Raw genomic sequence first — 57671 nt, 5'->3', positions numbered from 1 at the left:
GCCAAGATGCCAGTCCCCCGTATGCAATATGCGCATGTTCACCCTCTTTTCCCCGCCGGTCATGCGGCACTAATAGATTGATAGATTGATAAATGATAGATTCCTGCATAAATCGAACTTAGAGTTTCATATTAGAGTCTGTTCGTAATTACGGGGAATGTTTGGACTTCCGGCCGCTGTTATAACTGGATTTCCTGATTGAAGCCGCTGAACGCGGTAGTAATCCAAATATAGCCTATGCCTACAATGCCAGCTTTCCTACGGAAAGCTCTTAGGCGGACGCTGCCGCTCCGTAAATATCCAAACTTCTGCACTCTTAACTTTTTAAAGCTCAACGTGTATAGATTCCTAGTACAGCATCCGTTCTACATCTATGGTTTAGAATGGAGCCTTTGGACTTAGGGGAGAGAGGGATTCGCCGTATCCTGCCTCCTGCTCCTTAACGGACCGTAAAGCCTCTATTTGCCCGAAAGGGATCTCCTTCACCGAGCTAACGGACCGGGACGCGCTTATCGCCTCTCCGGCAGGTGGATTTTGGGGAAATATCCCCCCGTAACGGCTCTGGAGTCCGTGTACTTGCAGAACAATGGTTTCCAGCGGAATTAAGAGCTGCTCAGTCCGTCCAACGGGCAGACTCTTTCGATCAGGAGATGATTCTGTCCGTGGAACCTGCTGCGCCTGCAAAGTGATCTCCACACCACCCTGCCCCCCCGTTCAGCAGAGCATCGTATGAACTCCGGCATGTAGAGTCTAACGATCTGCTGGTACCCAAACAAACCCAATTTCATTCACAGACTCACAGCCTGTCCGCCGTCAAAAAAGTACAGCCAGATTTCGCTGACCGGCTCACCCAAAATATCAAGCAGCGCCTTGCTGTACAGCTCCAGTTGAAAACGGTATTTCTCCTTCAAAGCCTCCAGGCCGCCCGGATGCCTCTGTACCGAATCTGTCTTGTAATCCAGCAGAATCAAACGTCCCTCTTCGCGGAACAGACAGTCGATCACACCTTGAATCAGGACGGATTCTCCAAAAGCCGCGCTGCCTTCATGAATTTCAAGTCCGGCAGCCGCTTCACGCAGGTAGGCAAGATCACTGTAGGCCTCACTCGCCGGAACCATGTAGCTGAAAGGCTGCTCTCTTCTTGCCCACGAGGCCCCTAGCAGTCTCCGGCCAATCTCCGCATTGTAAAAAGCTTCTACTTCAGCAAGCTCAACCGCGTCGGCTTGTTCACTGCTGAGAATGGCAAGCCGTGTAAGCTGGGCCAATGTAGCTTCCAGCACAGTCCGGTCTACCGGTCCTTCCAGTGGAACATGCTGCATAACCGTATGATAGGCCGTTCCCCGTTCCGAAGGCGACAAGCCCCGCTTCTCCATAAATTTCGGGCGCTGCAGATGCAGACTGTCTCCGCCTGCCCTACTCCGCACAGGCTCCCCTGCTCTTGCCGCAAGCTGAGCCTCTTCCAGCAAATCGTACGAAGGCTGCTCCTGCATGGACAGCATGGCCTTAAGCTCCGTTACGGAGGTTTTGGCCGGGATACCGGAAGCGGCCGCGTAAGGATACTCCCACTGCAATCTTGCGTTGATTACCGCCTCTGCCGGAGTACTCTTGGAAGGTACACGGCGGCCGTGCCGCATGGCTTCAAGATTTGCATAACGTTCCTCATCCTTCTCTGCATCGCCATCCTTAGACAGAACAGACCCGGAGCTGAGCTCAGAGGCGTTCAAGGTTGAAATACTCCAGTTGGAATCATCCCGGTGCAGCACTGTAGATACCGGGCCTTCGGCTCCGGCAAGCTTGCGCAGAATAGCCGCACCCGGATGGCGGATCAGCGCCGGTCCCACCCAATCCAGATAGCTGCGGCCACGGGCCAGCAAATGGTCCGCCAGCAGCAACTCCTCTCGGCCCTGCACGCTGCTCCAGCCCGCGAGGGTGCGCGGCAAATCTCTCACCGTGCCCACGAGAATCATTTTGTCCCGCGGCCGGGTTAACCCGACATAGAGCACACGCATTTCCTCCGCAAGCAGCTCCAGGCGCGAACGGCGGTTAATTGCCAGGTAGGGCAGTGTCGGATAGCTGACCCGGGTCTCCCGTTCCACAAAACGCGGGCCAAACCCAAGCTCCTTATGCACAAGGAACGGCGAATGTAGATCCTGGCGGTTGAACGGCTTAGCCATGCCGGCCAGAAATACCACTGGAAACTCCAGTCCCTTGGACTTGTGAATGGTCATAATTCTGACACCGCCGGCTTCTTCGCCTGTTCCTCCGGCCACACCAAGGTCTCCTCCGTTTTCCCTCAGCCTATTAATAAATACCAGGAAACGGAACAGGCCGCGCGAGGAGGTGTCTTTCTCAAACTGTACCGCCCGGTCATACAGAGCGGTAAGATTATTCTGGCGCTGAAATCCGCCCGGCAGGCCGCCGGCCCACTCCAGATAACCGCTCTCTCCATAAATACGCCATATCAAAGTACTGAGACTGCCTTGGCGGGCCGCAGTTCTCCAGCCCTCAAGCTGCCCCAGAAATTTCTTCAGCTTCGCCCGGAGCTTCCCGGAAATCTCCGGTATGGCAGCATCGCCCGCTGCATTCTCCGCACCGCTGCTTCCCGCGATACTTGCTTCATAAGCCGCAGCCGATTCACCGGAATGGGCAATGGCTGATTCCAGCACATTGCCTTCAGAGGTAGCGGCAGAATCAGCCGCAGCAAAATAATCTGATACAGCACCCGTCCCAGCTTCGGCATTTTCCGTCTCATTTCCTCCCGCTGGCTGCACTCCCGCAGCCGCCAGCACAGCATCGAAGAACGTGCCGTTGCTGCATAGCCGCACCGCTGCCAGCTCTTCTTCACGCAGGTTCACTACAGGAGAACGGAGCACCCCCGCCAGAGGGATGTCCTGGCGCGGATTGTCAACAATCTGCAGCAGCGAAAGGGCAACTTCGACCTCGGTGGCCTGAAAATAGCCTTTGGTCTGATCTCCATACGCCGGGATACCTTCAAGCCGCAGCTCCTCGAGCATCAGTGGTGTCCAGATCCGCGCGGACCGCAGCAGAATCACGATATCGCCGTACACAACCGGCCGCATGAGGCGCAGCGCTTTATCATAGATAAGCAGCGGCTCGCTGCCGGTCATGCCGGTCATCTGTGAGATGCGCCGGACAATCGCGCGCGCCTCAAGCTGCGCGGTTTCACTCTCAATGGCTTCACTCTCCTGCGGAGGAAGCTCTCCGTCCTCAGAGGGTTCATCCGTGCGTCCGGCGGACGAAGTTCCCCGGTCGATAATGAGCAGCTCAGGGGCAAAATAAGTATCCGGCCCCTTGTCCTCTGCACCCGGAAAGCTCGCACCATAAACCAATTCCGCACGCTCATCGTAGCTTATCTCGGCAACCGTGCGGTCCATGATCTGCCGGAAGATCATATTTACAGCATTCACAACCTCCCGGCGGCTGCGGAAATTACGGGCCAGATCAATGACCGAGCCCCCAGATGACTTAACCGGCCCAGCACCTTCACCAGTCCCGTCACCTGCTTTGCTTATGGATGAGACATCACCACTGCGGTCTCCGCCTGATCCAAAGCTCTGATATTTATCCAGAAACAATCCCGGCTCAGCCAGCCGGAAACGGTAAATGCTCTGCTTCATATCGCCGACCATAAACCGGTTGCCGGGCGATTCCCGGGAGATCAGCCTTACGATCTCCTCCTGCACGCTGTTCGTATCCTGATACTCGTCCAGCAGCACCTCGTCGAACTGGGCGCGGTATTCCATCGCCGCATCCGAAGGTACGGAATGGCCGGGTACTGAATCCTCATGGCGCAGAATCTTCAGACAGTAATGCTCCAGATCGCTGAAATCGACCAGTCCCCGGCCTGCCTTCTCTGCACGATAGCGCTCACCGAATTCGATCACCGTCTCGGCCAGCTCCTGCATCAGCGGAGCTGCCTCATGCAGCTCGCGGAGGAACGTTTCGGCAGGACGGCCAAAGAGCGACTTTTGCAGCTCCAGCAAGCTTTTCTTCACGCTGTCACGCAGCTCCTTAACCGTCTCCTGCAGCCCGGGGTCCGTCGAATCCTTCTTGCAGGCCTTCAGCTTCCCAAACGATATTTCTATGAAAATATCATACAGTTCCGCCCACGGACGGAACTCCAGCGCCTCTTGCAGCGATTGCACCATTTCCAGATCCGCCGTCAGATTCTCGGCATAAGGAGCCGGTCCGCCCGGCTGCATAGCAATATCCATGCCCTGCCGGAGCTGGCTGGAAGCCCCATCCAGCGTCAGCTTCGCTTCCGCCAGAATGCTCTGTACCCAAGACGTGCGGCTTAACGCCTCCGCATCCGGCAGCGAAAAATCGGCAGCCGTATCCCGCAGCCACTCCGACGGCCAGGGATGGCTGCGCGCGAAATCATGCAGACGCTGCACCAGCGCATGCACGGCATCATCGCTGCGCTCACCGCTGAACCAGTCTGCAAGCTGTACAAAGACCGTATCCTCCCCGTCCTCGCTGACTTCCCCGTACTTCTCTTCGAGCAGCTCCTCCAGCAGCTCCTGGCGCATCATCTCCGCCTCATGCTCATTCAGAATCCGGAAGCCCGGATCAATCGGAATAAGCTGGTAATACCGCCGGATCACCTCCAGGCAAAAGGAATGCAGCGTCGTAATCGAGGCTTTGCCGAGCAGAGCAAGCTGGCGGCGCAGATGCTCATTGCCCCGGCTTCCTTCCCCATCCCCGGACTCCGCTTCCTCCAGCTTCCGTTCCAGCGCCTCACGGATACGCTGGCGCATCTCTGAGGCGGCCGCCTTTGTAAATGTGGCTACCAGCAGCCGCTCCACGCTGAACCCGCTCTCCACGCTGCTGATTTTACGGATAATCCGCTCCACCAGCACCGCCGTTTTGCCGGAGCCTGCCGCCGCCGCGACCAGGATATCGTCACCGCTCTCGGCAATCGCGCGCCACTGGTCGTCGCTCCATAGGCTTCCTTCCGGTTTGGGCTCTATTTCAGCTCTCAGGTTCATGGCTTCTCTCCTCCTTCGCGGGACAGCAGATCCCAGATAACTTCCTTACCGGGCTTGCCCAGATTGTTGTATGCATTGCCCTCCACGGCCTCGTCGAACTGGCAGACCGGCCGGAAAGCGCAGAAGGTACAGGCTGTTTCCTGCTGAATGCGGTAAGGCGCAATCGTAACATCGCCTTCGGTAATGCGTGTCCCGATATCGGAAATCGTGCTGCGCACCGAGGACAGCAGATGCCCCCACTGCTCGGGGGTAGCCACCGAAGCACTGCTGTAAAATCCGCCATCGCTCTTCAGCGCCACCGGCACAATCGAGGAATACCCTTTATCCAGCGTAGTATCCATAAGCGAGACCACCTCACGGTCAGCCGTGAGCAGGCCCTTCATTTTGAAACGCTTGAGCAGCTCCTGCTCCGCCTGCTCGCGGTTCAACCCGTTCGCCGAAGTCAGCAGCGGGTCATGCACGTGGAAATATAGCGTTCCGGCCGGCAAAGCGGTCTTGCCCAGCCACTGCTCCGAATAGGTCAGCAGCACATCCAGATAGGTCAGCATTTGCAGCGACAGCCCGTAATACACTTCGTGCAGCTTAAGATCCTTCTGGCTTGATTTATAGTCAATAACGCGCAGCAGGATGCCCTGCTCGCCTTCAGCCTTATCCACCCGGTCAATCCGGCCTACCACTTCCATGACACAGCCGTTTGGCAGGTTAATTCTCAGCGGCGGCAGGTCCTTGCCGGGGCCAAAATCCAGCTCCAGCCCTACCGGCTCAAAGCTGCCCCTCCGGGCATGTTCGCCCAGGATGACGGAGGCGCGGCTGACGATACTCTTGAGCTTGCGTGAGATATACCCGTAGCGCTTGCTGCTCATCAGGATTTCACCCTGCAGGAGCGGCGAGAGCTTGTCCACCGTCTCGCCCGCCTCACGGCGGCATTCCTCCGCCGTCAGACTGCCCCAGCCGCGACCCTGCTTCTGCAGCCGCTGCGCCATATCGCTGAGGGCGGCATGGAAGAGCTGCCCAATGTCCGGTGCTTGCAGCTTGTATAGCTGGCGCTCCCTCAATCTCAGGCCATAGGAAGCGAAATGCGAGAAGGAGCACGCAGCGAACTTCTCCATGCGGGACACGCTGCCGCGCAGCGTGGTTCCCCCGTATAGGCGCAGGCTGGTCTCCCGTTTCAGCCGGATTCCGTCATTGCGGTAGAACAGAGAGCCGAGCAAATGTCTCAGCTTCGGTCCATACTCCCCGTTCGCAATAAACCAGTTGTAGACATCCCACCACAATTCAGGAATCTCTACCCCCTGGCGCCACTGCCGAAGCTGCATAATCAGCATCCGCAGACTCTGCTCCGGCGCTCCGACAAAGCTCATATGCAGTGCTTCGGTCATACCCGCTTCGTCTGCCGCTCCAGCCGGGGGGAACCCGGAAACAAACTGCTCCTTGAGCGCACCCGGAAACATCCCCTGCAAATGACGGATAATCTCAGATGGGAGCAGAGCCTTGCCCTCTTCATCCGCAGCGGCATAGCTTACCCAGAGCTTGCCGCTTGCTGAAGTGAGCGCATTGTAAATCAGAAAACGCTCATCCAGCAGCTTGCGGGACGAACCGGAAGCTAGCTCCATTCCCGTATTCTCCAGTTGCAGACGCTCTCCCTCCGAGAGAATGCCGTCATCCTTGAACTGGGCGGGAACGACGCCTTCATTGAACCCCAGCAAAAAGGCATACTTCACACCCGAAACCCGGGTCCGGTCCATATTCCCAACCAGCACCTGATCCAGCGCAGGCGGCACCAGCCCCATCTTCAGCTCAGCCAGTCCGGTCTCCAGCACCCCGGCGAAAACGTCAAGGTCCATCCGTTCATTGCCCATCATCTCTGCAATCTGATCGAGCAGCCCCAGCACAGATCCCCATAGCTTGCTATGTTCGCCGGCCGCCTCAGGCCGTCCGGCTTCTATTGCCTCCACACTCATCCGCTCCAGCTTGCGCGCCGCATCCGTATCCGACAGCAGAGCATACACGGCTGTACAGAGGTCCAAGCCGCTGCGGCTTTTCTTAACCAATTTCTCAAAGGCTTGCAGCGGACCGGTTATGACCGCCCGGCATGCCTCCATTCTCGCCAGTTGGGCTTCATCCACGACTCTCTCGCCTTCCAGCGAAAGGCTGGGGATTCCTTTCCAGGAACGTCCATCCGTCCAGCGGTACCCCTGAATACCGCAGGCCAGCACATAGTTCTCCAGCTCGTCCATATCCTCACGGGTAATGCTATAGTCAAGCGGAAGCAGCAGCTCCGTCTTCACACAGCGGAACACGTCCTCATAACGCCAGCGGCGGCGGACCACATCCATGGCAGAGCGGATAAATTCCACCAGCGGGTGGTGCAGCTCATTCATCTTCTGGTCAAGGAAGAAGGGAACGCCATAATCCTGGAACATTGGGACCACAAGCTGCTCGTAATCGGCAATACTCCGCATAAATACAGCCATCTCGCCATATTTCGCCCCTTCGTCACGGACCAGCCGGAGCATCTCCCGCAGGCTTCCTTCCACCTCGGCCCGGCGCGAAGCGGCCGCAGTGAGGGTAATGGCATCCGTTGCCTCTGCGGCATCGCCGCTCCAGCGGGTCCGGCGGCCGAAGCCCCGCTCCAAATGGGCAAGAACCGGACTTCCGGCAAACCGCGGCAGCACCGGTGGAGCAAGCTGCTCGTCCCATACCGTCAGGCCCATCTCCTCCGCCATTCCACGCAGCTTGATGTAGGTTACAGCCGCAGGATGAAACAGATCCAGCTCATGCGGCTGCATCCCCGAAGGATAGATGTGGTCCAGGGTCAGCGCTATGGTCACACTGGAGGCATACTGCATCAGCTCGCGGAGCACGATGAACTCTTGAGGAGTAAAACCATGAAAACCATCCACCCAAATGTCCGATCCGCGTATGTAGGAGGATTCCTTAATATGTTCGGCCAGCTCATTCAGCCGGTCTTCCTCATCAATGTACAGCCGGGACATCTCCTGCTCCAGCTCGCTGAACACCAGATAGAGATCATCCAGCTTGCTGGCTAGAATCGGGCTTCTTAGAATGGAGTCCCGCATCCTTGACAACTGCTCCTCCAGATCGGCTGCACCCAGACAGCAGCGCTTCAGTTCGGTGTGCAGCTCACTCAGCCGTTCCACAAAGCCCGGTCTATCCGAAGACGCGCCAAAGAGCTTCAGCTCCTCCTTGCGGCGGCTGATAATCCGGTAGATAAGCATCTTCTTGCCTTCTTCGGAAATGGGCAGACTGGCGCTGCCTCCGGTTTCCTGCCGTACCCGGTAAGCAAGCCGCGAGAAGCTGAGCGTCTGCGCCCGGACGCTTCCCCGCACCTTCCCCGCTGTCAGCAGTCCGCGCTCCGCTCCAAAGGAGCCTTGCTCCGGTACAAGCACAATAATCGGTGCGCCCAGCGGCTCCTGCTCCAGAGCGGAGGTGACTTCCCTCCATATTTTCGTAGTCTTTCCGCTGCCCGAGCGGCCTGTTAACAAGGTTACCGGCATAACGACAAGCTCCTTCCGCAGCTCTGCATTTCTTCGTTTCAATAGTATAGCATACTCACGACAACCGGAACATGCGTTTGTAATTAAATTGAAGAAACTTACAATCCTTCTCCGTACAAATACACAAAAAAAGCCGGCAGATCATTCCCAGTAGGAACACTCTGCCAGCGTAGCGCCTTTATTTGTTATTTTACGGGAAACATTGCCCCGCTCACTTCAAGCCCATATTGGACATTACATCCACCTTGCTGGCATTTTCATACCATGCGTTGACCTCTTCCGTAATTTGGGTGCCGCCTTTTTCATTCCATTGTTTTACAAAATCATCATAAGCGCTGAGCGGCTCTTTGCTGTAGATGATCTTGGTGAAGGTTTCCTTTTCCATCGTCGTAAGTTGTTCCCATGAGCTTTGCATCGTCTTGGTTGGCGGACCGTTGAACGCGCTTGGCAGCAGGGATTCGCTATTCTTGTAAGAAATTACATAACCTTCCTTCATCGTCTGATCCAGCGCATCCGATCTCATCAGTACCCCGGTATCCGCTTTGGCGCCGCCCGCAAGATCAGCAAAAGATTTTCCCGGACCATCAACACTAGGCGTATTCTTGGTAAATGCCATCTTCCCTACCCCTTGGACGGCGTCGAGAGGCGTCTTGAATTTCTTGGGGTCAAAGGTAACCTGACCGTCAACAATGTCATAGTCGTAGCCTTGGGCATAACCGTATTTGAAATCCCCGGTACCAAATGCCGCATCATACAGCTTATCATAATACAGGAAGAACGCTTCCATATTATTGAAGTCTTTGTTGAACATGAACACACCGTCATTCAATTGGCCCGATTGGTATGTCTTATCTCCGCTGACCCCATTGATCGTTGGGTAGGCACTGATTTTCGCATCCTTAACATTAGCTTCAACGTCTTTCACGCTGCCGTACAGCCAAGGACGGCCAATAATAATCCCCGCCTTGCCTTCAGTAAAATCAGCGAGCGCATCCCAAGCGCCCTGAGTTGCCAATTCTTTATTCAAATAACCTTTCGAATACCAGTCGCGGAGCTTGGACAGCGCCTCCTTGTTGCCTTCCGCCACCGACCCGTAGGTAAGCTTGCCGTTCTCCTCATGCCAGGAGCCTGGAAGATTCTTGCCTGTAAATGCGCTGAAAATCATCACCGAGTCGCTGACCCATCCTGTGTTATAGGAATCTTTACCGGAGAAGTCAAATCCGTAGGTATCCTGCTTGCCGTTCCCGTCCGGGTCATCATTGGTAAAGGCGGCAATCACCTTTTCAAATTCATCAATGGTCGTGGGCGCTTTCAGCTTCAGCTTATCCAGCCAATCCTGGCGAATCAGCATCACTTCACCTTCGGTCAGATTGGGCGAAATCGCCATCCCGTACACCTTGCCGTCCTGGATCACCGGATTGAACGTGGATGGATACTGCTTATAAATTTCTTTTAACCGGTCCGGCATATATTTCTTGATATCTTCAGTGATGTCCTTGACCAGTCCTGATTGAATCAAATCATTCTCCAGCGTCGTGTCGTATACAGGCAGAACATCCGGGAGCTTCTCGGAGCCGGTTAGCGCAAGCCGCAGCTTGGTGTTATATTGGGCCGCATCCCCGCCCAGCAGCGTCGTTTCGATGGTAATGCCAAGATTCTTGGTACCCCAGCGGGTCAGCACATTGTCGTTCAGGCTTTCGCCGTTGATATATTTGCCGGCATTTTCATCCTGTTGCTTCGCGATGGTGATCTTGACCGGAGGATCGTATTTGCCGTCTTTCAGCGTGGCTTCCGCCACCGAACCCGAACCCTTATTGCCCGAAGAACAGCCTGCGAGCAGTCCTGCGGTCAGGAGTACAGAAGAGAGTATTATACCTGTCTTTTTCATAAATTAGGCCCCTATTCTATTAAGTAATTTGGTTATTCCTTCACGGCCCCCAGCACAATCCCTTTGACAAAATATCTCTGCAGGAACGGGTAGACCAGAATAATCGGCAATGTGCTGATGAAGATTTGTGCGGCCTTTATGCTTTGCTCCGACATCGCTGCCGCCTCTGACTGGCTCATGGCCATGCTCTGGGCATTGCTCTGCACAACGACTGTCTGCAAAAAAGAAGCGAGTGGATACTTGGTTGTATTGGACATGTACAAGATCCCGTCAAACCAGGAATTCCAGTGCCCCACCATGATGAACAAGCCAACGGTAGCCAGGCCCGGGAGGGACAGCGGCAGGTAGATTTTGCGAAAAATCCCGAAGAAGGATGCCCCGTCAATAAACGCCGCCTCTTCGAGCGCTTTGGGAATCGTTTTGAAAAAGTTCATAATCAGGATCAGGTTATACGCGCCAAAAGCACCCGGAAGCACCAGCGACCAAATCGTGTCCTTGAGTCCAAGCTTGGTGACCAGGATGTAAGAAGGAATCAGGCCGCCGGAGAACAGCATCGTGAATACGAAAATCCACATCAGCACATTGCGCCCGCGGAACTCCTTGGATAAAGCATAACCCGCCATCGTAATGATCAGCATCCCGATTGAGGTGCCCAGAACCGTTCTAACCACTGAAATTTGCATGGAGCCGATGAAATTTGAGTTTCGAAAGGTTTTGGCATAAGCATCCGTATTAAAATCAACCGGCCAGAAGGATACGAGGCTGCCGTTGACCGCCGCCTTGCTGCTGAAAGATTGCGCCAGCAAATGGAGCAGCGGCAGAAAACACGATAAGGCGATGAGAATCAGAAAGATATAATTGAAGACTGAAAATACCTTATACCCCTTGGACTTATGATACACACTCCTCCCTCCTTTCTAAAAAATTTTGTAGTTGGCGGCCTTATAGGCGATCCGGTAGGAGATAACGATCAAGACAAAGCTGATACCTGACTTGAACAAGCCGACGGCGGTACCGAAGCCATATTGTCCGTTCAGCAGGGATGAGCGGTACACATAGGTATCTATAATGTCCCCTGTGCTGTATACAAGCGGATTGTACAGGTTGAAAATCTGGTCAAAACCCGCATCGAGAACGCTGCCAAGACTTAACGTGGCAATTACGATGATCATCGGCAGCATGCCGGGCAGCGTAACATGCCGGATCTGCTGTCTCCGCGAAGCACCATCTATTTCAGCCGCCTCATAGTAGGAAGGATCAATGCCTGTGATGGTGGCTAAATAGACGATCATGCCGAAGCCAAAGTTTTTCCAGAGGTCGCTGATAATAATGGTAGGCCTGAACAGCGCCGGGTCCCCAAGAAAAAAAATAGGCTTCGTTCCAAAGATGCTGGCCAGCAAATGGTTAATCCCGCCGTCGAGCCCCAGAATATCAATCATGATCCCTGCTATCGTTACCCAGGACAGAAAGTGCGGCAGATACACCAGGGTCTGGATGCTTTTCTTGGTTCCGACATGGCGGATTTCATTAAGCAGAATGGCCATGATGATTGGAACGATAATCCCCACGATGATCTTAATGACTGCAATAATAAGGGTGTTGACAATAGCCTGCGTCGATTCCTCGTACTGGAATATTCTCGCGAAGTTATCCATGCCGATCCAGGCTGATCGGGTGATGCCAAGCCACGGCTTATAGTTCTGGAACGCTATGACGAGACCCACCATCGGGCCGTAGGCAAAGATCAGCACAAAAATCAAGGCCGGGAGACACAACACATATAAAGGCCAATGCTTCTTGATCTCCTTTTTCCACGGATTTTTTTTTGCTTGGGTATTCATGACCTGAGTAATTTTCCTTACCCCCTTTTCCCGAATCTCAGAAGTCTGTTTCTGTTCAAGGTTCATGATAGCAAAGGCGCTTTCATTCTAAAATGTCTCAATCTAAACATCATAGCCAATGTTTCAATCACTTTATAAGCGCTTTCATTTTATAGGCCGCCTTAGACTTTTCTTTTGGAATTTAGGGTTTATGATATTCATATACCTTACGGGGGAAGTGTTGATGATCAGAAAAGTAAATATGAAGCGCTTTATATATTTCTTTGTTTTTTTCCTTCTGCTTACCTTAGGCTTGTTCTTTATTCTGAACACCTTGGGTTCGAAAACCATTCAAGAGAGCTTGATCAATGCCTCCAAAAACCAGCTTGCTTATACAGAGAGCATTGTTGATGGTGTAGTCTCAGAAGCCAGTCTGTACGGCATTCAGTTCACGGCTGACAACTCCGTACGTTTCTATCAGAGCAGGATACAGGATTTAAGCAACTATGATGCCCAGATGAAGAAAAACGATATTGTTGACCGGATTTCCGATCCCCTTCTCTCCAGTCAAGCCATTGAATCCATCGGGATTTATTGGCGGGCCGAGGGCACCTTTATCTCCACAGGACATTATCCGCTGGATAAGCTGCCTTTTGAGAAGGTACAGCAACGGGGGTGGCAAACCGTCAATAACAGCCTGTATTATTTCTCGGTCTATCCGTATATTCATCAGCCCAAGAATCCGGCCAATATTCAATATGTTGTAGGTGTTAAGCTAAATACAGGCTACTTAAGCAATCTATTGGATAAGGCGGTTAACGGCGGCAGCTCCAATGCTTTTTTTCTCGTCAACAAAAGCATTCTAATCAGCGACAAAACGGTGGACAGCACAATTCAGCAGAAGGCAAAGGCCACAATTACACCTGATCCGCAGAACATTTTAAAATTTGATTATCATATCAACCATGAAGATTATTATGTCTTGTCCAAGTACATCGAACCGATCGACACCTATCTCGTTACCTACACACGGGTGAGTGAATTAATGAATCCGCTCTACCTGCAGCAGCAGGTTTTCTTCGTGAGCATTCTGGTCATTCTGATCATCGGCCTTATTGTCATTCTCATGTTTTACCGGAATTTTTTCAGGAATGTGTATTTGCTGGATAAGAAGTTCAACCAAGTAGAAGCGGGAAATTACAGCACCCGGATCAGCGCAAACCCGGTCAATGAGTTCCATAATCTTTTTAAAAGCTTCAACCACATGGTCAGCAAAATCCAGACCCTCTTCGCATCCCTGAAAATTGAGACAGAGCTAAGAAAAAACGCGGAAATCAAGCAGCTTCAGGCGCAAATCAATCCGCATTTTCTCTATAACAGCCTGTTCTTTATTATGTCGATGGCTAAGTCCTCACCGGAAGCTGTCATGCAAATGAGCAAGCATCTGGCCGAGTACTACCGCTATTTGACCAAACTGGATGCGCATGATGCCACACTGGGGTCCGAATTGCAGCTTGCCGAGCATTACCTGTCCATCATGTCGCTCAGCAAAAGAATCCAATATGAAATTAATCTGCCGCCCGGGCTAGGGGAGCACCGCATTATGCCGCTTATTATTCAGCCTATTGTTGAAAATGCGATTCAGCATGGGATTGAAGAACGGCAGGGCGCCTGCCGCATATCCATAGATATCAAAGCTCTCGATGACGGGGCGCTCATCCTTATTGCCGATGACGGCAAAGGGCTGGCACCTGGTGAAATGCAGCAGCTCGCAGCCACAATTACGCAGGAAACACCGCCTGAAGGGACCCGGGGAATTGGCCTCTGGAACATCAATCAGCGGTTGATCAATGCGTATGGTCCGCTAAGCGGGCTGAGATTTTTCAATAATGACCGGGGAGGCTTGTCGGTACTGATTTACATTGACTTTTCACTTGATAGGGGCGGGGCAGCATGAGACTGTTAATTGTTGATGACGGATTCTATATCGTGGAATATTTAAAGCATCTGCTGGATTGGACCAAATACGGGGTTGACCACATTGAGACCACCACCAACTCTATTGAAGCCAAGGCAATTCTGGATCAGGGCCAGACAGATATTCTGATTACCGATATTCGCATGCCCGAGGTGTCCGGCCTTGATCTTCTGGAACATGTGAACAAGCATATGCTCCGAACGAAGGTGATTATTCTGTCCGGTTATTCCCAATTTGATTATGCTCAAAGCGCTATCCGTTTGGGGGCGCTCGATTATCTGCTGAAGCCGGTGGATAAAGAGGATATGGAGAAGGCTATGCAGAGTGTTGTTAAGCACATCGGTGAGACTCCCCCGGATAAGGAGGAGCTTGATGGGCCGGGTTATTTGCTGTCGGTTATCAGTGAGCAGCAGTCCCCAGTCCATTCTGTCAGCCACGCTGATCCTTCCTTGAACACGTTATCCTTTTGTTTCTTTCAAGTTCCTGATGGCGGGGGGCAAGCTGAAATCACGCTTAGAGACAACAGTGAGGGTCTGGAGGATTTTATTTGGCAGACGCCGTCTGGATTGGCAGGGCTTGTCTTAACCAGCAGAATGGGCAGCCTGCAAGACAAGATGGAGCATATTCACTTTTCCCAAAGCTTTGAGCTGGGCAAAAAAAATACGGTGCGCCATCATTTTTATAGCTTTTTCCATCATGAGGATATGGATGCCAGTGACTTTGCCCGATGGAAGGATTGGAATTTGCCCAGCAAATTTGATGCAACGCAGTGGGAGCTTGTACGGAGGAATATGCTGAAGAAATTCGCCCAATTGACCGTCAGAAAACACAAGCTGCTGTATCTTCTGGAATTCGTCCATTTCTTATACCGTGAGTCCAATTTTTTGCAGTCTGCCGAGGTTGCTGATTTGCTGTTCTATCAATTGTCGGAGCCGGATGCGGCTCTTAAGTCCATCTTGCTGAGCATCAGTGAATGGAACAAGAATGCCGATTGCGCCAATCATCAGATTGTACATACGATCCAGACCTATATTGCCGATCACATCAGTGAAGGCCTGAGCCTGGAGGATTTGGGCAAAATCGCCCACCTCCATCCTGTATACCTGTCCAAGTTGTACAAACAAGAAACCGGGGAAAACCTGTCTGCCTACATTTCGATGAAAAGACTGGAGAAAGCCTCACAGCTATTAATAGATTCCAGCTTGCACGTAGTCGATATCTCCCGGCTGGTCGGCTACAAGAAAAACCAGTATTTCATCAAGCTGTTCAAGGATCAATATGGCGTAACCCCTTATCAGTACCGCAGGCAGCATATTAAGTAGGCCTTTGGGCAATGGACTATAGATTTTCATATTGGGGCCTGGTCGTAACTGCGGGGAATGTTTGGACTTCCGGCCGCTGTTATGTTTGGATTTCCTGATTTTGGTCCGCTGGCCGCGGTAGAAATCCAAACATAAAGGCGGTCGCTACCGCTCCGTAAGTATCCAAACTTCCCCTCCGCTACTTCTGCCCTTTTTATGTTTTCTTTAGTTCATATAGAAAAGAGCCTCTGTTATAGAGACTCTTTTCGTATTATTAGGTCAGCCAGAAACCTCTGGTTGGCCTATTTTGTGTGTTAAGCAGCTCTCGCTGCCATTATCTCTTACTGCGCACCTCAAAGATGGCAAACTTCAAGTAGTGTCCTTCGTTCACGCCGAGAATCTGCGGGTGGTCCTTGCCGGCGGCCCGCCATTCAATAAGGCGCAGCACCTTGCCTGCGTCCTTGGCCGCATCGGCAATCGTCTCCAGGAACAAGTCCGGCTGCATATGGTAGGAGCAGCTCGCAGTAACCAGATAACCGCCTTCGTTCACCAGCTTCATCCCGTGCAGATTAATGTCCTTGTACCCGCGTACGGCTCCGGCCACCGCACCTTTGGTTTTGGCAAAAGCAGGCGGGTCCAGGATAACGACATCCCAGGTCCGACCTCCCCCTGCAGTCATCGGCTTCGCCGTGTCGGTCTTCTTGGCTCCCTCGGAGCTGCCGGCGGAGGCCCGCTCAGCCCGTTCCTCCAAGCCCTTCACCTGATTGCGCAAATATTGAAACGCATCGTCCACCACAAATTCGACCCGGTCAGTGAAGCCGTTCAGCTCCACATTGGTCTTGGCGCTCTCAATCGCATGAGCGGATACGTCGAGACAGGTTACCTTCTTGGCGCCATATTTGCAGGCATGCAGCGTAAAGCTCCCCGTATGGGCAAAACATTCCAGCACCGTCGCCCCATCCCAATACGGGAAGGTGACCACTTTGCCGCTCTTATTAACCGGCAAGTTCATCTTCTGGCCGTCTTCGCCTTCCATCTCCTGCAGCTCAATGCCGCTGCGGCCGCCCCAGCCCAGCATCAGCGGAGCGATGGAGGCTCTATTCTCGCGCTGGTCGAAGAAGTATCCCGTCTTCTGGCCCTCTTCAATATCGACAGTCAGCTTCAGTCCGTTCTCGCTTACCGTCACATGGCGCGGGCATTCTCCATACAATACCCCCGTTGTCTGTTCCAGGCCTTCCAGCTCCCGGACACTAACATCGCTGCGCTCATAGATGCCGTGCGGAGCCATCACCTGAACCAGAGCCTCTACAATCTCGGCACGCTGCTTGTCCATGCCAAGCGTAAGGAGCTGAACAACCAGCACCTCGCCGAAGCGGTCCACAATCAGCCCGGGCAGAAAATCCGCTTCCCCGTAAACAAGACGGTATGCATCCGCTCCCGGCAGGAAGCGTTCTCTATGCCGAAGGCACTCTGTAAATCGCTCCACGAAAAATCCCGTATCCATAGCTGCAAGCGGTCCCTGCGATACAATGCGGACCCGGATTTGCGAAGCCGGATTGTAATAGCCTGTCGCCAGAAAGCGCCCTTGATGATTCAGAACCTCCACAAGCCCTCCGGGCTGCGGCTCCCCCTCCACGGATGCTACCTCCCCCGCATACACCCAGGGATGACCCTGCTCCAGTCTTTTCTTGCGGTTCTTCTCCAAAGTAACCGATGCCAATGACTTCAACTCCCTTATGATCTGTGAATTTCTCTAATTGCTGTGAAAGATTGCGTACATGTCCCCATGATTCTATTCATATATTGGTGTACAACCCCGCGCCAAAGGAGCCTGCCCCTTATGATCCGTGATGTGCTGTTCCCTGTCATATATGGTCTTGTGATCTTTCTTGCCGGCATGAAGCTGATGGAAGCCGCACTAGCCCGGCTGGCTGGTCCGCTGCTGGTCAAGGGGCTGCATTCGGCAACCTCTACCCCGCTGAAGGGGCTGGTCGCCAGCAGCCTGCTGTCCGCGCTGCTGCAGAGCAGCACCGCCGTCACGGTGCTGACGATTGGCATGGTCAATGCCGGGCTGCTGACTTATGCCCGCACACTGGGCATTATTCTCGGCAGCAACATCGGCACCTGCCTGACTACGGAGCTGATCGGACTCCAGATCAGCTCTATGGCCACGCCGCTGCTGGCGGGCGCGCTATGCCTCTGGGCTGCGGCCGTCATGCTCGGCGAGCTGCGGCCAACTGCCTGGCGTGCGGCGGAGGCCTGCCGCAGAATCGCCATCCCGCTACAGTTCATCAGCCTGGCGGTGGCCGGGTTCGCGATGGTCCTCTGGGGCATCGCGGTCATGCAGTCGATTGGCCCCGCTCTGCAAGCCAGCGGGCTGTTCCGCTGGTTCCTGGACCATGCCGCCACCAGCGCGCTATGGGGCCTGGCGGCAGGTGCCTGCCTGACCGCAATGCTGCACAGCAGCGCGGCGGTCATCGGCATGGCGATGAGCCTGACCGCCTCGGGGGTGATGCCGCCGGCGCTTGGCATCGCCATCATGCTCGGCGCGAACGTTGGCACCTGCGTCACCGCCGTCATTGCCTCCATCGGCGGCTCGCCTTCAGGCGTGTTCGTCGCCTGGTCGCATGTGACGCTTAATGTCGGCGGGGCACTGCTGTTCCTACCCTTGATCCAGCCGCTGCAAGCCGCCTCAGCCTGGATCGGCGGCGGACCCGCCGCACAGCTCGCCCATGCCCAGACGATTTTCAATGTCGTCTGCTCCCTCGGCGTTCTGCCGCTGTGTTATTTGCCCGTCTGGACCCGGCTGGAAAACCGGCTCCAGACATAGACATTTTTCAAGGAAGACCCGGAGCTTCACAGCGTTCTGTCGCCCGGGCACATTATCGCTGTACCATTATACTTCAAATACCCGGCTACTTAAAAATATTATAAAACCGCGATCCATCATAAAAGGTAATCACCGTGACCGCCACCGCCATTCCCAGAATCAGCGCCACTACCACATAATCATTTCTGGCGAACGGACGGGCACTGTACCAGGTACGTTTGCGGTTGCTCCCAAAGCCGCGCAGCTCCATCGCAGTGCTGATCTTCTCAATCCGCTCAATGCTGCTCAGGATCAGGGGCATCAGGATTGAAACGATGTTCTTCAGCCGCCTCGGCAATTTTTCTTTGCGGGAGATGTCGATTCCCCGTGCCTGGGCCGAGAAGGAGATATTCTCATAGTCACGCTGAATATCGGGGATATACCGCAGTGCCAGTGAGACGGAGTACGCAATTTTGTAATTCACCCCAACCCGGTTCAGCGATGCGGCAAATTCACTGGGGTCTGTCGTCAGCAGGAACAGAAGCGCCATTGGAATTACCACGGCATACTTCAGAGCGATATTGAACTGATAGAAAAGCTGCTCCGCCGTTAAAGTATACCGTCCGCCCAGATGAAGAAGATCATGCCTCGCGCCATAGATCCGCGTACCCTCCAAAGGAGAAAATATGAAGATGGCGAGATGGTTCAGCAGAAAAAACAATAATATAAAATAGAGTACAAAAGCGTAATCTTGAAACCGGACCCGGGAGATTCTGAAGATAGCCAGACTGATCAGCAGCATGACAAGCAGACATCTGGTATCATAGGTGACCATCGCCGAAACCGACCAGACTGTAAATACAATCAGCTTGGTCGCCCCGGTAAGCCGGTGAACGGGGGAATCCTGGTTCGTAAACGTCAGCATCTTTGCTTTCATCCCCGCCGCACCTTCCTGTCATGAGCAATATAGCGGCGGACGAATTCCTCCGGCTGCTCCATTCCGGCCTTCTCTGCCAGAGCAAACAGCGAGGTCATCTTCAGGTTGGCGCTGCTTACAATACTCTTGTCCGATAAAATCCGTTCCGGGCGGTCGTCCGCCAGCTTCACACCCTCCGCCAGCACAATCGTCCGCTGCGCATACTCCAGCATCAGGTGCATATCGTGCGTGATCATAATTACCGTAATTCCCCGGCCGCTTAGCGCAAGCAGAAACTCCATCATTTCGTTGTAATGTCTGAAATCCTGCCCAGCCGTCGGCTCATCCAGGATGATCACCTCCGGCTCCAGCACAAGAATCGAAGCAATCGTAACCCGCTTCTTCTGTCCATAGCTGAGCGCCGAGACCGGCCATTCCCGGAAGGCATGCAGGCCGCATATTTTCAGCGTCTCATGAACCCGCTCCCGGATCACCTCTTCCTCCACGCCACGCAGTTGAAGCCCCAGGGCCACCTCGTCATAGATTAGTGTTCTGGAAATCATATGATTCGGATTTTGCATCACAAAGCCGATATGCTCTGCCCGCTCTTTAATGGTGTCGCGTCCGATATCGCGTCCGTTCAGCAGGATGGAGCCGGAAGAAGGCCGGTAAAAGCCGCAAATCAGCTTCGAAACGGTAGACTTGCCTGCACCGTTCCTTCCGGCGATGCAGAGCATCTCGCCACGGCGGACGCTGAATGAAAGCCGCTGCAGCACTGGAGTGTTCTTGTCATAGCCGAATGAAACCTCCTTCAGTTCAAGCAGCGGAGGATTCTTCCGTACTTCCGGTGGATTATTGCTGCTGTCATACCACTGTCTGAGCTTGTGTACACTTTCTTCCAGATTCATAGCTTCCAGATGCTCAGGATGAATCTGCGGTGTAATCCCGCAGCCGGCATATTTCATGGCAGTTATGTAGAGCGGCTCGCGAATGCCCGTTTCCGGGAGCAAGCCGGAGCAGAGCAGTTCGGCAGCCGGCATATCCGCAGCTATCGCTCCGTCGTTCATAACGATGATGCGGTCAACCGAACGGTGCAGCACTTCTTCGAGGCGATGCTCAATGATAATGACCGTCTTGCCGGTCTCCCGCTGAACCCGGTCAATCAGTTCAATGGCTTTGGTGCCGGTGTACGGGTCAAGGCTGGCGAGCGGCTCATCGAACAGCAGGATATCCACATTGCCGACAAGCACTCCGGCCAGCATTGTTTTCTGCTTTTGCCCGCCGGATAGCTCCTGCGGGGATGCTGACAGCAGCTCCTGAATATCTGCAGCTCTGGCCGCAGCCGCCACCCTGATCCTCATCTCAGCTTGCGGAGTTGCCGCATTCTCCAGACTGAAGGCAATGTCCTCCCCAACCGTGAGGCCGACAAACTGCCCATCTGGGTCCTGCAGCACCGTTCCGACCGCTTTCGAAAGCTGGGTGATCCCCAGTTCCTTGGTGTCCTGCCCCATGAGCTTCAAGGCTCCGCTCATTTCCCCTGCATAAGCAAAAGGGATCAGGCCATTAATGCAGTGAGCCAGCGTGCTTTTGCCCGAGCCGGAAGGACCGACAATCAGCACCTTCTCCCCCTCGTGAATCTGAAGGTTAATTCCGCGTAAGGTCGGCTCCTGCTGGGCTCGATATTTAAACGTGAAATCTGTGAATTCGAGTACCGTTTTACTCATAAATGACCTTCCTCTTTGCCCGCGTGCAGTATGGTTAAAAACAGAAAAGCCGGTGACGGGCACCGGCCTTCGATAAGTATTATAATTCATCCAAGCTTTCTGAGGCTACCCTGCTTTGTCCGCGTCTTGGCATATGCCGCCGCAAGCAGCGTACCGATGACCGCCACCGTGACGATGTTGGACGCTCCGGCGATCAGTCCCTGCGTAAATACTTTGTTCGCCGGCTCTGCATATATGAGAATGTCGAGCAGCGGAGCTACCGCGAACCAGGCGATAGCGTTAGCCGCAATCTGGGCCAGATTGAAGTTAATAATTTGTTTTCTGCCGAACTCCCCGTCATGAATTGCTATTCTCGTCACAAGCAGCCCGATGATCAGCCCGACCAGCCCGGAGGAAATCACCCAGCTAAACCAAGGTGATCCGTAGAAAATCGCATCCTTCAGTGTATGCCCGATCAGGCCGATTAGCAGCCCTGCAACCGGTCCGTACAAAAGGGCGAACAGCGCAAGCAATGCATATGTTGTCTCAATGTTGGTATTGGGAATACCGGAAGGAATGGAGCCGAACCGCCCCAAGATTACGAATAACGCCGAACCGATGCCAATTGCCACAATCGTTTTGATGGATAATACCCTTTGCTTGGCCACCTGCTTCATCTCCCCCACTGTACTTTGTTATGTACTTTTCTGATATTATACATTTGTTTAGTGGGGATTACTATAGGGAAGAGCATTTTTTCTGATCAAAAAAAGACCTGCAACTGCCATTAAGAGGCTTTGCAGGTCCTGATGTTTTATTGCGGATTTACGCTATCATTCAGGTTATTTAACCGTAACGGAAACCGACACTGTTTTGTTGTCAAACTTGCCTTTGAATGAGGTAGTGCCTTTGCTGACTGCCGTAATCGTCCCGGAGGTGTTGATTCTGGCCACTGTAGGCTTAGTGCTTGTCCATGCTACAGCTCCTGTTACAATCTCCGTTTTACCGGTATCATACAGCGCAGTTACCACAACTCCCTGTGAGGCTCCCGGAGCCAGTTGCAGCCTGTTTTCACTGATGGTCAGCTTGGTCAGCTTCGGAACTACAGTGATTTTGACGGTTGCAGAGATTCCTTGATAAGATCCGGTCAGCGTTGTTGTGCCTTCGGCAACAGCTTTCACGGAAGCGCCATTCACAGTAGCAACCGCCGGATTGGATGATTCCCAGTTCATTGCCCCGGAGAACAACGCCGTTTTGCCATTAGTGAAAACCCCGGTAACCTTAATGGTCTTAGAGCCTCTAAGATTCATCTCAAGTGTACTTGGTTCCACCAGCAGCTTCGTAATCTTCTGCTCAATAGTCACCGGAATGCTGATCGTTTTGTTGGAGTAGGTTCCCTTTAGTGTAGCGGAGCCCTTCACCAAACCTTTGATTGTCTTGCCGCTGGCTGTCTGCTTAATCACCGCATTGCTGCCGGTAACCTCCCATTTAATCAACGCGGATACATCCAGCTCATCGCCGTTCTCCAGCACCGCCTGCACAGCAGGCAATGCCTTCTCTTCACCGATAACGAGACCAAATGGAGTTTCCGGCCCGATCAGAACAAGCACTTTATTCAGAACAGTTACTTTCAGCTCAACGGTTTTGCTGCGGATGGCTGAAGCGGGTGATGCAACAGGGCTTTCTTTAATTTTGCCGGTAAGGGTTACTGTGCCTGCTTTGCCGCCGACAAGCTTGCCATCCTTAATCGAAGCGATTTCTTCGTTTGCGGATGTCCATGCGACTTCATCACTCATGTCGAGCTTGGTTCCGTCATATTTTGTTCCGCTTACCTTCGGCAGGCTTGCAGTGTCCGCTGTGTACAGCTCCTGTTCATTCTTTTCAATCGTCAGGTCTGTAAGGTTAGGATACACTGTCAGCTTAAACGTCTTATTGACGCCCAGGTAATCGCCTTTGATCACCGCAGTACCTACCGCTTTGGCAGTTACAGTAGCCGCAGCGTCCTCTGAAACTACCGTGTCAGCCGCAACCGTTGCTGTAAGCTGGTTGTCGGAGCTCCATACCGTACTTGTAGATTGATTTTTGGTCGAATTCACTGCATCCCGCACAGACGATTTTACCCTTAGGCTCTCCCCGAGGAAGAGGGTTTGATCGCCGCTCGGGTTCAGCAGCAGCGCCTCATAAGGGGCACGCACATAGACATCAATTGATTTGGAGACTCCCAGATAGCTCGCTGTAATGGTCACCTTGCCGGCACCCAGCACCGTAATCTCCCCGGTTTTCACCTTGGCAATGCTCTCATTTGAGCTTGTCCAGGTTGCCTTATCAGCAATATCATTCTCGGAACTGTTCTCCGTTGCTTTAGTCATCGCTGTCAATTGTAACGGACTGTCTCCGACCAGCATTTCTAGCTCTTTAACGGTTGTGCCAGTCTTCTTATCTTTCAGCACAATAGCTGAATAAGGCAGTTGAACCACAGCTTTGAAGGTGGCTGTCAAGCCTTTGTATTTGGCTGTAACCGTCGCCGTACCTTCACCCACAAGGGTAATTTTGCCGCTGGCAATGGTGAGCACATTAGCGTTAGAACTGCTCCATTCGGCATCAGCAGAAACATCCTTCACGGAAGCAGCCGACTCGCCGCCGGTAACCTTCGCATTCACAACCAGCGACGCTTCGCTGTCACCTAATTTATAATTGCCCTCGGAGCTTTTTTCCAGAGTTAAATCCTTATATGGATATGTAACAGACACTTCGATAGATGCAACTGCATTATTATAAGTTGCTGTAATCATTGACGTACCGGTGTTTACTGGGGTCAGCAACCCGTTAACAACCTTAACCACATCAGTCTTGGAAGAAATCCACAGGGCGGCAGCCGTTACATCTCTTTTGGAAGAAGTGCCTTCCAGGTTGGCATACACCTTCATCTGCTTGGGTGTCTGCCCAACGGTAAGGTCTACTTTTGCCGAACTGTCGAATTCAATAGAAATAGTGTCGCCAGTAGCTGCAAAGACGTTTACCGGAAAAGCTACCGCCGTCAGCAACATCATTATGAGGAGCATTTTGGTCATTTTCCTGTACACGGTCATCGTTTCTCTCCTTAGGCAGTAAAATTATGGATACTCATTTTCCACACTCTTCCACTATATCGGCTATTTCGGTCTGAGTGTTTACCCTTTTTCAGTTTATTTTCAGTTTCAACTCAATTCAGGACTTTGTAACTAGATAACCCCAAACAGCAAAACAGCCCCACAAAAGTGGGGCTGTGGGGCCATTCAGATTTAACCAACGCTTTCCCGAAGCCCGCTCCGGCTCACACTGACCAGCTCGCCCCGGCATTCATTCACGCCCGCTTCTGTGATCTTCACCTGGCAGAGCTCTCCCTGCAGCGAATCATCGCCGTCAAAAAACACCTGCAGGTAGTTGTCGCTGAAGCCGTGCTGTGTGCTGCGCTGCGGCGCATCCTTGGCCGACCGCTCGGCAATGACGGGCAGCGTCTTGCCGACGAACTTCCGCGCATAGGCAAGCTGCATATCCTCGGAGAGGTCGATCAGCTCCTGGACACGGGCGTTCTTGATCTCTTCATCGACCTGGTTCAGCATCCGCGCCGCCGGAGTGCCTGTCCGTTTGGAATACGGGAACACATGCATCTCGGAGTAGTTGACGGTCTTCATGAAATCGTAGCCGGCACGGAACATTTCCTCAGTTTCGCCCGGGAAGCCGACAATAACGTCAGTGGTAATGCCCACATCCGGCATCGCCTCGCGGATGAGCTGCATTTTTGCGTAATACTCTTCTGTTGTATACTTACGGCGCATCGCTTTAAGAACTTCGTTGTGTCCGGCCTGCAGCGGAATGTGCAGATGACGGCACATTTTGGAGCTGCGGTTCAGCACCTCAAGCAGCTTCCCGTCAATCTGGCTGGCTTCAATTGAGCTGATGCGGACCCGTTCCAGTCCATCCACCTTGTCCAGCTCCCACAGCAGATCTGCGAGCCGGTAATTCTCCAGATCATCCCCGTAGCCTCCGGTATGAATGCCGGTCAGGACAAATTCCTTATATCCGGCTTCCACCAACTGATGCGCCTGGGCTACAATCGACTTCGGATCACGGCTGCGCGACAGTCCGCGCGACCACGGAATAATACAGAAGGTGCAAAAGTTGTTGCAGCCATCCTGGATTTTCATAAAAGCCCGCGTCCGGTCGGCAAAGCCCGGCACATCCAGCTCCTCGAATTCGCGTGTCTTCATAATGTTGCGCACGGCATTTACCGGCTCGCGCGATTCCTGAATATTCTTCACATGGGTCATAATGTGCTCACGGTCCTGGTTGCCGATAACAAGATCGACACCGGGAATATCGAGAATCTCGCCGGGCGAGGTCTGCGCATAACATCCGGTTACAGCAACAATAGCCTCGGGATTGCGGCGCACGGCGCGGCGGATCATTTGGCGGCTTTTTTTGTCGCCGGTATTGGTTACAGTACATGTGTTGATCAAATAGACATCAGCGGTTCCCTCGAAATCCACCTGCTCGTAACCTTCATTTTTGAAAAGCTGCCAGATGGCTTCAGTGTCATAGAAATTAACCTTACAACCTAAAGTATAAAATGCTACGGATGGCATTCTTCAAGCTCCCCCCATTTCTCCGGATTCGTACAACATGCAGGCTGCGGCTACCATGCCCGCCGTCTCGCAGCGCAGGATACGGCGTCCAAGCCCGACGGAGACTGCCCCGGCCTCTTCGGCTGCGCGGCATTCTTCAGGACTGAAGCCGCCTTCAGGACCGACCACAATCATCACCTTGCCTGATGACTCTGACGGCAAGGTGGATAACCACGGTGCGGCTGCGCTGCGGAGCTGCAGCCCTTCTTCCTTCTCATAGCAAAAATATACAGCGTCATATTCGCTGAAGCTCTGCAGCAGCAGCTTCCAGCTAAGCGGCGAATGTACAGCGGGAACGATGTTCCGGTGCGCCTGCTCGGCGGCTTCTTTGCAGATTTTGCGCCAGCGTTCTACCCGCTTGCTCTCCTTGCGCTCGTCGTACTGCACAATCGTGCGCTCCGAGAGGAAAGGGGCAAAAGCCACCGCGCCGATTTCGGTGCATTTTTGAATCACCGTCTCCAGCTTATCTCCCTTGGGCAGACTCTGGGCCACCGTGATCTTGATCCGCGGCTCATGGGTCATTTCCAGCATTTCCAGTATGCTGACTGTTACTTCTCCAATCTCAATTGAAGCGATCTCCACCAGCGCCTCGCGGGATACACCGTCGCTGACAATCAGCTTGTCCCCGGCCTTGCCGCGCATGACCTTGGCAATATGACGGGCGTCCTCGCCGTCAATCCTTACTGTATCCGGCCCGAACTGCTCCGGTGTTACGAAATAACGCTGCATTTTCTCATCATCCTGTCTTTATTCAGCATGAAAGCGGCAGCGTTCCTGCTCTCCAGGTTCCCTGCCGCTGCTCTACTTGCATCTATCCTTCTAAAAATACCACATTCCATCATACAACGTTTGCCTGTGTGTGAACAGTCCCGGTTAAAGGAGTTTGCCTCCAAACAGCTTGTAGAACATCAGATAAAAGTCTTTCCCAATTTGCATGGCCCAATCGTTCAGAGGTTGAACGGTGTAATGCTGCAGTCCCGGAATAAAAATAATTAGTAAAAAGAGGAAGACTGCCCATTGCTCATATTGCTGCATTCTTCCGCGAATCGAACGAGGTGCCATATCCTCCAGAATACGGTAGCCATCCAGCGGCGGCAGTGGAATCAGATTGAACAGGAAAAGGAAGAAATTAAATGGAATGAACATATTAAAGAACCAGTATACTGCCTGAAACAGATGTACATTATTGATGGACCCAATGACCCCGCTTGCATTCAGAGCAGCGAAGATAATTGCTCCGAGAATGCCCAACAGCAGGTTGCTGACTGGGCCGGCTGCCGAGACAATGACGCCCATCAGGCGAGGGCGGCTGAAGTTATCGCGGTTCACAGGAACCGGACGCGCCCAGCCGAAGCCGGCAATAAGCAGCAGTATAATGCCGAACAGGTCAAAGTGAACAGCAGGGTTAAGCGTCATACGCCCCAGCAGCCGCGCTGTCGGATCACCAAATTTGTTAGCAAAATAAGCATGGCTGAATTCATGCACTGTAAATGCAATAACAATTGTAATCAGAAAAAATGGAAGCTGCTGCAATGGATATACTAAAACTTGATCCAGAAAATTCATCTTTACCTCTTTCCGGCTGTAAACGCCACCCAATCTTCTTCGCGGGATATTTCCATAATCTCAAAACCGGAAGCCGCCAGCGCTTTCGCCACCAGTTCTTCCTTATCCTTATAGATGCCGGAAGTGATATAGATTCCGCCCGGCTGTAGCGAGCGGTAGACATCATCCGTGAACAGTACAATAATCTCCGCCAAAATATTTGCTACTACAACTTTTACCGGAAGTGTAACCCCAAGCCCCTCTTTGCTTGCAGAGTCAGCAGCAGCCCCGGATTCGTCTGTATGGCCCGGTCTGGCCGAAGGCCACATTTCTCCCGCAGCCGTATCTGCGGCGCCTTCGCCGCCGAGCAGCGACAGCAGATCGCTCTCTTTGACTGTGATGGCTTCCTGCAGCCGGTTCAGCGCCACATTCTCACGGGCACTCTCCACCGCCACCGGGTCCAGATCAAGCGCGAGCACAGACTTTGCCCCGAGCAGGACCGCGCCTACAGCGAGAATGCCGGAGCCTGTTCCAACGTCGATAACCTCTTCCCCGCCGCTGATATGCTTTTCCAGTGCCCGCAGACACAGCGCAGTTGTGGGATGAGTGCCTGTACCGAAGGCCATGCCGGGATCAAGCTCAATAATCTTTTCATCCGGGCTGGCGGGCGTATACTCCTCCCAGGTCGGCCTAATGGTCAGCCGTTCCGATACACGCAGCGGCTTGAAGTATTGCTTCCAGGCATGTGCCCACTCATCCTCATCGACCGTTTTCCAGGAAAGCTGCCCTTTGCCCGGATCAATGCCGTACTGGTGCAGCTCCTCTATGCGGGGGGCCAGCTCCTTCATCACATCCTCCATCAGCACAGCTTCGGCATAGTAGCCTTTGATCACCGCCTCGCCTTCCGGAATGTCGTTCAGCGGCTCATCATACAATTCCCCGTAACGCGTGTCCCGCTGTTTGGCCAGCGTGCCCGATTCCTCAATCGAGACCCCGCCTGCGCCCGCTTCATATAAAAAGTTGGAGATCATCTCCTGGGCCTCTTCCGTTGTATGTACAGTCAATTCATGCCATAACATTGTTTATAAATCCTCCCGTTTCAAGTGCGATTAATCGCTCACAAAAATGTAACTTTGTATAGTATAGCATTTCTTCCCTGCACAGCGCCAAACTGCGGATAACAGACCGTTATTCCGGTGCCTCCAGAGCCTTCCCGGCTCCCTATATGATTGTTAGGCAAAGATAGAGTACTATAATATGGAACTTGGGCTTTATCTGCGATAAGCGGCAAAACAAAGGTAAAACGGGGAGAGACTAATGGCAAATATATTGGTAGTTGAAGACGAACAATCCATCAGCGATCTGATCACGATGAATTTGAAGCTGGTCGGGCACCATTTTTTCAAAGCTTTTACCGGCCCAGATGCACTGCGGATATTGGAAAATGAAAAAGTCGATCTGCTGCTGCTGGACATTATGCTGCCCGAAATAGACGGGTTTGAAGTGATGCGGCGCATCCGGAATCTGCATACGCCGGTCATTGTCATTACCGCCAAGGACTCACTGGCCGACCGCATTACCGGCTTCGAGCTAGGTGCCGATGATTATATCATCAAGCCGTTTGAGATTCTGGAGCTGCTTGCCCGTGTCAATGTGGCGCTCCGCCGCAACGACAAGGGTCAGGCAGGCTTTGTGCTCGATGAGGTGGAGGTGCGGCTGCAGGAGCGGACGGTGTATAAAGACGGCCGGCTGGTCGAGATGACCGCCCGGGAGTTTGAACTGCTGGAGGTGCTGATCCAGAACCGGAACATCGCCTTGTCCAGGGAAAAGCTGCTGGAATTGGCCTGGGGATATGACTACGAGGGCGAAACCCGCACCGTAGATGTCCATATCAGGCAGCTCCGCAAAAAACTGGGCTGGGAAGAACGCATCAAAACCATTTTCAAACTGGGCTACCGTCTGGACACAGAGGGTCAGGCATGAAATTTTGGCATAAAACATTGCTGATGGTCCTGGCCCTTTTTATCGCAGCACTGGATGTCAGTGTAATTATGGTGATGAACAAAAGCTGGCAGTTGAATATGGAACGTGAAACGCAAAGAGCCTCCAGCGAACAAGCATTAATTGCCAACAATGTGTATGAAAATCTAAATTCGCTTCTGGCCCGCGGCTCCCGTGTGGATCGCCCGGTATTGTACGAGGTTATGCGCTCCTATGCCCAGAATTACCGCCAGCAGGGAATTGCGCTCCAGCTATGGGACCGGGACGAGCTGGTCTATCCCGCGGGTGAAGGTCAGCGGCAAAAGCCGGCAGTACAGGCCGGTCAGGTGGAGGAGCAGGGCGTACATATTATCCGCATCGCCGGCGGACTGTCGGCGCCTTACGAGCAACTGCTTTTTGTATATGAACGCGAAATCGGGGAATTGTATGCCAGGCAAAGCGAGCTGAACCATTTTTTTGTCCTCATTAATTTCACCGTCGGTCCCATACTGGCCATCCTGCTCTATATCCTGATCCGCAAGCTGACAAGTCCGCTCAGACTGCTGTCGGAAACGACCAAACGGATTGCCGAAGGCAATTATACGGAACGCATTCAGCTTAGCAACAGGGACGAATTCGGCGAATTGGCCCAGAATTTCAACCGGATGTCCGAAGCCGTGCAGGGGCATGTGACGGAGCTGTCTGAAATGGCCGAAGAGAAGCAGCGGCTGGTTGACAATCTGGCCCATGAATTGCGGACACCGCTGACCAGTATGCAGGGTTTTGCCGAATATTTGAATACCGCCAATATCGGCGAAGAGGACCGGGTGACGGCCAGCCGATACATCTGGAGCGAGACGTTGCGGCTGAAAAAGCTGGCGTTCAAGCTGCTGGATCTCTCGGCCATGCGTCATAAACGGCTAGAACTGGAACGGGTAGACATCAGGGAATTGTTCCAATCCGTCCAGCAGACGGAGATGAAACCTCTGCAGGATGCCGGGCTGCGGCTAGTGCTTGATCCGGCCATCGACAGCGTGTGGGGGGATGCCGATCTGCTTGCTGCTTTCCTGGTCAACTGCATAGACAATTCGATCCACGCCTCCGCCGCAGGTGGCGAAATCCGGTTGCTGGCCTACAAAGAAAATGCGGAAGCGGTGCTGGAGGTACGCGATTTCGGCTCCGGGATGACGGATGAGCAGGCTAAACGGGCATTTGAGCCGTTTTACCGGGCCGACAGCGCCCGTTCCAGAGCCCACGGCGGAGCTGGTCTTGGCTTGTCCCTGTGCCGGCAGATCGCCGAGGCGCACGGAGCAAGGCTGACTCTGGAATCGGCAAAACATGAGGGTACGCGCTGCCGCATCTTTTTACAACTCCATAACAACTCCGTCGCGGGTTCATAACAACTTTTTAATAAAGTAGGCACAGGCCAAGCCTAATACAATATGGAGGTAATTACGGATGAAACTCAAGCACAGCCTGGTAACGGCAGCGGTTGTTGCCGTATCCGGCGGTTTGCTGGCGCTCAGTGCAGTGATTGTGCCCGGAATGGTAAATTCAACGGCCCTTGCAAATCACGTTCAGATGGAGAAATTACAGGGAACTGTGTCTTTGACGAACGGCAAGGTGCCTGTACTGAAGGTGGAGGCCGCCGCTCCGGTCTCGACGGTTGAAGAATACTTGAAGCAAAAGATGACGCAACAGGAAATGCAGCAAATTTATACGTACATCGACAACCTCAATGAGGAAGCCAGCATGTTCAACCGGGAGATGAGCGAAGCGGAGGTCAACCGGCGGCTGGCATTGAACGATCAATATGTGTATGAAGGTGTCCGCCCCAAAGCCCTTCTGCCCCTGAGAGCGGGCGTTGCCGATTTCTATCTGGATCTTGAAAAGGGGGCTTTTACCTTGCCGGGCCGGGATATGACGGATGAAGAGCTGCTGCAGCTCATTGATTGGTCTTACCGTGAGATGTATGCGCTAAATCAGCGCAACACCGAGCAGCCTCCGGGACCAGGAGCCAAAGACATTCAGCAGGCTGAGGCCATCAAGCTGGCCGCCGCAAGCGTCAAAAAATTGTTCAATGTCGACATCTCCAAGCTGGACAGCCATGCCAACTATTCGCTAGGCTGGACAACCAAACAGGGCCAATGGTTTGTTGATTTCCGGCCGTATAAATCGGACACCCTGCGGTCCAAAGGGGAACAATTCCTGTCTTATAATGTACTCCTGGATGCCAAGACCGGGGTGGTGCTGGACACAACGGTCGTAGACCTGTCTTACAAACGGACGGCGATCAGTGCGGCGGCAATGGAAAAGGTTAAGAAGGACGCAAGCTGGATTGCAGCAGCTAAACAGATTGTTACCCAAAAGCAGGGTGAAACGCGCAAAATCGCCAGCGCAAAAATCAACGGCGATTCTTCATATCTGAAACGCGGGCTTGTCAGCGTTCTGATCAAGCTGGCCGACGGGAGCACTTACAACGCCGAACTGCGTTATCCCGAGAAAACGCTGCGCTGCCTGATGTATGAGGCCGCCGGAACGGCAAAATAACATCCCGAATCGTGCCAGAAACAAAGAGCAGCGACTTCCAAAACGGAAGCCGCTGCTCTTTTGTTCTTTTACAGATCAATGTTCGGACAGTTATTTACCGCTTGGCTGTGGCATCAATTGAACGCTCACTGTGGCATCGCGGTCATGGATCCAATAGTGGAACATGTATATGGAAGCTTCCGTTCCTTTAAAATCCTTGTAGACGTCTATCGACTTGTTGGTGTCGGAGCCGACAAAGTTAACGCCAACAGGCGAGCCGAGCAGGCGTTCTTTTCCATCCATAATGTAGGTTTGATTCACTCCACCAAAACGGGCATCTTCGCTCTCCGTTTCCACGTACAGGTCAGCTCCCTGCTTGTAGTATGTCCACTTCACCGGATAACCGCCGGTTTCCCGCATTACGCTTTGTTTTTTCTCGGAAATACCGGTCAGCAGCAGCGGTGCTTTATCCTCTTCATGTGGGGTAATCTTGAATTTGCCTGTAAATATGAGCGGCGTGTCTTGAGTAATTGTGAGACCCGCAGGCCGTTCGAACCGGATCGGTATCAATCCGTAGTCTCCCTTAGGAGATAGCCGTCGCCCGCCTTCCAGCGTTTTCCCGTTGACGGAAAGGTAGAATTTCTTATATGGCACATTATAATCAGTCTTCTTGCTGCGGAGGTTCACCACGATTTGTGCCGGGGTTACGATCATATCTTCAATGACAAAATCTTTATCCGCTTGCTCAAGCGGCATATCCAGCGCAATTCTGGTTGTTCCGCTCTCCATTTGTTTTTTGCTTAATTCCAGATCAAACGAAATCGGTTCATTGACGGTTTTTTCTGTTTTGGCATAGTCCAGCTTGTAAACAACCTGTTCATCCGCCAGATCCGCCCGGTTAAAATACTGGTTTGCCGTATATTCACCGTTCTCGCCCGGCTTGCCGTATGAACTGCCAGGGAGGATTTCTACAGGCTTCCCGTTCTTGTAAGGTACAATTTGCGGATCAGCCCACTGCTTGGCCTCCGCTGAATCGAAAGAGATCGCGGAGGTTAACATCAGCTTTTCTCCCTGATCAAATACCTGTACCTTCACGTCACGCAGGCCATCCTGTCCCAGCGGAATGCTCTGCTGTGCATTTGTATTCAGGTTGATTTTTTTTGACATTTCCAACTGCTTGGGCTGATACAACCGGAGGGCATCTATTGATAGCTTTGCTTTGGAGCTCTCCTGCCGCGGTGTCCAATCACTTTCGAAATATCCGCTGTACTGCCCACTGTCCTCATCCCAGCGAATATAGGTGTAGTCGTTATTATCTTGATTGCCGTTACCCGCCGCATCAGTCAAGGTCATTCCTTTGACGCCCCAATATTCATTGTCCTTACGTTTATCCACATCCAGTGTGTACAGGATAATCGTCCGCTCAGCATCGACAACCGCCGTATGCAGCGTCAGCTTCACGCCGTCCCTGGTTACGCTCTGGCCCAGCGTCTGCCCAAGATTTTGCTCCAGTGCGTCCTGGACACCTTCCTGCCCGCTTAGCATCTTGTCCCAGTTGTAATTGATCGCAGCATAAACAGGAACAGCGATAAGCAGTGCGCTGAGCGACGCGGCGATCGTTATTTTGCGCCAGTTTCTGTGCCGGCGAGGGGCATCCGGTTCACGATCGGCGATCATGGCAGGTGCGGTATGGCCCGCTTTCTCCATCCGGCTCCACATGTCCTCGAAATCGGGATATGGAGCTTCACGGTTGTCACTTAGTTGACGCTTCAATGTGTCCTCTACTCTCTTCATATTTGTCTCCTTTCATGTCAGGGGGATAAACGCCCGCTTCCAGTAAAATCTGTTTCATTAATCGCAGCCCTTTATGGGCCCGTGATTTGACCGTTCCCAGTGGAATGTCCAACAGGTCGGATACTTCGGCCAGTGAGAAATCATGCATGTAACGAAGTGTCAGCACTGCCCGGATTTTGGCCGGAAGATGGTTCAGGTAACCCGCCCATTCCGCAGCCGATTCCCGTTCCTCCGCAAGTCTGTCTACCGGCTTGCCCTCCGTCCCGGTGAACAGGTGAGGATTGGCCGATACTTTCATCTGCAGGCTGCGCCGGCGTCTGAGGTGGTTCAAGCAATGATTGAACGTAATTTTCATAATCCAGGCCTTCATCTGCATGATCTGCTCCCGATTGGTGCGAAACAGGGTAATAAACACCTCCTGGGTCAAATCCTCGGCATCTGCCGCATCATGGACCATATAGTAACAGGTCCGGTATACATCCCGTTGGTAGGTTTCGAACAGCTCCCGATTGTTCTGCAATGGTCGCCCTCCTTTCTTGTTGAGTTCATCTATATAACAATTGAAGCTTGTAAAAGGTTCATTCGCACGTTCTGTAGACACAGCAAAACAGCAAACCTCCTTATTCTATAAAGAGACTTGCTGTTTGGGGGTAATCATTATTTAAGTATTATGGCAAAAACAGTCCGTGGTATGGTCGTCCACCATACCGGAAGCCTGCATAAAAGCATAACAAATTGTAGAGCCGACAAACTTCATGCCTTTTTTCTTCAGCGCTTTGCTCATCTGATCGGACTGAGGGGTGACCGCCGGAACCTCGGAGATGCTTGTCCACTCATTAATAACCGGAGCACCTCCCGCGAAGCTCCACAAATAATCTGCAAAGCTCCCCTCCTCCCGGCAAATCTGCTGGAATACAGCCGCATTGTTAATAATGGCATTGATCTTCAAGCGGTTGCGGATAATCCCCGTGTCCTGCATCAGCGCTTCAATCTTCGCTTCATCATAATGGACAATTTGCTGCGGATCGAATCCGTCGAACACTTGCCGGTAATGCTCCCTTTTCTTCAAAATTGTGTACCAGCTTAGCCCCGCCTGCATGCCCTCCAGCATCAGCAGCTCGAACAGCTTCCCATCGTCGTACAGCGGCTTGCCCCATTCTTCATCGTGATAAGCTATATACAGCGGGTCCTGGTTGACCCAGGCACAGCGTGTAGCTTCCATGTTCTGTTCTCTCCTTTGATTTGCGGGCAGTTATCTTTCATATACAGCCCCATATTTAAAAACAAGCGGAATCATCACCACAAGCGTCGGCACCAGGATTCCCAGCCACATCCGCTCGAATCTTGCCGGCGTGCCCCTCCAATATTAGCGGCCCCTTGTTCATGCAAGCACATATTCTTTCAATACACGCGCAGCAGGGTTTTGCAGCACAAATTAAAGAGGCATCCACCCTTCCGGGATTTTGGACACCTCTATGACTTGTACACACGGATCTCTTCGTATTTATCTTATGCTGTGGCACAAATCAGATGATTTCCAGCACCTCGCGGGCCTGATTGTCCAGCTCCTGGGCGGAAGAGGCAACCCCCGTAAAATCCTGCAGGGCGACTTCAATCTGCCGCTGGCTTTCTTCCACACTGCCCTGAACCTGCTCGATTCCTGCAGACATTCTGCCAATCTCCTCCGTAATCGCCTTGACGCTCTCCCGCACTTCGCCAATGGAATGCTGTACCATAGCAGACAGCTTTCGGACTTCCTTGGCTACGACATCAAAACCCCGGCCGAACTCTCCGGCATGAGCCGCTTCAATTGCCGCATTAAGCGCCAGCAGATGGGTCTGCGAAGCAATGTCACGGATCGTCTGCACCACGCCTTGAATATCTCCGGCCTTCTGCTGCAGATTGGTAAGCGTCATCGTGTTTTCATTCGACACTTCGGCGATACTGTCGATGCTCACCAGCAGCTCACGGCTCCGCTCGATGCCTTTTTCCGCACGCTGGTTCAGACTGCTGGCCATTCCCTGCATGTGTTCCACAACATTGCTCATATTGGTCTGTCTGAGGGTAATATTCGTTGCGACCTTCGTCACACCGATAACCTGCTCGCCTAATTCATCATAAATAGGCATATAAGTGGCTTCCAGCCACACCGGATTCCTTTCCGAGTCCATCCGGACGATTTTATCCTGGAAGCTCTTGCCGGACAGCAGGTCCTCCCAGAATATTTCATAATCAGGACTATTCGCGAACTCGGGAAAACAAAACTCCTTGTGGTACATTCCGTACATTTTCCCAGCGCTGTATTTCATGGAGCTGGCAAACACCTCATTGACATAAGCCACCCGGCGGTCAAGATCAAACCGGATGAGGGCAAGATTTTTTTCCAAAGCTTTGACAACCAGTGCATCGGTGACTTCTTGTGTTAGCAGGTTCTTCATAGCAATTTCTCCCCGTATAAATCAATTTTAGAATATTTGAGGTTGTCCTAATTTCATTGTTTAACTTTACTCTATAATAACGGTAAAATTTCGGTTTTAGATTACAGAAAAGGACAATTTTTAGAAATCTCCAAAATAACTAAAAACCGCAGGTATCCAGCCTTGCGGTTTCATCACTTTTAAATAAACTTTAATAGGCGCTGCCATTCTTCCGGTCCCATTCCGTTTCTAAAATTTATTCAAATTTAGGATATATCCTTTCAATGAGATTGCATAATGTTGTATTATATAGTATGCATAATTATATTGTATACTTACCAAAAGGAGAGTGTAACTTGTGCGCGAAACCTATATTCCAACTGGCTTGAAACTTAAAGAAACTGGCTTTGGATACACGTTGTCCTTAATAGGCGGTAAATATAAAATGATCATTATGTATTGGCTGTCTGAAAATAAGGTAATGCGGTTTAATGAGCTGAAGCGGTGTATCGGGACCATTTCCTTTAAAACGCAAAGCATCATGTTAAAAGAGCTGGAGGCAGATGGGCTTATCATACGCAAGGAATTTCCCCAAATACCTCCAAAAGTTGAATATTCATTATCTGAAAGTGGTCTTTCTCTCATTCCTTTGTTAAATATGATGTGCGAGTGGGGAGAAAAAAACATTTCGCCAGCTCTGGAGGCTGTACAGCAGTAGGCATAGTTGTTTTGTTTATATTACAAAGAAGTATCTCCTGAACAGGGAAATACTTCTTTTTTATAGCAGTCTTATTAAATCTGGATATGCCCTCGGCGAACCTTCCAAACAAGGTTTCAATCACGAGCGGACGGTCGTATTGCTGGTTATTCGACTGGATACTTGAGCGATTTTGTGCACGTTGCCTTTTGCAGTTGGTTAAGCACCAATCCCTTAGATATTTGTTTCTTCTATAACTCTACTAAGTTCTGATGGAGCCTTTGAGTGGGTTACTCGTAAATATACCATAACGGTTATTGCAGCGATGGCAACAACCGCAGCTCCAATCCAGCTAATCGAAGCTAAGGAAGCTTGTTCCACGACAACGCCTCCAATTCCTGCTCCCGCACCCATAGCAAGCTGTAAAACTGAAGTATTCATACTTACCATAATGCCTGAAGCCGCCGGAGCAAGCGTCATTAAGTGATATTGCTGAGTAGGACTTGTTGACCAAGCGGAGAGAGCCCAAAATATGAGCACAAGGAAAGCGATAGCAGGCCATTGGGCTGATAATGACAGTAGAACTAAGGCTACTGCATGCAGTACCATACTGACAAATAAAGTACGGGGGAATCCCCATTTATCTGTACTATAGCCGCCAAACTTTGAGCCGAATAAGCTGGCAATCCCGAAAGCGAATAAAGCAATGATGACTGTTTTACTGTTCATCCCTGTAATCGACAATAGGAAGGGAGAAATGTAGGTGTAGACAATAGAATAACCAGAAATCCATAAGAAAGTGATCATTAGGGCTACCATTATTTTCGGTTGCTTAATTAAAGCAAGCTGTTTGCGCAAGGGAACCGATTCATCGCCATTTGAGCGTGGGATGACTAAGCGTATAACGATCATCGCAAGAATACTAAGTGCACCGATTCCTCCGAAGATTAATCTCCAATCATAAACGGAAGCAATAACTCTGCCTAGCGGAACACCGATAATCAACGAAATGCTAAAGCCCATAAGGAGCGTTGCAATTGCACTTCCTTGTTTATCAGGTGGAGTCATCTTGGTAGCGACAGTAAAGGAGGTTACAACGAATACTCCCATACTTAGTGCAAGAATAATGCGTGAAACTACAAGAAATCCAAAGCCGGGTAAAACCACGGCGATAATATTTCCAACCGCAAATACGCCAAGTGAATAAACTAAAAGCTTGCGCTGCTCCATTCGTGCTGTAAATGCGATAAGGAAAGGTGTTCCAAAAGCATAGGCGAGTGAAAAAACAGTAATAAGCTGACCAGCAGCAGCGACGGAGACATTAACGTCTTTTGCAACTGTGTCGAGAATCCCTGCTATGATATACTCCGATGTTCCAACCAAAAAGCTAACAGCGGCTAATAAGTAAATCTTCCAGACATTTGACATAAAATTATCCCTCTTTCTTAAGTTTCCATATTTCCGAGTGTATGGAAATTTATTTATTTCCTTTTTTGAGTATAAAGATTGCACTATAAATATGTAAGTACGCACTTTTAGTACAGGTACTGTAATAAAGGTGAGTGTCAACCTGAGCATATGCTTGAGTAAAAAAAGAGCGGGCTATCTTTTCGATAACCTGCTCTTGTTCTTGATTTTTGGCCCTTTGCCTTAACTTAATGACATTGCACAGATGTGGGGCATTTACTGCAACATTCTTTGCATATTTATTATTCTCTGTCTGCCCAACTTCAATGCTATTGCTTCACAGCTATTCCTTCTTCAAAATTTCGTGAAGCTGCCGCTTGTCCGCCTCCAGTGAACGCTCCTGCGCCTCCAGATCATCCTGGTCAGCTTCCGCCGCAGAAAACTCTACATCCTCCGCTTTCGCTTCGTACAGCATTTTCATCTTATCGGTCTTCGAAAAAATCTTCGAGTTCTCTCTATCCATCTGTTCCAGCCTCCCGTCGTTATACATGAATTTAGCCTTCAGAGCATTCCGCCGGCCTCTTCAATAATGGTTACGGCCTGGTCATAAATGCCCAGGTCCACGATAGCGGTAAGCAGAATATTTCTGCCCGTCGGTCCGCCATCGCCGCCATGGCTCATGCCGCTTCCACTGGTATGCGCTGCGGCTAGAATTCCGGTATGCGCACTGCCGGAGGTCATGGAGTCCATGCTTGCCAGGTTGCCCGTCACCGGATTCACGCCTGCTTGCAGCCCACTCCCCCCAAATCTGCTAAACCGGTCTATGGACAGCTCGGTAACGCGCAATGCCTGAAGCTTCAGGGAGACGCTTTCGGCATCTTCAGGTGCTTTAAAATAGGCGAGTATGCTTTTTTCGGACAAGGGGAATCCCCGCTTTCTGCCTGGAATGCCATACACAATTGTACCTTCATATTCTGTATTCCGGGGGCAGAATTTATTCGTTTTTTACACCTATTCCCCCGAATATGGTACAAAAGTAGGATATAACATTTGGTAATTAGCCTGTAAAATTAATCTAATTTTCACCAATAATTAGTTCAGTTCTACAATACTACAAGCAAGGAGGGATATATTAGGTTTAAGTGGATTCCTACTATATAAACTAATAGACACTGGGGAGGATATCTAAATGTTCAAACGCTCCATCCGTAAATTTGGCATTGGCGCAGCAAGTGTAAGTCTAGCCGTTTCAGTTCTCTTTCCTTCCGCTTCTTATGCCAGTACAGGCAGCTTTCTGCCCGGACCTCCGAATCTTCAAGATCAGGCTCCACAACTGAATCCGAAGCTGGATTTCTCCTCGGACTCCTTGAGTCAATTCATCCAGAGCTACAAAGCTTCAGCCATTAAGCCGCAAAATTATGCCGGAACAAGCACATCTTCAGCACCAGTAACCTTCATTGTCCAATTGCAGAAAGACCCGATCAAAGTTGCAGAAAGCCAAAGGCCGTCTCTCAAAGGCTCTGCACCATCACTGCAGCACAACGTTCTCCGTATGGAGCACAGCGCATTTAAAGCGGCTGCCGATCTAATCGGCGCTGTAACGGGGCATGAATATACCGAGGTTTTTAACGGCTATGAAATCACACTGCCAGGCAATCAGGTGGACAAGCTGCTTGCACTGCCAGGCGTAAAGGCCGTATTCCCTAACACAACTGTTCATGCGCTGGAAACAGGCACAGATCTTGAAGGGCCGCCTTCTTCAGGCGGATCAGCTCAAGTGCCTGTAGGCAACGGCGATATCTTTCATACAAAAGCCCTGTATGACAAGGGTGCTACTGGAGAAGGTATTGAAGTAGCTGTTATTGATACCGGTATTGACTATGATCATCCTTACCTCAAAGATGCCTACAAAGGTGGATATGACGTCGTAGATAACGACGAATATCCATTTGAAACGAAGCCAGATCCACGTTATTTGCCAAGAGACGGCAAGCCATATGAGACTGCTCACGGCTCCCATGTCTCCGGCATCGTCCACAGTGTAGCTCCGAAAGCGGATATTTATGTATACCGTGTACTTGGACCTTACGGCTCGGGCTCTACTGCCGATGTCATCGAAGGCATCGAGCTGGCGGTAGCCAAGGGTGTTGATGTCATTAACCTCTCGCTTGGCTCCGATGTGAACCAGCAGTACTCACCGGATGCCATCGCTGTGGACAATGCGGCCAAAGCGGGTGTTACGGTTGTGCTCGCAGCGGGCAATGCAGGTCCCGGACAGGAAACTGTAGGCACTCCGGGCGGTGCGCATCGAACCATCTCGGTGGGCGCCAGCACTACACCAACTTACGTTAATTTATTTAAAGTGGGTGTAGTCAATAATGTCTATGGCATTCAGGCTGCTGAATCCGCCGCGCTTCCCGGAACAGCAAGTGGAAAAGAGATCGTCTATGCCGGACTGGGAGGCACGGTAGAGGATTATACCAAGGCAGGTGTAGCAGGAAAAATAGCGCTCGTTGACCGCGGAACCTATACCTTTGTCTCCAAATCCGCCAACGCCAAGAAAGCCGGTGCTATCGGGCTGCTAATCGCCAATAACGCTGACGGAGAGCTAAGCATGGCCATTGACTCCACCGGCGTTCCTACCTATGGCATTACCAAAGCCGAAGGCGCCTTGATTAAGCAGGAAATTAAAGCAGGGCGTAATACAGTAAATTTCGAGGTTAAATGGGATACCAGCAATTTGCTTGCCGGCTTCAGTTCACGCGGACCGGCGCTTCCGGAGCTGAATATCAAACCTGATGTCCTGGCTCCTGGCGTAGGAATAAATTCCTCAGTGCCTGAGTGGGAAAGCTCCAATGGTTACACCAAGCTCAACGGCACCAGTATGGCCAGTCCGCATGTAGCCGGTGCAGCAGCGCTGCTGCTGGATTGGAAAGAGAATTTAACACCGGATCAGGTCAAAGTCCTCTTATCCAACAGTGCAACTCCGATTAAAGACCGTGCTGGCAAGTATTACAGTGTCTTTGAGCAAGGCGCAGGACTCATTGATCTTTCCAAAGTAGTAGCGGTCAGCTCCTTAGCCAGAGTTGCCGAAGTTCTCGATACGGGCAACCCGGCAGTGCCAACTGTAGACTACGATACGGGTTCACTTTCCTTTGGTCTCCAGTCTGTTGGAACCGTTACGAAGACAGTCTATGTAGATGCCATTTCAACACCTAAAACCTACAGTGTCAGTGTTGACTGGCGCACAGCGGAACACACAGGAATTTCTCTGCCTGCCTTTAGTGATATCACTGCCGGAGGTTACTTCAATGTTCCTCTAACTATTGATGCTACAGCGGCTGCAGGGTTCTATGAAGCTACATTGACACTTACAGAAATCGGCGCTCAAGACACACCGGAGACATTAACACTGCCTTTAGGTGTAGTAGTAGGTGACAAGTACAAGCCAGACGCGCTTACGAATCTTTATGTGGGCCAAGAGATTATCTCGCCAAATGATGACGGCTATCTGGACAGCACCGACTTATCCTTCTCTGTTAATGAGCCAATCAACAGTCTGCATATTGAAGTGGCTGATGTGTCCACTGGAACAGTAGTTGGTGATGTATACGCAACTGGTGAGAAATATTATCGCGGCTTCTATGAAACCACGGATTGGGATGGTACGGTTGTTGATCAAAAAACTAAAAAACCAGTGCAGCTCCCGGATGGAATTTATTCCATCACCCCTGTTCTGAATGGTACTGCTGTACCTGCTAAGCAGACGCTCTCCATTATTGTTGACCGGAAAGCTCCGGTAGTTACCGGTCTGACAATCACTGAGCATGACCGTACAACTGCAGAAGAGCCAAGAAGTGCAACCATTAGCGGCTTTATTGCGGATGACCTTCTTTTGGAACTCGTAGCCGCAGGCGAAGATCCTAACAAATTATTCGGAGCTGCTGCAGTCTTTACAGGAGCTAATGGTGAAGTGGTGCAGGCAAATGGAGTTATTGATCCATCCGGATCTTTTGAAATCAATGTCCCTCTCGCTGAAGGGCTGAACCAGTTCTATATCTACGTATATGACACAGCCGGCAACGGTGCGGCAGACGGAGATTATGCACAACTGCTTCGCTACAGCACAGATGCGAACAGCGCCAAGGTAACTCCTGCCGCTTCTCCAGTTCAAGCTGTAGTTGGACAGCCGGTTACAATTGATGTAGGCTTCTCGGTTACTGACAATGTCTACGGCATTTATGGTGCCACATTCAACCTGTATTACAGTAAAACTCTTAATGAACCAACCATTGTGCCAAGCGTACAACTGGCTACCTATCAGGAAACCAATTTCCCTGGTAAGCCGCTGCCGCAATTCACCAACCTTATTGCTCTGGAAGATGGACAGAATGTACTGCAATACGGTGTGCATGTAACGGATGGGGCTTATACCGGCACGGGCAATGGCTCACTTGGCAAGTTTACCTTTACACCAGCCTCCGCCGGAACGTATACCTTTAAGCTATCGGATGTTCTGCTCTGGAGCGACAGCTACTCAGCTACAGTTCCGGCAGGGCTGTCGACTGTAAATGTAGTCGTTACAAACCCTGTCCCATCTGGGCCTGCGATCTCCACAGGAGGATCGGCTCCAGCCGTGGGCACAACCTTGACTGCCGGACAATTGGTTGAGACCGCAAATCCTGCAGGCGGTAAACCAACTGCAGTATTGACCGTTTCTGATGCAGCGTTGACCGCTGCACTGCAAAAGGTAGAGAATAACACAGCCGTCATTAATGTCAGCGACTTAGATTTCAATAAGTATGGAGAAGTGAAAATTTCGCTTACCTCTGCCCAAGCAGAGAAGCTGAAGACCGCTGCCAATGCACTGAGTATCAACGGGGCAGGCTTTACACTGCTTATTCCAGCAGGTACTCTTCCTGACTTCATCACCAGCAGCGGATTGGCAGTGACTGTCAGCCTAGTGGATAGCAAAGACAAAGCTTCCTTGTCGGGAAGCACTGCAACAGTCGATCCCGGGTCTTCCCTGCTGACTATTAAGAACGGCTGGTCCACAGGCAAACCTGTTACCGTACAAATTCATCTGAATGACGCCGGTAAAAAGGATGTCCGCAAGGCAGGGGTTTATAAAGAAACCGCGGATAGCAAGTGGACTTATTCCCAGGCAGGTACACTTCCTAAAGAAGGCCTCCTGCAGTTTACAATTACCGGCGACGGCACTTATAGCGCTGCTGTACGCAACGTTACCTTTAGTGATCTCAGCGTTCATTGGGCCAAGGAAGATATCGAGATTCTTGCAGCGCATGGTATTGTAGCGGGAAAAGGAACGGACGGCAGCTTCAAGCCTTCCGACAGCTTGAACCAGGCTGAGCTGCTGACCCTGTTCGACCGTTTGCTCGGCAAAGGCGACACCTGGTCAACCCGCATTAAGGAAGCAGGCTCCCGCGATGTGCTGACACGTGAAGAGGCCGCTGTCATTCTCGCTATTGCTCTGGGTGCGGATAGTTCTTCTTCCGCAACACTGACATTCAAGGATGCCGGAAAAATCTCTGCCAATGCAAAAAATGCAATTTCATTTGCAGTAAGCAAAGGTTACCTCAAAGGAGAAGGAGCTAATACCTTCAATCCACAGGGTACTCTGACCCGTGCACAGGCAGCCGCCATCCTGCACCGGGTGCTTGAGGATCTTCGCTCCAAATAATGTGAAGTTCAGCTAAGCAATATCCAACTTGTTATAAGAAACGGCTGCGCATCCTATCCGGGATGCGCAGCCGTTTTTGCAAATTAGTGTCGAATGACTCTTGCGATGAACTCTTCTACGCTTACTTCTTGCGTTTTCGCTATTTCATCCCTCTTATCCTCATAACCGAATGCCATCGTTTTCCATTGTTTTTGCAGCATTTTAAATAGCTGTTAGATTACCTTAATCTGGTACAAAAGTAGTATATAACGTTTCTCCACTAGATTGTAAAATAAATGTAATTTCCACTTAGAGAAGAGCACATTAGGGCAGCTGCCTGAATAAAAACAAAAATTTATTCAGCGCATGAATATATGTGAGGAAATCTCCCTTCAAGCGCATTTTTTCACATAAAAACGTGTTTTTTCGAGGTTTTCTGATAGATGAGACCTTAGAAGGAGAGTGATCATGTCATATATTGCATCATACAAAAGAAAATAAATCTTCTAACTTCAGAAATTTAATGTAGATTTTACATTTTACCAGTGGTAAAATCTTCTTAATATTTTTCCTACTATTTCGGACGGAAATAACCTGGATGAGTAGAAAAGGAGAATCCGCGCTACTGTCTGAAGCAGGAGAGATGTGAGCCAGATCTAACAACATAACATGGAGGGGATTACATTTGGAGTGGAATAAACTACCTCGTAAGTTGTCTGTACTAGCCTTGTCACTGGGTGTAACAGCCGGTATGATTCCAGGTGCGGCATTCGCCGCCAGCAGCTTGCAGACGCCATTATCGAACAATAATTCAGCAGCAACGGCATTACAGCTAAATCAGCCTTTTATTTCTCCAGAGATTAACACTCAATCCTCAAACAATGTTCGTGTCATCGTTCAATTAAGCGGCCAGCCTGCAGCAGTCGGAAAATATGCCGCCAAGCAAGGGATTTCTTCCCTCGCCAAAGCAGCTACTGAAGCTGCGGTGAAGAGCCAGCAGACTGATGTTCTGGACAAGGCAAAAGCCAATGGCATCAACTTAACGGTCAACTACCAATACAACACGATCTTGAACGGCTTTGAGGTTACCGTTCCGGCAAATAAGATACCAGAGCTGGCAAAAATCTCTGGGGTCACCTCCATCTATCCAAACAGCACTTGGTACACCCTTCCGGAAGAAACTGTAACCGAGGTTGTATACAGAAACGACAATGCTCCACTCGAACAGATTCACGCCAATTGGGCAGCGGATCACGGAATTACTGGGGCTGGTCTGAAAGTCGGCGTCATTGATACCGGTGTAGACTATAAGCATCCGGATATTGCAGCGGCTTATAAAGGCGGATATGACTCATTTTATCAGGATAGTGATCCTTATGAAGAAGTTCCGCTGACCCCTGCAGAAGATCCGTACGGTGTAGGCTATGCCGGAACTACTCATGGTACACATGTATCCGGCACCATCATTGGACAATATGCTGCCAAAGGTGATGTCGCCCAAAAGGGTGTAGCGCCTGGAGCAGATCTTTATGTGTACAAGGTATTGGGACGTAATCTTCAAAATCCGAGCCAATCTTCCGGTTCATCCGCTCAGGTCATTGACGGTATTGAGCGCGCGGTGAAGGATGGCATGGATGTTATCAACCTCTCCCTGGGTTCAGACTCTGAAAAAGACGTGAACTCCCCTGACTCGATTGCCATTAATAACGCGGTACTGTCAGGCGTTGTGGCTGTAATCGCCAATGGTAACAATGGGGATCATGGACATTTTTCACTCGGTTCCCCGGCGGCTTCTCAGCTTGCAATTTCTGTGGGTGCAGTAACCAGCCCTACTAAAGCTATCTCGGGCGAATTAAAAGCGGAAATTATCAACTCTGTAACTTCTGTTACTTATGCCACCTATGACCTCCCATTCAATGTAATGGCGTATGAGTTGGGAAAATCCGATTTAGCCAACGTCATTGGCACAAAGCCCGTTAAGGTTGCTTATGCTAATCTGGGAGCAAATGAGGATTACCCTACAGGAGATTTAAGTGATACCATCGTTCTGGTATCCCGTGGTGACCTGACCTTCGATGTCAAGATCGCCAATGCCAAAGCCCATAACGTTAAAGGCTTGGCCATTTTCAATGGTAATTTCAAAACGGTCAATGGTAAGAAAGTAGCTGTTCTGGATGAGAGCTATACGGATCGTGCCAGCTTTATCGGCTTGAATTTCGGCGATGGTTACCAGAATGTTCCTACGTTCGACATTGAAGGCTCGAAGGGCCGCGCATTGGCAAGAACCATTCTTGCTAATGGAGACAAACCTACTTCCTTCACTTTTAGCCCGAACTACGATGTGGAATTGACTGCAGGTGATGAAGTGACCGACTTCTCTTCCTTGGGTCCAAATGTAGATGGCAATCTGAGCATCAAACCTGATATTGTTGCTCCTGGTTACGGAGTACTCTCAGCATATCCCGCTTATGGTGGGGATTATTCACAGGCTTACCACCGCAGTAACGGTACCAGTATGGCCACTCCGCATGTCGCAGGCCTGTCACTGCTGATCAAGCAGGCGCATCCGGGATATTCACCGTTCGATATTCGTGCGGCACTCGCTAATACTGCAGAGAGACTCTACTATAATGATGAGCCGGTAGACCTCTATGCTCAAGGTCCAGGACGGGCAAATGTTGAAGATGCCATTAAGACACCTGCGCTTCTGGAAGCTCTCGAACCTATATCTATTCTGGACAAGAACTACGCGCCGAAAAACATAATCAACTACAATCCGTCAACAAGCTTCGGTACGTTACTGCCAGGCTCTGATGAAGCCATTAAAACTTTGCAATTAAAAAACACCAGCAATGCCAGTGTTACTTATTCAGCCTCCGTGGAATGGAACTACGCGGATTCTGATAATGTATCAGCAACCTTAGACAAATCAAGCGTTACAGCCTCTGCATACAGTGCTTCTACTTTCAATTTGAAGGTTAACGTTTCTGCAGATGCTGAGCCGGAATTACTGCAAGGTAATGTTGTTCTAAAAGCAGACGGGCAACCAACACTGCACCTGCCATTCTCTATTAATATCGACAATACTTTGGAGCAACCTAGCTGGGGAACTGGCGTTCAAGAAGCGGTTATTGATCAACCGATCGTGTACAGCAACGATTCCGCCATCCTTTCCTACAAACTAAAAGCAAAAGACATCAACTACTATGAAGTAGATCTGGTTGGCTTAGATGATGTTACCAAAGGTTATTTCAAATATGCAGCCACAGCATCTTCAAAAATATTCTTCAATCAGGGCAGCTATAGCACTGTCATTGGGTCCACTTATCATCCATATGACAGCAATGGAGATCCTATAATCGATGCCAATGGCAAACCTGCTGTAGCAAATCTGACTGACGGGGTGTACAAGCTTCAAATTCTTGCCGTCAACGCAAAAGACAACACTAAACTTCCTATCAAGATTGACCAGTCGAAAGCAGACACCTTCTATACCGCTTATACCTCTTTCCGCTATATCGCTAGCCCTAAACCGACTGTACCAACAGACGGCGGAAGCACTGGCGGTGGCGGTGGCGTTGCAGCACCAGCAACACCTGTTATCCCAAGTACAGCCAAAGCTCTGGTAGAGGAAGGTACCAAGCAAGTAACTGTAACCCCAGCAGTTGCATCCAAGGATGGTGTAACTACTGTAACAGTAACCGACAATGATCTGAAGGCAGCGCTGGCAAATGCCGCGACCACCAAGACTGCTGTCGTGATCTCTGTAGCCACAACAACTGATAAGGCTGCCCAACTGAGCCTGACTGCAGATCAAGTGAAACTGCTGACTGGTCTTCCTACTGGTAGCTCTGTAATTGTAAGTATTGGCGGTTCCGCTGTATCCTTACCGGTATCTCTGTTGTCTGGTTCCCCGGCAGGACAAAGCTTGAAGCTCGATATCAAGCAATCCCCTGATACCGCCAGCAAGCTGACTGCAAGCATAGCTGGTTCAACGGTAATCGGAACTCCGGTTTCCTTCGAAGCTTCTTGGACAACCGCAACAGGCAGCACATATTTGAATGTTCCGAACAATACTTTCATCAAGAGATCCTTCACGGTACCGGGTGCGATCCAGCCGAAAACCGCAGGTGTGCTCTTTGAAGAAAACGGACTGGTAACACCAGTTGCTTCCGTATTCTCGCCTCAGGCGGATGGAACAACTATCGTTACTGTAAGTCGTCCAGGCTTCTCGGTATACGCCGCAGTAAGCAAACCATCGGCTGCCTTCACGGATATCGCTGCTTCGAAATCGGCCGCTGCCATTAAGACACTGGCCGACAAGCTGATTATCCAAGGCACTTCGGCAACGACTTTCTCACCACTCAACAACCTGACGCGCGCTGAATTTACTGCACTTTTAACTCGTGCACTGGGTCTTCGTACTGATGCCAGCGTAAACTTCACTGATGTGAAAGCATCTGACTGGTATGCTAAAGATGTTGCTGCTGCTTCCAAAGCCGGCCTTATTCTGGGCATTGGCAACGGCAAATTTGCTCCAACCCAGAAAGTAACCCGTCAAGAACTGGCTGTTATTCTGGACAGAGCACTGAAATTGACAGGAGTAGAATTGAAGGCCGCTAATCCTTCGTTCACTACTTACACCGACAATGCCAAAGTAGCACCTTATGCAAAGGACAGTCTGCAATCCCTGTCCAAAGCCGGCGTCATCGGCAGTGATGCAGGTAATGCTTTCAATCCAACTGCCCCAGCAACACGTGAAACGGCTGCTGCCGCTCTTTACGAATTGCTGAGCAAGATTGGCTTGATTGAATAGTCTCTCCTCCCTTAAGGCACTTCGGTTTTAACCGGAGCCGCATTAAGCGGCTGTAAGAAAAAGGAGCAGGTATGGTTGAACAATACCTGCTCCTTTTTTGCATACCTTTCTACTTTCTTATTTCCATACTAGCGTACCTGTGTAATGTAGTGGATTCATTATTATTCATTACACAAAAAATGTTTTACCTGTACACATCTTTTGAATTTTTCATACTTAATCATAAAGATGCTTAATTGTTTTTTTGTTTTTTATTGTATATATTCCCTGTTTTCTCTAAAAGTGCAGAAACGAAAATTTTATATACAAAACCTATTGGGCGATTAGCCTGGACTCCCCCCGCTCCGCATAGCTAGTGGTTTTTGTTTCCCTCGCTTTGCTTACTCAACGGGTTAAAGCCCATAAATGAAAAAGGAAATCCTCTAGTCTAGAAAAGGATTTCCTTTTTTCGTATTCTTTAAATTGCTATGTTTCAAGATACTATTTTTTTACTTTCAAATACACAGCATCATCAATGAAATTCTCAATATTGGATATGTTCTGTACTGGAATAAGCAGTATACAATTATTCTGCTTTAAAATGGTTGAACAATGCGCTAATCTTCCTATTATTGCGTTCTTCCACATATCGTCGAGCCAAGGAAAACAAAACACTTGTTTTTCATGGGCAAGTCCAATAGCTACAGACGCGTTCCAGCGTTCGTTGCTGATATGTTTCATATCTCTATCCAGGCGCGAGGGAGCAAGCTCAAAGGACTCTATCAGTTTATCAACAGTGTGTTCTTCTGATGTGCCGATCTCCAATTGTTCGCGTATCGTCATTCTTTTCTTAAAGAATGGACTTTTGGATTGAATACCTTCTCCAGCATACCATCCATATGATCCTAGCAGCCCGATTTCTATCTTTTTTCCATCAATTGAAATTTCCCCCTTGTACTCTTTTCCCTTTCCTGACAACAGGTAAGATAAGGCCCAGCCCCCCTCTCCAGCATTGTTTACTAGGGCATAGGTTTTACCGGGCATAAAGCGATAGGAAAAATGTTCCAAACTATCTTTTCCAGATTCAAAATTAAACATCGTTGGTTTGCAAGTAATTGACACATCCTCAAGATCAAGCGCGGATAGGATCTTCATTTTTTAAAAGGAATCTCCTTTACATTTATTATTTTTAGCGGTCCTCTTGCCGCTCTAGCATATCGTTGTAAATTTTCAGCGACTGTCCTATCGACAGCAAGTGCGCCACTGGGAATTTCGAATTCAATTACGGTTTCCAATGATCGCGCTCCAGAATTTTTTGCTTGTGCCAATGTTGGCTTGGTAGTCCAAACAAAAATTTGACCCGCTTCCTGCTTTGATCCTGTTAACACCCCACTTGCCATTATTTCTTTTGCTGCCTCCTTTGAAGTGACCTGATAAAATTTCTGCCCCGCTTCAATTGCTACTGGTCCACTTCTTGAAAAAGCCAATAGTCCATCTGTAGCTAAGGTAAAGACAATCGTAGCTATGGGATCTTCCCAAATGGAGACTTCATGGGCATTTCCGTACTTTCCCTCCAAATACATATCGTAAGTATCATTTCTGTACTTAATATCGTTAGGTATTTTGGCTTTTGATCCGCAAAAACTATTTTCATCGCATGCATAGTAGGATACTCTTACCGCATCCGCTGCCTTTTCTGCCTCCTGCATCGCATTCTTATCTCCACTAGCTTTTGCTTTGTTATAACTGTCTTCAAAAGGTTTGATAAGAGCCCTCAGAACTGGGTCATCAGAATTTTTGTAATGACCACTTGGATCCGTAAAATTTATTGGATTATTCTCCACATACGTGTACAAATTCATACTCAGCGGATTGTCAATCTGCCCTTCATACGTATCTTCATTTAGGAATCGGCCAATATTAGGATCATAATACCGTGCCCGCAGATAGTAAAGCCCTGTCTCTTCATCGTATATCTCTCCAGTATACTTGAATGGATTCGAAATTCCCTCAGTCTGATTGGTAATATTTCCCCATTCATCATACGAATAACTATTTACGACTTTTCCACTAGTATCCACAATTTGCGTAACGTCACCATGACCGTTGTAAAGATAATAGTAGTCCTTCAAGAAATTGTTGTCCTTTTTCTCCTTCTTCACCAATACCCGGTCACCACGGACATAATTGGCTTGTTGTCCATTACTTTTTTCTTCTGTAATAACTTCAGCGTTAAAATTGTAGTTATACTGGGTCTCAATGCCTCCGTTTAACTTCTTGAATCTTAATCCATCAGCATAGTAAATAAAGTCCGATTTGTTCGTTCCCTTAGTTACAGATGTTAGAACATTTTCTAAATTATAAGCATAACTAGCATCAGTGAATCCCTTTTCTATTTCGTTACTTATTTCTATCGTCTTTCGGTTACCTTGTAAATCATAGGTATAACTCTCTTTAGTAGTCGATCCATTACGATTCGTTATACTTAACCGATTTAAAGCATCATACGCATAATTGGCAACTTGCCTAGAACCATCAGGTTTTGTTTCCACTATAGAAACAACATTGCCGTTATTATCATAAATGTACTGGAATTGGGATATAATACTATTTCCTTTTTTATTAGTTACACTCTCCAACCAATTTAATGCTTTGTTATACGTGTATTCCGTTTTCAAAATCGAGTTGTCCGTTAACGTAGGATACGTAATGGATTGCACTTGTCCATTTGCAAAATAACTATACAACACGTTGGCTGAAGCTGAGCCATCTATTGTTTGATTACCGTTGGTTTGGACTTTGTTTATTCTTTGCTTATCATACTGATAATTTGTGTAAAAATTCAAAAAATAATCATTGATTTGGGTTGATCTTCCTATAGCATCCTTTTGACTTAATATATAGGCACTGTGATTACCAGCTACAGCATAATAACTTCGTTTGCGCCCCAAGCTGTCAACCGTTTCATTAAGAGAGGCCGTTTCCGTTCCATTTGTGTAACTTTTAATCGTATTTTGATTGGTTCTTCCATCACTAAAAATATATCTCGTTTCCTGACTTACATTTTTGAGGTCTATTTTTCCATTTAGTAACTCTGATTTCAAACGATTTCGTTCATCATACTGATAAGTAAAGGTGGTTCCTTTTCGATCTGTCTTTGTTTCTGGCAACCCCAAAACATTATACTGTAGCTTTTCACTATTAGAAGATCCATCTGTTTTCTCTTTTAATACCCCAAGTTCGTTGTATTTTTTATTACTCACAGTCTCCGTCAACCCATTAGCTGCCTTAACGGTAATGTTGGTAACTTTTCCATTTCCATCATAAGTGTAGAATGTTGTCTGGTTAAGGGCATTCTTAAGAGAAACCAGTCTGCCAAGTTGATCATAACTATAGCTAGTAGTCACACCATCCGTATTCTGATTATTATTAGGATCAGTATACGAGATAATATTCCCAAGGATGTCGTAACGATACGACTCTCTTATCGGATTGCTCTGACTTGGCCAATCCTTATAGGTCATTTTGGAAGTGACATTACCTCGATGATCATAAGTTTGAGAAATATAATTTAACTTTTCCCCTGTTCCAGTTGATAGCATATAGCTGACATTATTACGTAATTTCAAATTATATTCCGTCACGTAACGGTTACCATACGTATCAGTTGATAAATTCTGTTGTCCCCAAGCATCATAACTGGCTGTGGTTGTATTTCCAACAGCATCAATCACATATACCGGACGCGCCAGATCATCATAATGATATTGTGTTTGTACCCATTTTCCTTGATATTCATCCCATTGTTCTTCCAACAACAGTAAACCCAAACCATTATAATAAGAGCTGACATAGGTTTTCATGGCACTGCCATCAGCAATTTTTGTTAATGTTTTCGTCGATCGTGAATTTAATGTACGAATTCCCGCATTTGTGCTGTCAAGACCTGGAGTAGCATACTCATAGCTCAAGTCCTCAACTTCACTGTACGCTTCTCCGTTCGCATTGGTGAAGTTAGGATACTCTGTTTTAATTAATCTTCCTACTGTATCATACGTATATTGAGTTGTACTCCCCTTTCCATCACTCTGGCTGATTAGTCTTCCAGTTCCAAAGTCATAATTCATTATTGTTTTTATGACTTGTTGATCCGTTTGGCCAATATTGATCCACTGTTGCTGCTCCGTTGGATAGGCGTACTGAGCTTCCTTAGCATAATTTACAACTGTTTTTGAAACTGTGTTGTATTTATTCAATTCTGTACTATTGTCCTTAACTACCTTTTCCATAGTCACCTGTTGGATTGGGTTAGTTCCACTAACGTAACTATAGCTATACCTGATCTCTTCGTTAATAGCATTTTTAAAATTGGCGATACGTCCTTCAGGAGTATAACGATAACGCTCACTAGTTGCACTGGTATCTCCTTCATTCCGATACCACGATTGTGATTCAAGTAAATGGTACGCAGGCTCATAAGTAAACGTTGTTGTATAATGCTGCTTCATATTGACATCATTAAATTGACTTGGCAACAACGGTTGAGTCTGTGATTTTACTTCACCCCACTCAGTGTAGCTAATTTCGGTATATGTCTGATTTGCCGTATCATCCGAATCTCCCGCTCCGTATTCCGAAGTTCGAATTTGGGTTGGAGAATGAGTTAACACGGAATCAAATGCGGTATTTGCAATAACTCTCCGTTCACCATTTGCCGGCTGCACAGAAGTTGAGAGCAGTTGTTGGTCGCCATTATAGGTTGTCGTAGTGGTTAATCCATTCACCCCTGTAGTTCTTTTTACAGTATTAGTAGATGAGAAGATGTATGAAGCATCTAATGGTTTTGGGTTGTACGAGGCAGTGTCACCCATATAATCTCCAGAGTATGAATACTTCACTTCATTGTACTTGTTAGAAAGGATGTCATTTCTCAAAGTTACTCTATATTCTTGTCCAATCCCATTCGATCCTAAATTTCGATCAACCATCTCATAGCTATAATTCGTAGAAGATGTAGGATACGTCACATTGATCAATCTATGATAACTATTGGAACCAGCGTTACCATCAATGAGTTTGGTGCCATAATTAAATTTCGCAAAATTACTGCTGTCATAATTAAAAACAGTGTCTTGCCCAACTTGATCCGTGGTTTTCCATAAAACTGGGGCATAACCATCCGGGTTTCCGTTGAAAGTAAGTGAAGCTCTCGTCTTGGTAAAGATAACTCGCTGCGACTCTGTACCATTTGCATTAACTGTAACTACGATGTTCTCTCCTGCAAATGTACCTGTAGTACTTAAGTTATTCTCATAGTTGAAGTTTACTGTTCTGCCTAAGCTGTCTGTGATAACGGAAATGACCTTGTGGTTCCCATCATAAAGAGCACGATCGACATGTTGGAATTTAATTGTATTTCCAAAACGATCAACAATTCCCAACAAGATCCCATCACTGTCGAAATACTCACGCTTCTTATCCAAATATTCAAGATAATACGCTGACGAAGCTTTTCCACTAGTAAATGTGCCTAGATCATCCTTCATAAATCGAATTTTTTTCCCTTGATATCCTACAAGATGAGAATAACTTTGTTGACCAGAATAGGTATCAAGATCTATTTGGTATACAGCTCCTTGTCCGTCATGATAATATTTGTAACCATCTGCCATCTGTACTGATGGGAACTGAAAGGACCAGCCAACCCCTAGATCATAACGTGAATTGAGATAATTATACTTTTTGATCCCTCCACTACTTTCATAATTTCGCATATATGCAAACGATTGATTGGAATTATACATTACACCAATATTAAGGTCGAGACCATCCCGTCCCGGTAGGCTGATTTCTGTTTCTTTCCATGTTAAAGCTCCCGATGCAGGATCAATCAGTTCACTGCTACCACTACGATCTGAATATTGTTGTTTGTTAGTCTGATTGATTTGTTGTTGAGTAATGAGGCCACTAAAAACACTGTTGACATTAGCATCAAAAGAGTTAGCTTGAAGATTGCTGGAGGTTACTTTAAGAAATGATTGTAATTCTTGGTACACCGATTTGGTTACCGTCAGCTTGTTCTTTAGCAGATCCAAAGATGATACATCAGAATAGACACTGTCTCCTACTGTGATGTTGTCTTCAATACCGTCTTCTCCCAGGACACTCCAAACTTGCTCCCAAGAGTTCTTCCCATTTTTTTTTAGATTCCATAAATCAGATGCTTTTTTTGACGGAAAGTATTGAAGCAGTAAATTGATCCAATAAAGATCTTCTACTGATGCTCCTGAAAGTACCAACCTTTCAATTTCTTCTTTTGAAAGGTTGGTTGATGATTTATTTGAGGATTTAATAGAAAAAAGCATCGGTAATGATTTTGTTTCCGCTTGTTTCTTTAAGGTCAACGCTTTTAGGATACCAATGATTTCCATTGATCCTGCATTGTAGACATCTTCTGCTACTGATGAAGTTATAGGGGGAACAGCCTTAGATTGGAGCGACATTTTACTATTTATGTTCGGAGCATCCTTGAATTCCGGTGAAGAAGTTGCGGTTGGCTCCAATAGTGGTTGTGGAGTGGGAGACGGCTGTGGAGAAGAAGGAGATACACCCTGTTTTGCACTCTGGGTTCCCTTAGATCCATTTGAATCGAATTTCCCTTCTGCTTTGATTGTTAGATTAGGGTATACAATTGATAAGCTAAGAATAATTAAAAATATTTTTTCAATTAGCGATTTTTTTCTCAATGTAACTCCTCCATTGAACTTGATCTTGTATGTTATATGACATAGCGAACCTTTAGTTCATTTTGTTACGGGGTACTTTGTGCCTATTGATGCTAACTTTCTGTGTTTAAAAGCCAACATCGATCTCTGTCGGTGTAGATGCGATACCGGAAGCCGTATACGCAATAAGTTTAACTGAATATGCTTTTGGTAAGAGTTTGAATTCTTGAAAGTAAGTCCACTTTGTCTTAGTTGAGTCTAATTCCTCAGTTATATTTAATTCTTGCGAAACAATACTAATTTTGTACTTAGCAACTCCAACGCTCGCAACGGGGGCATCCCAAACCACGGTAATAGTATTTGTGCCAGCCGATTTAATTTTGAAATTTTTAGGTGTTGGAATAGTTGGAGTTGGTGTCGCGGGTGGAACTGTTGGTACCGGTGTGGCAGGGGGGCCAGTCGGTGTTGGTGTAGGAGTTGGAGTAAACTTTGCTCCTTTACTACTAACTAGATTTCCGTTGTAATCATAAGTATAAGTAATCTCATATCTTGTACCTGAGCTATACGAGTAGACTCTCTTCACTAATCTATTGGAACTGTCATATTGCAAAACCTCTGATTTTTGAGCAGCATATATGAACTGAGTGGTTGTGATTAAGCAAATGAATATAATTAAAAGTATTCTTTTTTTCATTTTATTCTATTCTCCTTATGTTGAAGTATGAAGTACATTTAGCCGTTGTAACAAACCTACTTCCCTAAAACAAAACTAAAGAGCACCCTGCATTCCTCAATATAAGCGTTAGTCACAAGGAATTAGAATGCTCATAAATAAAATATTTTATTTTAGTTATAGACTTCGCTCTCCTTTATTTTGGAATGATTAAGGTTATAATGAAAGTTGGCCAACTTTTCATCGATACTATATTACTTTTAAACGTGTAAAAAACACTTCTAGTCTTGCCAAATTACTAGTAGTAATATAATACGACATAAGCCATTTTTTTGAAATAGTTCTATTTTGTCGATTTTTTTGTATATTTGTAGAAAAATAAAAAAATTGTGAACTTATTGTAAAATACAACTGAAATTCATCAGACCTTTTGACTGTTCAGCTTCTAAAATTAAAAAATATATAGACCAGTACCAATATATTGCAATATAATATCCAGAGATAGGAATGAAAGAAAAATAATACTTTCAAAAAACGCAAAGTATATCAAAGGAGATGAATTCGTGATGAAAAAAAAGCTTATTGCAATTTTGAGTATCGCTTTATTAGCTACATCTCAATCGGTTTATGCTAGTGGATTAACTGACATTAATACGTTAGAAAGCACTATTTCCCCAACACCGACGCCAATGCCTACACCAATGCCTACACCTATACCAACACCAACACCAACACCAGCTCCTACACTAGCGCCAACACCAACACCTACACCTACACCTACACCTACACCTACACCTACTCCAACACCTACACCTACACCTACACCTACTCCAACACCTACACCAACACCAACACCAACACCAACACCTACACCTACTCCAACACCTACACCTACTCCAACACCTACACCTACTCCAACACCAACACCTACTCCAACACCTACACCTACTCCAACACCAACACCTACTCCAGTTCCTACACTAGCACCAACACCTACTCCAACACCTACTCCACTACAGGTACCAAGTAATTTCCGTGTAAGACAAACAAGCACGAATCACGTATCTGTAGTATGGGATAAGCCATCTCAGGGTATTTCAAAATATGAAATATCCATCGTATCGAATACTCTGAACAAAACCAGTACTTTAAATAGTTCCGCAACTTCATGGACTTACTATCAAGAATCAAAAATGCCAGGAGGTTACTATGTAAGATTAACGGCTTACGATTTATATGGAAATCCATTTCCTACCGTAAGTGTAGATGTAGGTTATTAGGAAATACAGGGTTAGCATAAAAAAATAGCCCACACTAATAACTGGAATAGGTGTATGGTGGATGAATCGACATCGGCAAGAGACCGGTAGCAAGGGAGACCAGAGCGTGTACAACTACATCACTGGGGCTGCTGAAGATTATGCTGTGGCCTGCTCGAACAGTAACACAACTTACTCTTCAATCAACTTATAAATCGCGGATCCTCCCATTCGGGTTGTATTCGTAAACGGCCAGTTTTTGCGTCTGATCACAAACGCCTTGATCTCCCGTTTACTGCGTCGTTGTCGATTACAGTTACCTGCCTCAACAACGCTGTTAGCTTGTCCATTGGTTGATACTATTGTAGATTGTTCCTTCAATCCACAAGGTACTCTGACCCGTGCACAGGCAGCCGCCATCCTACACCGGGTGCTTGAGGATTTTCTCTCCAAATAACGTGAAGTTCAAGGCAACATTCGAAGACGCTATATGAAACGGCTCCGTGTCCTGTCATAGGCGCGTAGCCGTTTCTGTGCGCAGCAAAAAAGCCCCCAATCACCCGA

At 49.2% G+C, this 57671-nt stretch carries 36 protein-coding genes (1 of these 36 running past the window's edge); 10 read left to right on the top strand and 26 right to left on the bottom strand.

Features of this window, described 5'->3' with window-relative positions; translation table 11 throughout:
- From B212_RS0104555 to B212_RS0104525, 7 genes are all read right to left on the bottom strand, one after another.
- A protein-coding gene (locus tag B212_RS0104555; protein ID WP_019909238.1) for an exonuclease SbcCD subunit D crosses the window boundary here: on the bottom strand, positions 1-36 show its start. The gene continues 1146 nt to the left of window position 1, outside the view; 36 of the gene's 1182 nt are visible here — the first part of the coding sequence; its start codon is at positions 34-36; the stop codon falls past the left edge of the window.
- Positions 37-378: 342 nt separating this feature from the next.
- Positions 379-696: a hypothetical protein gene (locus tag B212_RS0104550; protein WP_019909237.1), complete on the bottom strand. Its 318-nt coding sequence runs from the start codon at positions 694-696 to the stop codon at positions 379-381.
- Between the two features lie 92 nt (positions 697-788).
- Complete coding sequence (locus tag B212_RS0104545) at positions 789-5009, bottom strand: UvrD-helicase domain-containing protein (RefSeq protein WP_019909236.1); 4221 nt, start codon at positions 5007-5009, stop codon at positions 789-791.
- Positions 5006-8527, bottom strand: a complete 3522-nt coding sequence (addB, locus tag B212_RS0104540; protein WP_019909235.1) for a helicase-exonuclease AddAB subunit AddB — start codon at positions 8525-8527, stop codon at positions 5006-5008. The genes B212_RS0104545 and addB overlap by 4 nt, the downstream gene beginning before the upstream one ends.
- 211 nt (positions 8528-8738) lie before the next feature.
- Positions 8739-10415, bottom strand: a complete 1677-nt coding sequence (locus B212_RS0104535; protein ID WP_019909234.1) for an extracellular solute-binding protein — start codon at positions 10413-10415, stop codon at positions 8739-8741.
- 32 nt (positions 10416-10447) lie between these two features.
- A complete protein-coding gene (locus B212_RS0104530) occupies positions 10448-11317 on the bottom strand; it encodes a carbohydrate ABC transporter permease (protein WP_019909232.1) in 870 nt (289 codons plus the stop codon).
- A gap of 15 nt (positions 11318-11332) precedes the next feature.
- Entirely contained in the window at positions 11333-12256 is a 924-nt protein-coding gene (locus tag B212_RS0104525) for an ABC transporter permease (RefSeq protein WP_019909231.1), read from the bottom strand.
- Positions 12257-12479: 223 nt separating this feature from the next.
- Between B212_RS0104525 and B212_RS0104520 the strand changes: the two genes are divergently transcribed.
- Complete coding sequence (locus tag B212_RS0104520) at positions 12480-14192, top strand: sensor histidine kinase (protein ID WP_019909230.1); 1713 nt, start codon at positions 12480-12482, stop codon at positions 14190-14192.
- Positions 14189-15535 carry a response regulator gene (locus B212_RS0104515; protein ID WP_019909229.1) on the top strand — a complete coding sequence of 449 codons (1347 nt, stop codon included), beginning with the start codon at positions 14189-14191 and terminating at the stop codon, positions 15533-15535. The genes B212_RS0104520 and B212_RS0104515 overlap by 4 nt, the downstream gene beginning before the upstream one ends.
- A gap of 313 nt (positions 15536-15848) precedes the next feature.
- Here the strand turns inward: B212_RS0104515 and B212_RS0104510 are convergent, their stop codons facing one another.
- Positions 15849-17234 carry a class I SAM-dependent rRNA methyltransferase gene (locus B212_RS0104510; protein WP_019909228.1) on the bottom strand — a complete coding sequence of 462 codons (1386 nt, stop codon included), beginning with the start codon at positions 17232-17234 and terminating at the stop codon, positions 15849-15851.
- A gap of 120 nt (positions 17235-17354) precedes the next feature.
- Between B212_RS0104510 and B212_RS0104505 the strand changes: the two genes are divergently transcribed.
- A complete protein-coding gene (locus B212_RS0104505) occupies positions 17355-18344 on the top strand; it encodes a Na/Pi cotransporter family protein (RefSeq protein ID WP_019909226.1) in 990 nt (329 codons plus the stop codon).
- Between the two features lie 85 nt (positions 18345-18429).
- Here B212_RS0104505 and B212_RS0104500 read toward each other — a convergent pair whose 3' ends face one another.
- The 8 genes from B212_RS0104500 to prmA all read right to left on the bottom strand — a co-directional run bounded on the left by B212_RS0104500 (position 18430) and on the right by prmA (position 28230).
- Entirely contained in the window at positions 18430-19260 is an 831-nt protein-coding gene (locus B212_RS0104500) for an energy-coupling factor transporter transmembrane component T family protein (protein WP_019909225.1), read from the bottom strand.
- Complete coding sequence (locus tag B212_RS0104495; protein WP_019909223.1) at positions 19257-20963, bottom strand: ABC transporter ATP-binding protein; 1707 nt, start codon at positions 20961-20963, stop codon at positions 19257-19259. Before B212_RS0104495 ends, B212_RS0104500 begins: the two co-directional genes overlap by 4 nt.
- Positions 20964-21049: 86 nt before the next feature.
- On the bottom strand, positions 21050-21619 hold the full coding sequence (locus B212_RS0104490) for an ECF-type riboflavin transporter substrate-binding protein (protein ID WP_019909222.1): 570 nt from the start codon (positions 21617-21619) through the stop codon (positions 21050-21052).
- Between the two features lie 165 nt (positions 21620-21784).
- Positions 21785-24031 (bottom strand): Ig-like domain-containing protein, encoded by a 2247-nt coding sequence (locus B212_RS0104485; RefSeq protein WP_019909220.1) that lies wholly within the window; start codon positions 24029-24031, stop codon positions 21785-21787.
- A gap of 192 nt (positions 24032-24223) precedes the next feature.
- Complete coding sequence (gene mtaB, locus B212_RS0104480) at positions 24224-25567, bottom strand: tRNA (N(6)-L-threonylcarbamoyladenosine(37)-C(2))-methylthiotransferase MtaB (protein ID WP_019909219.1); 1344 nt, start codon at positions 25565-25567, stop codon at positions 24224-24226.
- A 3-nt stretch (positions 25568-25570) separates the two neighbouring features.
- Complete coding sequence (locus B212_RS0104475) at positions 25571-26335, bottom strand: RsmE family RNA methyltransferase (protein ID WP_019909218.1); 765 nt, start codon at positions 26333-26335, stop codon at positions 25571-25573.
- A 144-nt stretch (positions 26336-26479) separates the two neighbouring features.
- A complete protein-coding gene (locus B212_RS0104470; protein ID WP_019909217.1) occupies positions 26480-27172 on the bottom strand; it encodes a site-2 protease family protein in 693 nt (230 codons plus the stop codon).
- A gap of 2 nt (positions 27173-27174) precedes the next feature.
- A complete protein-coding gene (gene prmA / locus B212_RS0104465) occupies positions 27175-28230 on the bottom strand; it encodes a 50S ribosomal protein L11 methyltransferase (RefSeq protein WP_019909214.1) in 1056 nt (351 codons plus the stop codon).
- 238 nt (positions 28231-28468) lie between these two features.
- Here prmA and B212_RS0104460 point away from each other — a divergent pair, with 238 nt between their 5' ends.
- The 3 genes from B212_RS0104460 to B212_RS0104450 are packed head-to-tail and all read left to right on the top strand — an operon-like array spanning position 28469 to position 31681.
- Positions 28469-29134, top strand: coding sequence for a response regulator transcription factor (locus tag B212_RS0104460; protein WP_019909213.1), 666 nt, complete (start codon positions 28469-28471; stop codon positions 29132-29134).
- On the top strand, positions 29131-30531 hold the full coding sequence (locus tag B212_RS0104455) for a sensor histidine kinase (RefSeq protein WP_019909212.1): 1401 nt from the start codon (positions 29131-29133) through the stop codon (positions 30529-30531). The genes B212_RS0104460 and B212_RS0104455 overlap by 4 nt, the downstream gene beginning before the upstream one ends.
- A 58-nt stretch (positions 30532-30589) precedes the next feature.
- Positions 30590-31681 carry a hypothetical protein gene (locus B212_RS0104450; protein ID WP_019909210.1) on the top strand — a complete coding sequence of 364 codons (1092 nt, stop codon included), beginning with the start codon at positions 30590-30592 and terminating at the stop codon, positions 31679-31681.
- A gap of 90 nt (positions 31682-31771) precedes the next feature.
- On the opposite strand, the gene B212_RS0104445 is transcribed toward B212_RS0104450, so the two are convergent.
- The 4 genes from B212_RS0104445 to B212_RS0104425 all read right to left on the bottom strand — a co-directional run bounded on the left by B212_RS0104445 (position 31772) and on the right by B212_RS0104425 (position 35892).
- Positions 31772-33454, bottom strand: a complete 1683-nt coding sequence (locus B212_RS0104445; protein ID WP_019909208.1) for a DUF4179 domain-containing protein — start codon at positions 33452-33454, stop codon at positions 31772-31774.
- Positions 33414-33974: an RNA polymerase sigma factor gene (locus tag B212_RS0104440; RefSeq protein WP_019909207.1), complete on the bottom strand. Its 561-nt coding sequence runs from the start codon at positions 33972-33974 to the stop codon at positions 33414-33416. The genes B212_RS0104445 and B212_RS0104440 overlap by 41 nt, the downstream gene beginning before the upstream one ends.
- 141 nt (positions 33975-34115) lie before the next feature.
- On the bottom strand, positions 34116-34676 hold the full coding sequence (locus B212_RS0104435; protein WP_019909206.1) for a DNA-3-methyladenine glycosylase I: 561 nt from the start codon (positions 34674-34676) through the stop codon (positions 34116-34118).
- Positions 34677-34980: 304 nt separating this feature from the next.
- Positions 34981-35892 carry a methyl-accepting chemotaxis protein gene (locus B212_RS0104425; RefSeq protein ID WP_019909205.1) on the bottom strand — a complete coding sequence of 304 codons (912 nt, stop codon included), beginning with the start codon at positions 35890-35892 and terminating at the stop codon, positions 34981-34983.
- Between the two features lie 337 nt (positions 35893-36229).
- Between B212_RS0104425 and B212_RS0104420 the strand changes: the two genes are divergently transcribed.
- Positions 36230-36589, top strand: a complete 360-nt coding sequence (locus B212_RS0104420) for a winged helix-turn-helix transcriptional regulator (RefSeq protein ID WP_019909203.1) — start codon at positions 36230-36232, stop codon at positions 36587-36589.
- 213 nt (positions 36590-36802) lie between these two features.
- Here the strand turns inward: B212_RS0104420 and B212_RS0104415 are convergent, their stop codons facing one another.
- The 3 genes from B212_RS0104415 to B212_RS0104405 form a co-directional block, all read right to left on the bottom strand.
- Positions 36803-37996, bottom strand: a complete 1194-nt coding sequence (locus B212_RS0104415) for an MFS transporter (RefSeq protein WP_019909201.1) — start codon at positions 37994-37996, stop codon at positions 36803-36805.
- A gap of 322 nt (positions 37997-38318) precedes the next feature.
- Complete coding sequence (locus tag B212_RS0104410) at positions 38319-38498, bottom strand: YfhD family protein (RefSeq protein WP_019909200.1); 180 nt, start codon at positions 38496-38498, stop codon at positions 38319-38321.
- Between the two features lie 38 nt (positions 38499-38536).
- A complete protein-coding gene (locus tag B212_RS0104405) occupies positions 38537-38896 on the bottom strand; it encodes a hypothetical protein (protein ID WP_028530604.1) in 360 nt (119 codons plus the stop codon).
- 268 nt (positions 38897-39164) lie between these two features.
- Here B212_RS0104405 and B212_RS35655 point away from each other — a divergent pair, with 268 nt between their 5' ends.
- Entirely contained in the window at positions 39165-43676 is a 4512-nt protein-coding gene (locus B212_RS35655) for a S8 family serine peptidase (RefSeq protein ID WP_019909198.1), read from the top strand.
- A gap of 664 nt (positions 43677-44340) precedes the next feature.
- Positions 44341-48471, top strand: coding sequence for a S8 family serine peptidase (locus B212_RS35650; RefSeq protein WP_028530603.1), 4131 nt, complete (start codon positions 44341-44343; stop codon positions 48469-48471).
- Between the two features lie 480 nt (positions 48472-48951).
- Here B212_RS35650 and B212_RS0104390 read toward each other — a convergent pair whose 3' ends face one another.
- From B212_RS0104390 to B212_RS34910, 3 genes are all read right to left on the bottom strand, one after another.
- Positions 48952-49605: a hypothetical protein gene (locus B212_RS0104390; protein WP_019909196.1), complete on the bottom strand. Its 654-nt coding sequence runs from the start codon at positions 49603-49605 to the stop codon at positions 48952-48954.
- Positions 49602-55196: an RHS repeat domain-containing protein gene (locus tag B212_RS0104385; RefSeq protein WP_019909195.1), complete on the bottom strand. Its 5595-nt coding sequence runs from the start codon at positions 55194-55196 to the stop codon at positions 49602-49604. The genes B212_RS0104390 and B212_RS0104385 overlap by 4 nt, the downstream gene beginning before the upstream one ends.
- Positions 55197-55302: 106 nt before the next feature.
- Positions 55303-55869, bottom strand: coding sequence for a fibronectin type III domain-containing protein (locus tag B212_RS34910; RefSeq protein WP_019909193.1), 567 nt, complete (start codon positions 55867-55869; stop codon positions 55303-55305).
- Positions 55870-56537: 668 nt separating this feature from the next.
- Here B212_RS34910 and B212_RS34905 point away from each other — a divergent pair.
- Positions 56538-57128 (top strand): hypothetical protein, encoded by a 591-nt coding sequence (locus B212_RS34905; RefSeq protein ID WP_198015830.1) that lies wholly within the window; start codon positions 56538-56540, stop codon positions 57126-57128.
- Positions 57129-57671: the final 543 nt, after the last annotated feature.

The sequence above is a fragment of the Paenibacillus sp. HW567 genome (assembly GCF_000374185.1).
GTDB lineage: Bacteria > Bacillota > Bacilli > Paenibacillales > Paenibacillaceae > Paenibacillus_AQ.
This window is presented reverse-complemented; position numbering and strand designations above follow the sequence as displayed.

Coding starts and splice junctions, on each gene's coding strand:
- B212_RS0104545 (WP_019909236.1), bottom strand. CDS start 5,009: ATGAACCTGAGAGCTGAAATAGAGCCCAAACCGGAAGGAAGCCTATGG.
- addB (WP_019909235.1), bottom strand. CDS start 8,527: ATGCCGGTAACCTTGTTAACAGGCCGCTCGGGCAGCGGAAAGACTACG.
- B212_RS0104535 (WP_019909234.1), bottom strand. CDS start 10,415: ATGAAAAAGACAGGTATAATACTCTCTTCTGTACTCCTGACCGCAGGA.
- B212_RS0104525 (WP_019909231.1), bottom strand. CDS start 12,256: ATGAATACCCAAGCAAAAAAAAATCCGTGGAAAAAGGAGATCAAGAAG.
- B212_RS0104520 (WP_019909230.1), top strand. CDS start 12,480: ATGATCAGAAAAGTAAATATGAAGCGCTTTATATATTTCTTTGTTTTT.
- B212_RS0104515 (WP_019909229.1), top strand. CDS start 14,189: ATGAGACTGTTAATTGTTGATGACGGATTCTATATCGTGGAATATTTA.
- B212_RS0104505 (WP_019909226.1), top strand. CDS start 17,355: ATGATCCGTGATGTGCTGTTCCCTGTCATATATGGTCTTGTGATCTTT.
- B212_RS0104500 (WP_019909225.1), bottom strand. CDS start 19,260: ATGAAAGCAAAGATGCTGACGTTTACGAACCAGGATTCCCCCGTTCAC.
- B212_RS0104495 (WP_019909223.1), bottom strand. CDS start 20,963: ATGAGTAAAACGGTACTCGAATTCACAGATTTCACGTTTAAATATCGA.
- B212_RS0104490 (WP_019909222.1), bottom strand. CDS start 21,619: ATGAAGCAGGTGGCCAAGCAAAGGGTATTATCCATCAAAACGATTGTG.
- B212_RS0104485 (WP_019909220.1), bottom strand. CDS start 24,031: ATGACCGTGTACAGGAAAATGACCAAAATGCTCCTCATAATGATGTTG.
- mtaB (WP_019909219.1), bottom strand. CDS start 25,567: ATGCCATCCGTAGCATTTTATACTTTAGGTTGTAAGGTTAATTTCTAT.
- B212_RS0104475 (WP_019909218.1), bottom strand. CDS start 26,335: ATGCAGCGTTATTTCGTAACACCGGAGCAGTTCGGGCCGGATACAGTA.
- B212_RS0104470 (WP_019909217.1), bottom strand. CDS start 27,172: ATGAATTTTCTGGATCAAGTTTTAGTATATCCATTGCAGCAGCTTCCA.
- prmA (WP_019909214.1), bottom strand. CDS start 28,230: ATGTTATGGCATGAATTGACTGTACATACAACGGAAGAGGCCCAGGAG.
- B212_RS0104460 (WP_019909213.1), top strand. CDS start 28,469: ATGGCAAATATATTGGTAGTTGAAGACGAACAATCCATCAGCGATCTG.
- B212_RS0104455 (WP_019909212.1), top strand. CDS start 29,131: ATGAAATTTTGGCATAAAACATTGCTGATGGTCCTGGCCCTTTTTATC.
- B212_RS0104450 (WP_019909210.1), top strand. CDS start 30,590: ATGAAACTCAAGCACAGCCTGGTAACGGCAGCGGTTGTTGCCGTATCC.
- B212_RS0104445 (WP_019909208.1), bottom strand. CDS start 33,454: ATGAAGAGAGTAGAGGACACATTGAAGCGTCAACTAAGTGACAACCGT.
- B212_RS0104435 (WP_019909206.1), bottom strand. CDS start 34,676: ATGGAAGCTACACGCTGTGCCTGGGTCAACCAGGACCCGCTGTATATA.
- B212_RS0104425 (WP_019909205.1), bottom strand. CDS start 35,892: ATGAAGAACCTGCTAACACAAGAAGTCACCGATGCACTGGTTGTCAAA.
- B212_RS0104415 (WP_019909201.1), bottom strand. CDS start 37,996: ATGTCAAATGTCTGGAAGATTTACTTATTAGCCGCTGTTAGCTTTTTG.
- B212_RS0104410 (WP_019909200.1), bottom strand. CDS start 38,498: ATGGATAGAGAGAACTCGAAGATTTTTTCGAAGACCGATAAGATGAAA.
- B212_RS35655 (WP_019909198.1), top strand. CDS start 39,165: ATGTTCAAACGCTCCATCCGTAAATTTGGCATTGGCGCAGCAAGTGTA.
- B212_RS0104390 (WP_019909196.1), bottom strand. CDS start 49,605: ATGAAGATCCTATCCGCGCTTGATCTTGAGGATGTGTCAATTACTTGC.
- B212_RS34910 (WP_019909193.1), bottom strand. CDS start 55,869: ATGAAAAAAAGAATACTTTTAATTATATTCATTTGCTTAATCACAACC.
- B212_RS34905 (WP_198015830.1), top strand. CDS start 56,538: ATGCCTACACCAATGCCTACACCTATACCAACACCAACACCAACACCA.